Source organism: Nitrosomonas communis, from assembly GCF_024102715.1.
Classification (GTDB): domain Bacteria; phylum Pseudomonadota; class Gammaproteobacteria; order Burkholderiales; family Nitrosomonadaceae; genus Nitrosomonas; species Nitrosomonas communis_B.
Map to the genome: position 1 here is coordinate 57,672 of NZ_JAGFJM010000004.1, position 54,178 is coordinate 111,849.

Genomic DNA, 54,178 nt, shown 5'->3' on the forward strand with positions numbered 1-54,178 from the left:
GTATTACAGTGTAGTCGGTCAATCCCGCTGTCCGATCGTGGATACCTGGTGGCAAACTGAAACTGGTTGCCACATGATAGCCCCGGTTCCTGGCGCGATATCTCTCAAACCTGGTTCATGCACATTCCCTTTACCTGGCATTAGCGCGGGAATCATCGACGAAGCAGGCCATGATGTTGAACAAGAGAAAGGAGGATTCCTGGTCATCAAACGCCCCTTCCCCTCACAGATTCGCACGTTATGGGGCGATCCAGAGCGCTTCAAAAAGACCTATTTCCCTCAAGACATTGGCGGCGGTCAATATTATCTGTCAGGTGACTCAGCACATCGGGATAAAGATGGTTATTTCTGGATCATGGGACGCATCGATGATGTATTGAATGTCTCCGGCCATCGTCTTGGAACCATGGAAATCGAATCAGCACTTGTAGCCAATCCGCTAGTTGCGGAAGCAGCAGTGGTAGGAAAGCCTCACGAAATCAAGGGAGAAGTTGTTGTTGCCTTTGTCGTACTGAAGGAAAAACGCCCTCATGGCAAGCAAGCCTCTGAAGTAGCGAATTCGCTTGGAGAATGGGTTGCACACGAAATCGGACCGATTGCTAAACCCGAGGAGATCCGTTTTGGCGACAATCTACCCAAAACACGTTCAGGTAAAATTATGCGGCGGCTACTGCGCTCTCTTGCCAAAGGTGAAGAAATTACTCAGGACACGTCCACACTCGAGAATCCTGCCATTCTTGATCAACTCAAACAGCCTATCAGTTGAACTGAAATAACCATTTTTTAGCTTCATTCAACTCTATACGCTCTATTGCAACAATATATGAATCTGCCTAATACTATCGATTACGATTCCGGAATCAGCGCCATCGACGCTCAATACCATCGCCCAGGTCGCGCGGCTATTCACTTGATTGTCGAAAACGGCGTTGCTGCCTTGGTTGATACAGGCACTCAATTTTCTGTAGCAGGCGTGATGCAGGTATTACAGAACAAACAACTTGCTCCTGAGAAAGTGGCTTATATATTTCTCACCCACATCCATCTGGATCACGCTGGTGGTGCAAGCGAGTTCATGCGACTGCTGCCCAATGCCAAGCTGGTTGTGCATCCACGTGGTGCAAAATATATGATTAACCCTGTCAAACTGATTGCTGGTGTGATGGCAGTTTATGGGGAAGCAGAATTCAAACGCCTTTATGGAGAAATTTCTCCTATTGACGAAAACCGCGTTATCGAAGCTCCCGATCAAACATCTATTGATCTGAATGGTAGAACACTGCTGTTGCTTGATACTCCTGGCCATGCCCGACATCACTATTGCATTTTCGATGAGCGGAGTCAGTCATTTTTCACTGGAGATACTTTTGGCGTTTCCTACCGTGAGCTTGATGTAGATGGATTGGAATTCGCTTTTCCAACGACGACACCAGTACAATTTGACCCAGATGCTGCCCATGCTTCTTTGCATCGAATCATGAGTTATCAACCCCAATATGCTTTTCTTACTCACTATAGTCGTATCGGTCATTTATCTCATCATGCAGCAAACATGCATGACCTGCTTGATGCATTCGTCGACATAGCCAAGCAAGCAACAAAAACCTCTGACAAGCACGCGTTTATAGTACAGGCCTTGACAGAATTATTGTGCCAGCGACTTGCAATACATGGTTGCACCTGGTCACCCGCAGCGATTCATGAGTTGTTACGCATCGATATCAAACTAAACGCCATGGGACTGGAAACATGGCTGAATCAAACCGAGAAATGAAACAAGCTGTAAATATGATCGAACGAAGATTCCAAAGTATTATCTTCTGATAATCGTCAGACTAAAATTGATAATCTGAACACTCAAACTTATTGACAATGACAAGTTATTGGCAAACATCATCGAATAATAAATTACAGATAAGTATTTCTCATTATTAATTTTCCTGTTTTTTTATGGAGGAGCGGTCAATGAATGAATTAAATGAGTTTATAGCCGAACTGATAAATGGTTTTTCCATAAATATGATCACTGACAGAAGCTGGTTTGAAATCGTATCAATTCTGGCACCTTCAGTTATTTTGATTTCCGTTCTGTTTGGCTCCAGCTTCTTCCTACAAAAAAACTGGAAAATCGTAACCTATATTACTTGCCTTTTACTTACCTTATTTTACTTACCCTACGAATTATTCCGTCAAACCACCACCTTATCCAAGGCTCAGGTAAACATTGATGAAATGCAAACCAGCCTGAAAACACTGCTGAATACCTCAGATCTTACTCACATTGAAAATTTAACCGACAAGGAAGTAGCCTCTAACATGCTAGAAGAGATGATTAGCCATCTCGGCCCGAAAGAAAAAAAAGAACTGATACTCATCTCATGGCTGATTGCCGAAAACGAGAAGCAATCAGCGCACTTTCACGAAGATAAACAAAAACTCTTTTCTGACGAAATCAAATCGAGTCTTAACGAAGCAAAAAGAGAAATCATCCACACAAGAGAGCCTGTTGACAAAATCTCTGATGATATTCTGAAACGGATGAATAAAGACATAAATTATCTCATTGAAAATAGAATGAGATCCTTCAGTGAAGCAATTGATCATTCACTACAAATATTCCAGCAAGAAATCAATACTTTTGTTCAGAATGAAATGAAAACATATGAAGAAATACTAGCCAACCTTATTCACAAAAGCACTGCTGAGCTAAGAAATTACACTAGCGAAGCAAAACAAGAATTTTCCAATCAAATTAGATATGTGAATGAAGAACCATTACAAAAGCTTGATGAGACCAAAGAAAGTATCGATCATCTGGAAAATACTGTCGAGAATATCAATCTGGACAAAGTTGTTGCATACATCAAACAACTCTCAGATTCAATTGATTTGATACAGAAGCAAAATGACATCCGGTTCGAATATAACGAATGCCTCAGAACTGTGGGATGGATTGATTTGGAGGGTAAGGAAGAAGGGTGCCGCAAGAAGTTTTATACGAACATGAATAGTTTGGTCAGTCAGTAATGGAAGGACATCAAATATGACAAAACGCTTTGCTTCAATCTTACTGGCTGGCGTAATTATTTATTTGTTCCTTGACTCAGATATCACGTTAGCTAAAACAGGTTATGCTGTCCATTATAGTGACAAGTTTCAAGGTAGAAAAACAGCCAATGGTGAAATTTTTGACCAAAGTGATCTTACTGCAGCACATAATGAATTCCGTTACGGGACGCTCGTGAAAGTCACTAATCTCGAAAACAATTACAGCATAGTCGTTAAAATAAATGATCGCATGGCTCCTCATCACAGCAATATCATCGATGTTACTAAACGTGCGGCAGCAAAGCTCGGTTTTATAAACAAAGGCCGAGCCCGCGTTAGTCTTGAAGCAATTAAATAAAGCAGAGCAACAAATTTCACACGTTAGAAATAGAAATATCTTCAAATCTCGAAGACAGTAAGATTTCATGACGATTTGTCGAATTAACTTAATCCAGCATCGGAGCATAAATGGCAAGCTGACACATAAGGAGTGCACAAGATTTGTACAGTTGAACAGCCACTGTAGTCTCTTTTTGCAGCAGGCCAAATAACTATTATCCCTCCTCAACATATCGCAGTTACCCACAACATTATCCACGGAAATTGTGGATAAGAATCAAACTGTCCGGATCAGAAAATAACTTAATGGCAGAAAATAAGGCTGATCTGGCTCTTCTTTGCAAGAATTAGTTGGCTTGCTTACAACCCCGTTGGCGAAAATAGTTTGAAATATTTCAAGCTATTCGAACTGTTGTCAGGAACGGTTTCTTTGCATATCCATTAATCCTTAATATAAGGCAAGTTATAAACTAATCTGGCAATGCGTATCTGCTCAAGCCTATTTACCCTACAAAACACACTAAAATATTTTGCAATTATCGCTTATCTAAGTAAATCTGCTCTGATCTTGTCATAAGGAAATGCTAATGGAGAACAAAGAACGCAATACATCTGAATTGCTCCAATCAGTAGTGTTGCACAACACTAACGACACGATGAGTGTCGGCGAAATTAAAAATTCTCTCCAAGAAAGAGGATTTGGTATTTTTCTTGCTATTGCCGCTTTACCTATTTGCCTTCCTATCCCTGTTCCGCCTGGTTATACCACTTTTTTTTCTCTTCCACTTTTTATTTTTTCAGTACAAATGATATGGGGAATGAAATCACCCTGGCTACCTGAATGGATAGGCAAAAAAAAGATAAACAAGAAAAATCTGGAAAAGTTGATTACAAAAGCAACACCATGGCTACGTAAGATTGAAAGTTATCTGCATCCAAGACTTACTTACATTAGCGTTCACGCCTGGGAACGAATTATCGGTATTTTTACTTTTATATTCACAATTGCCATTGCCATGCCCATTCCTTTGATAAATTTCCTTCCAGGTTGTGGCATTCTCATCATGTCACTGGGTTTACTTAATAGAGATGGATTAACTATTATGGTAGGTATGGTAGTAGGTACTATCGGTATAGGAATAGCACTTGTAGTTCTTGCACTTATATGGATGGGGGTGTCAATGCCATCTTTAAATTAGTTGTAAGCAAAATACTTTCACAAAGCCAGGAGATTGATGTGATGCCCCCCCCAAAGAGGGTAGCAGCTTATAGCTGCTTCTACCCAATCTCACGCAAGCTACACGCAATAATGCTTGATCTCATGCGAGTACAGGCGGTAGCAGAGGAGTTATTGCGTTTTTTTCCTTTGTTGCTGCACCCAACAGTGCAAAGCCATGAAGATTGCCAGCTTGATCCTGAAATAAGGCCTTTACTCCTTCTTGATTGGCATCAACCTGCCACTCACCTAGCACGACAGGATCTGGTGGAGAGACCACAGCAGGACAGGCTGGTGTTTTAACCAATACGGGCATTGGAGGATAGCGAACAGCTGTGGGCGCTCCGATCACTGTTGCTGCCAGCGCGCGCGCTGCATGAGTAATAGGCAGCACGAATGGCAATACTTTACCCTCAACCTCTGCACAATCACCTAGCGCAAAGATATTGGCATTCCCGGTCTGCAAATATCGATTCGTTACCACACCCCGATTAACATGAATGCCTGCCGCTTCAGCCAGTTTGATACGTGGACGCAAACCTACTGCTGACAAGACAAGATCTGCTTCGATCATTCGATCTTCATCGAAGATTAAACGATACCGGCTTCCGATTCGTTCAACGCGTTGTGTCTTGGTATTCAAATGAAATCTAATCCCTATCGCTGCCAGCCTATCTTGTAGATACTTACCTCCCTCCTCAGGAAGTAATCTGCCTAAAGGTTGTGCGCTGACATCAATTACATGCACCTGATAACCTGCTACTGCGAGATCGTTGGCAAATTCACAACCGATCAGTCCTGCGCCAAAAATAGCGATTTCTTTTATACCTACCAGCGCTTTATGGAAATGATGATAATCATTGAGATCGTTCACAGATAAAATCTCATCCACCGCATCTCCAGCTAAGGACAAGCGGATTGGATCAGCCCCTACCGCCAGTACAAGCTGGCTATATGATAAATCCTCCCCATTTTCAAGCAGCACAGTTCTACTGGATTGATCAATGATATTGACGCGGGTATACGGTCGTATCGTTATGTTAAGTTGACTGGACATCTGCGCTGCGTCTGAATTCAGAAGCGATGCAGGAGTTTTACCTGTTGCCAGCACATTGGATAACATTGGCTTGGAATAAAACCCTCCATGATCAGCTGATAACATCGTGATTGGAATTCCTCCATTCAGTTTGCGTAACTCCCTTGCTACAGCATAACCTGCCAGACCACTACCAATGATCACGATTGACCGCTGACTCATACGATTTTTACCATTTCAGAATCAACTTTGACGATCACATGCTCAAAGCAGACCCAATTCGCGGAAATGTCTTTCCAAACCGTATCTGGATAAATATCATGCTCTGAAGCATCTTTTGATCCGTCATAAGCAGAAGTACACACTTTATACGAAAATTCCCTCATTTTTATCACGCCCTTATTTTATTGGATGCTAACAACTCTCTTTTTAATTGTACCTCAATAGAAGCTTGATTTTGTTACTCTCTCCCATTCTTTTTCCCTGCTTGATAAAATACATTTTTCGTTTAATCTACACAGGCAGCAATTGAACCATTGCCTTATATGGCATTCAAATATTCGTTAACAAAACCTGACAGGTAGCTATTTATGAAACGTATTCTTTTATTCATTGCAACTAACCTAGCCGTTTTATTGGTGCTAAGTATTACACTGCGGATATTGGGCGTTGATCGTCTACTGGATGCTGAAACTGGTGGACTAAATTATAATTCCTTACTTGTATTTGCAGCAGTCATTGGTTTTGGCGGCTCGCTCATTTCGCTTGCCATGTCTAAATGGAGCGCAAAACACATGACAGGAGCTATCGTCATTGATATACCTTCCAATGCAACGGAAGGCTGGTTAGTTGAAACTGTACGTCGGCAAGCCAAGGCTTCCGGTATCGGCATGCCAGAAGTAGCCATCTACGATTCACCCGACGTCAATGCTTTTGCTACTGGAATGAATCGGAATAATGCATTGGTAGCAGTCAGTACAGGATTGCTGCAAAAAATGCAACAAGACGAAATCGAAGCCGTCCTTGCACACGAAGTAAGTCACGTAGCCAATGGTGATATGGTGACGCTTACTCTAATTCAAGGAGTGGTCAATACTTTTGTAATTTTCTTGTCTCGAATTATTGGCCATGCAGTCGATCGCGTTATCTTTAGAACGGAAGAAGAACACGGACCCGCCTATATGATTACAAGTATTATTGCAGAAATCATGTTGGGCATTCTTGCAAGCATCATTGTAATGTGGTTTAGCAGACAGCGTGAATTCCGGGCAGATTCAGGTAGCGCAAAACTGGTTGGACACCATAAAATGATTGCTGCACTGGAGCGTCTGCAACAACAGTATGAGCCTTCTCATTTACCGGACAAAATGGCAGCATTCGGTATATCGGGCCGGAAAAGTCAAATTGGCCGCCTTTTTATGTCTCACCCTCCATTGGAAGAACGGATTGCGGCATTACGGGAAGTCGCACGTTAAAGCTGCGAAAGGGGTAGGATGCATGCTTACAGCAGCGTCCTACCGTAAGCAATCCAAACGTGATTGCACAAATATTACTTAATCTCGCGCTCTTGTTTTTTATCCATATTGTGCCAATTCATTCCTCTTTATTGGGAATGATTGAATCATCTTCATGATTCTCACTCTCATCATTCCCATTTTCACCATTTCCGTTGGTCTCAACGTCTTCTTCTTCCTCTGAAGGCGGATTACCATCGTAGACAAGACTCCTCCGTCGCTGTAGATAGGCATCTCGTACAAATTCATATTTATCCAATGCTGCTTCTTCCAAAGTCTTATCAGTATCTAGCATCTGGGCGCGCGTATCGACAGCCCATCCCATCGAAGTTGGAAAACGAACGGTCAGAAAATCAAAATCAGGGTATATCGACCAGATAGGATGAAAAATAGAGCTATCCACTGCAATCCCGACAGCATCCCGTATTGAACTGGGACCCAAGAAAGGTAATACGAGATAAGGACCTGGCCCGACACCATAACGGCCTAGCGTCTGGCCAAAATCCTCATTACGCTTGTTGATATTGATATCACTAACGGCACTAATGTCGCTTGCAAGATCTACGATTCCAAATAAACCAAAAGTTGTATTGATCAGCACGCGAGCTGCGCTTGCTGCCGCAGTATCAAACTTCAATTGCAATAGCGCATTGGCTGTAATCACCACATCGCTAAAATTTGAGAAAACATTCCCAATGACCATTTCAAGAGGATCTGGAGTAACTGCTCGATAGCCCCTGGCTACTGGGTCAAATATAAATTCTTCAAACTTTTCATTAAATGCAAATACTGCCCGGTTCATTGACTCCAGCGGATCCCGTTTATTGTTCTCGACTGAAGCACACCCGATCAGCATATACCACAATAACACCAAAGCCAGAAATTTATAGCGATACAAGCTCATTTTCACATTTGTTTTTTATTAGTCAACAGGGCATCTTGCCATAATTATGCAATTGCGACAACTTCCTCAGCAACCGATCTTCCCCTTTGTATGATTAATTTGCTCATGCCAGCAAATGATATGGTTATTAACAATCAATCCTATCGTGCTTCTTTATCAAAGAAGAATTAAATAACAATAAAACAGTTATTTATCATATAACTGTATCCCATTTATAAAAATTCCGGTATAGCCCGAGCTTCAGGTCGCCATACCGCTGTGGCGCAGCAATGCATCTATTTTGGGCTCCCGGCCACGGAAAGCAATAAAAGATTCTAACGCCGCCCGGCTTCCACCCACTGCCAAAATTTCATTCCTGAAACGTTCGCCAACTTTGGCATTTACCACCTGATCAGCACCACTTTCCTCGAACAAGCTGTAAGCATCGGCAGATAAAACTTCTGCCCATTTATAACTGTAATAGCCGGCCGCATAGCCACCTGCAAAAATATGCGAAAAGCTGTTCGGAAAACGATTAAAGGCAGGAGGAATAACCACGGCAACCTGGCTGCGGATTTCATCAAGTAATTGCAGCACCGTTTTTTCACCATGAGGATCAAAATCATAGTGCAAATGCATATCGAATAGGGCAAATTCAATTTGGCGCAATGTTTGCAAACCACTCTGAAAGTTCTTGGCAGCCAACATTTTGTCGAATAATTCACGCGGAAGCGGTGTACCGCTATCGATATGGATTGTCATATGGCGCAACACCTCCCATTCCCAGCAGAAATTCTCCATGAATTGACTAGGCAGCTCGACCGCGTCCCATTCCACACCATTGATCCCCGAAACTCCAAGATCTTCAACCTGAGTCAACAAATGATGCAAGCCATGACCAAATTCATGGAATAACACGATCACTTCATCATGTGTAAATAATGCAGGACGTAACTGACTATTAACTGTCATCGGTGCGGAAAAGTTGCAGGTCAGATAGGCGACAGGTGTTTGGATAGCTGATTTCCTTGTCTCTGGATATTCAATACGGCGTCGGGTAATGGCATCATCCATCCACGCTCCTCCACGCTTACTTGGGCGTGCATAGAGGTCGATATAAAACTGGCCGATAACATCACCCTTGCTATCACGGATCGCGAAAAATTTTACATCCGGATGCCAGCATTGAATCTCAGGTGATGGCTCAACCTGCGTAATGCTAATACCATAGAGCGCCTCCACCAGTTTGAACATGCCCGGCAAAACCTTGCTCTCAGGAAAATATTGTTTAACTTCCTGATCAGAAAAAGCATAGCGTTCCATACGCAGTTTTTCACTGGCATAAGCCAGATCCCACGACTCCAGCTTCTCCAATCCGAGTTTGGTCGCAGCAAATTGCTTCAGCTCAGCCAGATCACGCTCAGCATAGGGTCGAGCTTTCGCTGCAAGTTCATTCAGGAAATTCAACACTTGCTTAGGAGAGTCGGCCATTTTAGGCGTCAGAGAAACCTCTGCATAGCAATCAAACCCCAGCATTTTAGCTTCCTCTTGCCGCAGTTGAAGGATCTGGTTAATCAGCAGCATATTGTCCCAGCTCGATGCGCCATGAGCGAGGCTATCAATTTCACTCGCCCGAGTCGCGTAAGCACGGTACATATTCTCACGCAATGTCCGGTTATCGGCATATTGCATAACGGGTAAGTAGGAAGGTGCATGTAAAGTAAATTTCCAGCCTGGTGCAGAAATACTCGGATCTTTAACGGCAGCCTCTCTGGCAGCATGCAGCGCATCATCTGGAATACCCGAAAGTTCACTTTCATGCTCTATGAATAGAAAAAAATCATTGGTTGCATCGAGCAAGTTATCGTTAAATTTTGCCGAAAGCGCTGATAATTCTTCCTGAATATGCATAAAACGTGTTTTGTTTTCTGGCGCTAGCTCAGCTCCGCCTAGGCGGAAATCGCGTAACTGGTTTTCAATAATTTTTTTGCGAGCGGGAGCGAGACTATTAAATTCCTTGCTTTCTCGCAATTGCTTGAATTTATTGAACAATACCTGATCTTGTGACAATTCGGCGTAATACTGCGTGATGCGCGGCAAATTGGTGTTATAAGCATCACGCAGTCCAGCGCTATTCATCACGGCATTTAAATGCGATACCTGCCCCCATGCACGTGACAATCGCTCATTCGCATCAACCACGGGTTGCACAAAATCTTGCCAGCTAGGCAAAGTTATCGCAGCACGCGCCCTGGCAACTATATCACGGCAATCATGCAGTAATTCTTCTACGGCAGGCATAATGTGCTCTGGTCTAATATCGGTAAAACGCGGTAATCCAGAAAAATCGAGTAATGGGTTCATGATGATATTTGTTTAAGATAATTATTTTTTAGATGCAATCAAATCATAAATTTTGCAGGACTTTTTATTTTGTAAAAAATATACAAGGATTAAGTGGAAAAGCGCAGCAATGAGCTATGATCACTTCTCACTATTTTGATTAGTGTTATATGTTGCATTTTATCTCGCTTGCCAATTACTACATATCTTCATAAATTAACTTTCATATACAATATTGCCATCAATTAGCGTAAATTTTACCCGTCCAGGTAACTCCCTCCCCAAAAATGGCGTGTTCTTGCCCTGACTCTTAATCGTCAGAGCAGTCACTTTCCAATATTCTTCTGGATCGAAAATACATATATCAGCTGGTGCACCGGGAGTGAGGTGTCCCCCATCAATGTTCAGTATCCGGGCAGGCGCTAGCGTAACTTTGCTTAATGCTTCAATCAGCGGAATATTTATCGTCTCTGCCCATTTAAACGCGAGTGACAGCAACAATTCCAGACCCGTGCTCCCTGCCTCGGCCTGTCCAAAGGGCAGCAATTTGGCATCTTCATCCACCGGCGCATGGTCCGAGCAAATGGCATCAATCGTGCCATCGATCAGTCCAGTACAGAGCGCATCTCGATCACGCAAGCTCCGTAAGGGAGGAACAAGATGGCAATTGGTATCGAAAAAGCCGATATCCATCTCTGAAAGATGGACATGATTGATAGCAACATCACAGGTAACAGGCAATCCCTGCTGCTTAGCTGTTCGCACCATGGCTACCCCTTCTGCACTAGAAATTCGGCACAGATGAACTTTCACGCCAGTCTCTCGTGCCAGATAAATGATATTTGACAAAGCTATCGTTTCTGCACAAACCGGAATGGGTGGTAAACCGAGCCGGGCCGCAATTTCACCATCATGCGCTACACCATTGTTAGTGAGGCTGGCTTCTTGAGGACGTAACCAAACACTAAAACCAAAAGTTGATGCATATTGCATCGCCTGCATCAACACATGCAGATTAGCCAGAGACGCATCGGCATGACTAAAAGCAACGCAGCCAGCATCATGTAATTCAGCCATTTCCGTCAAGCGCTCACCTTTAAGTTTTTGGGTGAGTGCTCCCACTGGATAGACATGAACCTTATCCAAATTCTTGGTGCGATGTTTCAACATTTCAACCAGCCCGGGCTCATCTAACGGCGGATCGGTATCGGGCGGACAGGCAAGACTGGTGATACCTCCAGCGGCGGCAGCTTCCAATTCTGATTCTAAAGTAGCTTTGTATTCAAGTCCTGGCTCACGTAATCGTGCAGACAAATCGACCAAACCAGGGCACACAATTAATCCGGTCGCATCGATCACCCGGCAATCCTGAAAGCCTGCAGGAATAATGTCTACTGCAACAATTTTGCCTGTGGCAATGTAAAGATCGGCGGCAGCATCGATACCATTTTTTGGGTCAATCAGGCGTCCATTTTTGATATGAATTTTCATAAATAACAGCGATCGGTTATGCGGGAATTGCCTAAAATTACGATATCAACTCGGGAAATACATCAGTTTCCAGCAAGAATTGACATAACCGCCATTCGTACCGCGATGCCAAAAGTCACTTGCGATAAAATAACTGACTGTTTCCCATCTGCTACCGCAGAATCGATCTCGACTCCACGATTCATGGGCCCAGGATGCATGACGATTGCATCTTGCTTGGCTAGCGATAATTTCTCCTGAGTAAGCCCATAATATTTAAAATATTCTTCAGCGCTCGGTAGGCTTGCTCCCAGCATGCGTTCATTTTGCAGGCGCAGCATGATCAACACGTCAATATCTTTCAATCCTTGAACCATATCGTGATAAACACGTACACCCAAGCGTTCAACCTTGCTCGGTAATAGCGTCTTGGGTGCAATGACGCGAACTTCGGGCACACCTAAGGTGGTCAGCGCATGAATTTGCGAGCGCGCCACCCTTGAATGCAAGATGTCGCCAACAATCGCCACCCGAAGATTATGAAAATCCTTTTTATAACGGCGGATAGTAAACATATCTAGCAATGCTTGCGTAGGATGAGCATGACGCCCATCTCCGGCATTGATGACATGAATCTCCGGACGAACATGACTCGCTATCATATGCGCCGCACCACTTTGCAAATGCCGGACTACAAACATATCCGCATGCATGGCTGAAAGATTATTGACCGTATCCAACAACGTCTCACCCTTGGATTGCGCAGAAGCTGCAATATTGAGATTGATTACATCCGCTGATAATCGCTTGGCAGCAATCTCGAAAGTTGTCCGTGTACGCGTGCTGGACTCAAAAAAAAGATTGAAGACTGATTTTCCACGCAGGAGCGGAATTTTTTTGACTTCGCGCTCAGTAACACCAGCAAAAGATTCCGCTGTATCCAAAATATGCAACAAAATAGAAACAGGCAATCCCTCAGTAGTAAGCAGATGCTGTAATTCGCCATGTTTGTTTAGCTGGGGATTTCTGTTCATTTCTCAGGCAAACAGATATCGCGCACACCGAGACTCAATTTGCCATCACTTTCCTGTTTTAACTCCAGCATTTTGTCTGCGGGCAAAGGCAATATAGCCCCCACATATTGCGCTGCAATAGGAAGCTCTCTGCCTCCCCGGTCTATCAATGTCGCCAAATGAATGCATGCCGGTCGCCCATAATCAAATATCTCATTCACAGCAGCCCGAATTGTCCTTCCTGTATATAGCACATCATCGACTAAGATGATGCGACTTCCTTCAACTTCAAAGGGAAGATCGGACGGTTTGACTTGGGGGTGTAAGCCTATCTTGCTGTAATCGTCCCGATAAAAAGAAATATCTAGAACGCCAAGCGGTGAACTGATTCCCAGCGCTTGGTGCAATCGTTTTGCCACCCATACCCCCCCCGTATGGATACCTATCATTACATCGGTTTCGCCAACGTCGGGACGTAACCGTTCGGTCAAAGCAGCGAGTAGCTGCTCAGCATCAGGTAGTTGCATAGTCACAGTCAAAAAAAGATTGTAAGATATGCTGCGCTGCAATCTGGTCCAGCATCGTTTTTTGCTTTTTTCCTTTAATACCTGCTTCCCCTAAAGAAGATCTGGCAGTAATGGTCGTATAGCGTTCATCTACCAAAATCGATTTGATGCCGAAACGCCCCTCCAGGCGCCGCGCAAACCGCTGACTCAATCGGGTAAGCTCATGTTCCGACCCATCAGCATGAGTCGGCAATCCTACCACCAGTAAGACCGGATGCCATATTTCAATCAACTTGGCAATAGCTTCAAAACGTTGTTTCGTTATTTCACAGTGAATAGTGGTAAGAGGATGAGCTAACCGCAACACCTGCTCACCCACAGCCACTCCAATACGTTTCTTTCCAAAATCAAAAGCCAACACTGTGCCACTTTGTTGTCGTTTCACAATTTCCGATGTGTCTTCATGGCTATGTGCTGAACTATCAGGCGCTAAAGTGGCTTGAATGCAGCAGTCCTGCCTATGCATGCCCAACTTCATTTGATAAATTAGAGAAGTTGACCCCCAGCAATTGCGCCGCAGCAGGTAACCTTTCCTCAAAGGACATTTCAAAAATAATGCGAGAAGATGCCGGAACTGTCAGCCAGGCATTCTGCGCCAATTCTTGTTCAATTTGTCCTGGCGCCCATCCTGCATAACCCAGCGCAACCAACATTTGTTCTGGCCCCTGGCAATTTGCAATAGCTTCTAAAATATCAACAGAGGATGTCAAGCCTATGGCCTGGTTAATTGCCAGCGTAGATTTCCATTCTCCCACAGGCTGGTGTAACACGAATCCACTATCGATCTGCACTGGTCCGCCAAACAATACTAAGCGCCCTTCAGGTAACGAATCAGCAGAAGGGATGCCAAGTTGCTCGAATAATTTCTCCAAAGTAAGTTCTGTAGGACGATTAATAACCAGTCCAACTGCGCCGTGCTCATTATGCTCACAGACATAGGTAAGCGTTTTGGCAAAAAAGGGGTCGACCATATTAGGCATAGCAATCAGAAAATGATCTGTCAAGTTGATGTTTTTCATAATAAAGACCTCTTTATTACTAATGCAAAATCGCAAATCATGCGCTATGGTCAATTTGAAACATAAAAATTCCTATTCCTCCTATGTTTCTCATCAAACCCAATACGCCGTATGTGTCATGATTTTTGAACTCATTTTCATGGCCAATTTCACTGGTAATGGTAACTCGATACCGCCATGCGATATTGCCATTGTTGCATGGCAAGCTTCATCAACTCTCATTTGCGCAACGATAGCGCGACTTTTCACATCTTGATAAGGTAATCGCTGCAAATGCTCTGCGAGATGGGCCTCCACTTGATGTTCTGTTTCCGCGAGAAAACCGAGATTCCATTTATCACCAAGCATACCCGCCACTAAACCGATGGCAAAAGATCCCCCATACCAGACTGGGTTAAGCAAGCTTTTACGGCCGCCTAACTCAGCAATACGACGCTCTGTCCAAGCCAAATGTTCAGTTTCTTCACGCGCGGCTTGTGTCAATGCGTTTTGCACTTCTTGATTTTGCGCAGTAAGCGCTTGTCCTTGATAAAGGGCCTGAGCACATATTTCTCCGACATGATTAACACGCATTAATGCACATGACTTCTTTTTTTCACCATCAGTTAATTCATTTTCTGGCAGACTCTTCCCTGGTATAGCGCGCAATGTTTGAGCCGGCACCATTAGGGTGCGTAATGCATTATCAAAACCGATAATAAGCTTATCTATATTCAGCATGGCATCAATTCCAGTAGTTATCAGCAAACTATTTATCTTATCATTGTATACCTATTTGCCGGGCTAGCAATGTTACCGGGTGCAATACCTCTATTTTTTTCCCTTGCGCCCTTAAACCACTAGCGAAATGTAATAAACAACCGACATTGGATGTCACCAGATAGCTTGCACCTGTTTTATCCAGCGCGACCATTTTATCGTTCAGCAATGATTCTGCGATTTCTGGCTGATCAAGGAAGTAGGTGCCAGCAGCACCACAACAGAGATTATTGCCGGCAAGCTCTATCAGCTCAATACCAGGGATGTGCGCAAGCAACTGATAAGGGCAATCTGAGGTACGCACCACATTACGCATACTACACGGATCATGCACAGCGACTCTTTCTGACAAAGCTGTTATTTTGACTTCATTCCAATCCAGCTCAGTTAAAAATTTATTGATATCTACTATCGGAACAGAAAAATTCTCTGTCTGATATTGAGAGCAAAACTCTGTTAAATGCGCTCCACAACCTGAAGCTGTACTGATAATCGCTTTTATATTCAAACCAGCAAATGCATTCTTGTTTCGCTGAATCAGATCAGTCGCCTCAGCTATCCGACCACTATGTTGGTATAACGCCCCACAACAGGTTTGCGCGTTGGGTACATGCACTGTATAACCTAGCTGGTTAAGCACCAAAATCGCTGAAAGGTTTGTTTCGACATCAACCAATCGTGCCACGCAACCCAGAAACAGGGCGACTTCTCCGCGTTGCACGCCAATGGCTGGATAAACTTCTTGCCATGCATGAAGAGGAAAGCGAATCCACGGTAATTTTGACAGCAACAATCCCAGCTTGGTCCTTCTTACCAAATCCGACCGTAGCAACCCTTGTTGCAAGCCAATTTTCTGAAAAAGATATATGAGTGGACGTACAAGGTCAAAACGACTCGATTTGTCAATAAATATGCTTTCTAACAAGCTTCTGAAACGATTTTTTTTTATTACCACCTTCCCCCTTGATGAGTCCGATGTTGGTATTGCCATCATGGCGCGCGTCTCATCAATCAAACGGCCATAGGCTACATGATTAGGGCAAACTGCCTCACACGCCCGGCAAGCCAAACAGCGATCAATATGGACGGCAAAACGTTCATTCATCGGAATACGCCGACTTGCAACCCCATGTATCATCGCGATACGTCCCCGCGGAGAATCCGCTTCCGATAACGTCAAACGATAGGTTGGGCAATGCGGCAAACAAAGCCCGCATGAAACACATCGATTCGCTTCTGCCAATAAGCGAGCTCGGGAAGGATTAATTAGAGATTCATCTTCTTTACTTTGCACTTCCACTTCCTCTAAATAATTTTGTTATAACTTTTCTTCTACAAAAAGTATTAATAAAAAACACAACTATCAGACTATATTAATCAAATAAGTTTTTTTATTTTTATAGCTTGCTAAGTCACAGAAAATTACCATAAAATTACATGTTTTAAGTTTTCTATTTGCAAACACACGATTAAGATATGGTAATTATTCGACTGGCGCGCGGCGGCGCTAAAAAAAGGCCTTTTTTCAACATGGTAGTTGCAGATTCCCGTTGCAGGCGTGACGGCAGATTCATTGAACGTGTCGGTTTTTATAATCCACGGGCAGTCGAGGGTGAAGAAGCGCTACGTATCCACATGGATCGGCTGACTCACTGGCAATCCAATGGAGCGCAATTATCCAATACGGTAACAAGACTGGTAAAACAGTTTAGTGCGCAACAAAAAGTTGCACAAGAAAGTTAATACCAAGCAATACCTAACTGAATGCATGGTACCAATGGGTCATATCATAGGACCTTTTGGTATTCTCGGGTGGGTTAAGATAGCCTCCTATAGTGAAAATATCGAAAGTCTACTTGATTACTCTGTATGGTGGCTAGGCAAGGGCGATGATGCATGGTCAGCAATGAAGGTTGTATCATACAATATTCATGACAATAAATTGATTGTTGCATTCCAAGGATATCATGATCGAACTCAGGCATCACATTTAAAAGGCATGCAGATCGCAGTGCCGCGCGACCAATTGCCTCACCTGCCTGAGAATGGCACAGAAGGTTACTATTGGTCAGATCTAATAGGCACAAGCGTGTTTAATTTGCAGAATGAAGAATTTGGATATGTAATCGGCTTATTAAGAACAGGAGCCAATGATGTATTACAGGTTCGATCCGTGAGAGGAGACCAGAAGGAAAGATTAATACCGTTTATTGATCAGGTTATTGTCGAGGTGGATTTAACAGCTCGCAAAATAACAATTGATTGGGGACTAGATTACTGACAGGAGGCAAGGATCTTGTCATTTGAGATCGATGTCATCACACTATTTCCAGAAATGCTTGATGCTATTACAAAATATGGCGTAACGAGCAGAGCAAACAAAAATGGGATTTTTCAATTGCATACTTGGAATCCGCGCGATTTTGCGAAAGATAACTATCGTACGGTAGATGACAGTCCATATGGCGGCGGACCTGGTATGATAATGCTGGCTCAGCCTCTGGATGAAGCGATCACTCAGGCTAGAACAAGACAGCGATCACAAGGCATTAACGAAACAAAAGTAATTTATCTTTCTCCTCAGGGCAAACTTCTTGATCATGAGAAAATTTTACAATTAACCAAATTAGAGGGATTAGTATTACTCTGTGGCCGTTACGAAGGAATTGATGAACGGATAATCATGCGTCAGGTAGATGAGGAAATCTCTATCGGAAACTACGTTATTTCAGGCGGCGAACTAGCGGCAATGGTTCTAATCGATAGCATAGTGCGACAGATTCCGGGCGCATTAGGGAGTGCTGATTCAGCTAAGGAAGATTCATTTACCAATAATTTACTTGAGTTTCCTCAATATACACGACCAGAAATATATCGAGGGGACGCCGTACCCCCTATTTTACTCTCAGGAGATCATGCAAAAATAAATCGCTGGCGATTGCAGCAATCTCTTGGCAAAACATGGCTAAAACGACCAGATTTATTAGAACTCAAATACAAGCAGGGTATTTCCAAGGAAGAAGAAGAATTATTGGAAGAATTCAAACGAACTGAAAATTTTAGAATAAACTAATTCCATAAAATGGTAGGAGAAAAAAATGAATTTGATTGAACAATTAGAGCGAGAAGAAATAGAGCGTCTTGGCAAAATTATCCCGAATTTCTCTCCTGGTGATACAGTGGTAGTCAACGTAAATGTAGTAGAGGGCGATCGCAAACGTATTCAAGCATATGAAGGTGTCATCATCGCCAAACGCAATCGCGGTCTTAATTCGTCTTTCATTGTACGCAAAATATCCAGTGGTGAGGGTGTTGAGCGTACTTTTCAGACATATTCACCAATGATTTCGACGATCGAAGTCAAACGTCGAGGCGATGTGCGTCGTGCAAAACTTTACTATTTGAGAAGCCGTTCTGGTAAATCAGCGCGCATTCGGGAGAAACTTCCTGCCCGCAGCGCAAGCATCGCTACAAATGAATAAGCCTTATTTCACATAGCAATATCGAATATCTATCTGTAAAGGCGGCAAATTAAGTAAGCTTTGACCGCCCTTTTCTTTGTCAAACAGACACTTTTTCTATTACTCTAATAATTTTTTCACATTCTCTGGTGGCCGACCCAATATCGCTTTATCTCCTCGCACTACAATAGGGCGCTGAATCAGATCGGGGTTAGCCACCATCATCTGTAACAATTCTTCATCAGTTCCAGACTCAATACCACACGCCATAGCTTCGTCAGTACGCAAAATATCGCGTACTGACATGTTCAACTTATGAAGAAGCTCGCGCAACAATTCTACTGTCATAGGCCTTTCATAGTAATTGATGCTATCAAACTCTTTCCCACTCTCGTTCAGCAGAGTTAACGCAGCCCTGCATTTACTGCAAGTTGGCTTCTGATAAATAGTTATTTTGTCATTCATTTTACTTCTCCGTTTTAACAAACGGTAACGCGGAGGAGAAGCATATCTGGATTTTATTGCTTAGAATAATATTTATTTGATACCACATTCTTTGGAAATAGCAGCATACGCAGAAGATGACCCTTTTAATCCAAAAGTATCAGTCGTTGCTGTATCCCGCGCAGATACCCCCTTCACAACCAATGAGCTGCCACTGCGAATTGCGTTAGTTATTTTATTATCAGTCGCTTCATCAGCTGTCCAAGCCGTTTCATTTTGAGTAAAAAGCTTGAAACTCTGACTGCCCACACTTACCGTTACCTCGCTACCTTGTTTGAATGGATAGCCAGCAACGAAACTAAAGACATTTTTACTTTTCTCGGCAGGCCGGTGGGTAATCAGGGCGAAAACATCACCCCGCTTGGTATAGCTTCCCTCCTCCTTTTTAGGCTTACTAACCATATAACATACTTTGTTACTACCTTCCATATAGACATAAGCAGTCCAATCATTGAATTCACCAATCACTTTTGGATCAGCTGCATATACCCATCCACTCATTATGAGTGTAGTCAGAAAAGTAAGTTGCTTTACAAAAGTCAGTCTCATTATATAAAACCCTAAGTTATCGGTTATCCCGTCATACTGCCAATGTTAATTACAGCCTTCCATCTTGTATATGAAATAGCCCTCTTTGTTGATCGTCTCAATAACATCAGCAGGTGCGCCCTGGCTATGACAGAATCTGCATTCCTTGCTAGTAACAACTGCATCTCCTTCCCCGATCGAAGCTAACCATTGTTTAGCATATTCGATCGCTTTCTTTTCATCTCTTACAGTAGTAAATACATCAAAATGCATGATATGCCCATCTTTCGCTTTTACATAAGTATCGTAAACATGAATTTCCATAAATATTCCTTTCTGAATAAATTAAATGAGTTGGTTAATTAACATGGAATGATCTCAAATTACTTTATTTTGATCTTTTCCTCACTCTTTTATTATGCCATTTTTCGCCGCGCCACAATAACACCATCACGCGTTGGATTGATAAAAGCATCAAACTCAGGGTCATCGAAAATCAGCTGATTATGTGTAAGGATTGCTTCTGTCCACCCTGAAACAATGTCAGTAAAATTTTCTACTGCAACTCGCCCATGCCAAAGCACGTTATCTGCAATGTATAGGCCGCCTGGGCGGATACGGCCCCTTGCCATTTGCCACACATTAGGATACTCACCTTTATCAGCATCGTTGTAGCAGATATCGAACATACCGTCAGTTTGCAGAAATACTTCCTGAGCATAGCCAACCTTGAAATCTATCCTATCCCATAAACCGGCTGCAGATAAATATTGCTTTGCCTTTATCTTATTCGCAGCATTATTATCAGTGCACACCACTTTCCCTTCGGTACCCACTGCTCTAGCAAACCAGAAAGCAGAATAACCATAACCGCTGCCAAATTCAAATATTCGTTTAGCGTTAATCATTTTTGCTAGCACTTCCAAACAAGTGCCTACCAAACGATCAACAATTGGAAAATTTTTCTGTTTCGCCAAATCTTCCATTTCAAGCAGGACTGGATGATCAGTTTGTTTTACCAAGCCACGCATATATTTCTCAATCGCTGGATTGACTGGCAGCAAAACATTTGGATTTTCAACTGTTGGAGATTGTATCTTTGCCATCATCTATCCTTTCTTAAGCATTAACATCTAAATTTAAACTAAAAATTAGATTTCCAAGGCGTTTCTACACTTTTAAGTGATTGCATGTTCCGGTTATTGGTTGCCAGCGTATCATTATTGCTGTGACAACTAGCAGTATGATCGGGGTTCGGTTGTAAAGCAAAAATGTATCTGTCAATCCTGCTAAAAATACATAACACATTAATACGACTCCTAGCATACTTAGTCGGTGATTCTTTAATGTCTGGAACCAACTCCACAGGAGAAAAACTAACGCTAAAATACCAAGCGCTCCCACCTGCATACCAATCTCAATCCAGTCATTATGGTAATGCGATGTTCTTTGAAATTCAGGTAAATTCTTATATATTCCATCTTTATAGGTTGGTATGGTCTTTTCAAAATATATTTCCGGCATACCCGTCCCATGCCCCAACAAAGGGTGATCTGCGATTCCATGCAAACCGACATCCCATATTGCGAGACGATAACCCAGGCTAGTCGTATAGTTACCCTGCAAGACCGAATTCAGATCGCTTGCCACTAACTCTAACCTTTCCTGGAAAACACTGCTGCTCATCGCAAACAAGAGAATCGCGGTCATCATTGCAGCAAAAATACCCAGAAATGCCCTGCGCTCAGCTCGGTAGCGCAGAAAGATTAAAAGCAATAGAGCTACTACCGTAGCCAGCAACAGCACTCTTGCATTCTGATTAAATTGGATAAAAAGCAAAAATAATGCCATTGACCAACATAATAATGCTCTCCCCTTTGTCTGACAGGTACTTCCTATGAAAGCCATCAGTATAATTCCAATACCCAGCATCGCTGAGAAAGCAAGGTATGAGATCTCAAAAAAGGGCACCCCTTGCTCCCCTAAAACCAACCAATGATAAATTCCTGCTACTAACACGCTCAAATAGCCGATTAAAGATGCAGTCATCACCCAAGGCAACCGCTCTTTATTCAACATGGAAAGAAAAGGAATAAATGTCAGAAAAATGAAATATTTTTTCCATTTATTTTGACCAGTATCAGTATAGTCGCCCCAAAGTAACCCAAGAGCTAAGACACCGCAGAATATCAGGATAGCTAGCACTAAAGGCTCTTTTATCAGCTTACCGAACTTCTGCAAACCTCCATCAGTTATCCAGGCAAGCGTCAAAAGGAAAAACGCATAAAAAAGCGACCACTTTTGCCAGAGGGCAATACAAAAAAAGGCAAGCACACATCTTGCAAACAAGTCACGCCAACCATTCACAAAAATGCTCTCTCCCAGATAAAACAGACCGATTCGATTCTCACGCATTTGCAATATCAGTCATCAATTCATTAATCTTATTCAGAGAGTAAAAATTTAGCGCTTTGATAATTTGCTTTCTCAAAGAAATTAAAAAATATGACATGGGTTTGATCAATTAAGCGCAAAGACATTATCTGGTTTCAACCAGCGATTCTAGCAATGCAACATAATGAGGCAATACCTCCTTACCGGGAACATCCAGCATTTCCTTTATGAAACGTTGCCGATGCGATTCAATATAATGAGACTGACATCCCTTTGTAAGCAACTTATCAATGTTTTCATAGACATCATCCCGGCAGCGCAGCTCAGTTTCTGGCATATATACCGCTGCAGCAGAACGACCGGCATGTAAATAATCGGCAGCCAATACCGGTTTACCCGCTCTAATGGCTTCATACGCCACTGAGGTAGCCAGATCGATGATGACATCAGCCCACTGCAACAAGTGCACGGAATGAATGTCTTCTTCTATCATGGTGACATTCGTTAGACGCTGCAAGGCGGCATCCTTAGTCAGAGATTGTTTCCAACCGCCACGGGTATGGGGTTTGACCGCCAATTCCACACCAGGGAATGCTGCAATCATCTGAATGACCTCACCCACCTCTTCCCAAAATGTCGTGAAATTGGCTTTTCTCAGAAAAATCACCACATTGAGTCGGTTATCGGAACGCACCAGTGGTGAAGCAGGAATAAGGGTCGCCAGTTTAGTTAGCCACTCCTCGCAGTAACGTGGTGAGCCCAAGACGATGAGTTTCCGATCATCCATAAAAGGGCGAAAACGCGTGGCGCACAATTCATTGGGTACTACCACTTTATCGAACATCCCAGCAGCAGAAAAAGATGTATCCGGTTTTAACTGCCATTCGCCCCGTCGTATCAACTGACTCGCATGAGGACTATCACCATGCGGTAGCGATACCGTGCCGAGGCCTTGCTTACGCGCTACACTAACCAGAATCTCGACCCACTCGACACAGATTTCTGAATTTCTCTCGATCCAATCAAAGGCAACTACGCCCTTTCCAGATTCTGGAAAGCTTCTTTCCAGTAAACGCTGCGTAGTAAGCAACCAAATTGCTTCACGCCGCTTGGCGTTATAAATTCGGGCAAGTACCTTGACCAGTGGCGCAAAAAAAGAACGATACGAGCTTCTAACCAGCAATAACGTTTGCAAACGCCATTTTGTAAACTCCAGAAATGACAATAAATCTTGAAGATGAACAATGCTTACTCCTGCCAGTTTTTTCAGAAACTCAATGCGATAATCGCCATCGAACCGTTTCTTACCGATCATGACGATATCGCAAACATGGCCGCGTTCAATCCATTTCGCAATAACCGGGGTAATGTGATCGATATCGTTATAATGACGTAGAAAAAAAAGAGCTTTCATCAATGCGAATTAAATTAATTGGAATTTTTAAGAGAAAATTCAAGAAGCTTTATTTTTCTCAAATACGAAACATGTCTCTCCCCAGTTCCGGCTTGATTTTTGCTTCAATTCAAGCCCTGCCCGTTGCATAATGGCAACCGCTTCCTGTTGCTCAGCAGGTGTCCCTAGCTCGACAATAACGGATTTAAGATTGGGATGCCGCAAAACTTGTTCAGCTGCTTTAAGAATAGCAATTTCAATTCCATCCACATCGATCTTCATGTAATTAGGGTAAGGAAAACCCCATTTACTGCATAAATCATCCAATGTCACACCAAACATGCCTTGTATGTGAGAAGTAGGTGTTTTCATGGTATCGAGCGATTCTTCTCCGAATTGGGAGCGATTTCCGCCTGGAATAAATTTGGGCACATATAGCTTAGAAAATTCGCTCTTGCCTGATACCGCAATACAATAAGCACTGATGTGATCTTTAAGATTGTTGTAGAAAATATTTTTGTTAAGGACGTAGTAATTATTGCTCTGTGGTTCAAACGCATATATCTCGACTTCACGGCCATATTTCTTGGCAGGATAAAGTGAATACTGACCGATATTGGCACCGATATCAAAATAACACGACCCTGGTTCAAAACCATCGAGCCAATCCAAAGTATCCGGCTCTTTAACCGCATATGTCTTTGCGCGTTTAAGTACTCGCCAATGATCTACCGTGACTAGGATCGCATGTCCTCTGACATTTGTCTTGGTGTAACCTCCCTTAGCCCAGTAGGCAGCCACTACCAAGTTCTTCAGAAAATTAACTGAAAACATATATTTTATTGCAGCCCACAAGGATCGCATAAGCACCTTCACTCTATCAAAAAAATTACTAATTATTTCACTCTACCCCAGCAGCCGCTTCAAGCAATGCTACATAACGCGGCAAAACATCTGATCCAGAAACATCGAGCATTTCTCTCAAAAAATGTTGACGGTGCTCTTCGACGTAAAAATCATGACAGCCCTCTACAAGGAACTTATTTATTTTTTCATACACATCATCACGGCAGCATAATTCAGTCTCAGGCATATAAACGGCAATAACAGAACGGCCCGCATGAAGGTAATCTGCTGCCAATACCGGTTTCTTAAGCCTGACAGCTTCAAATACTACTGACGTAGCCAGATCAATACAAATATCCGCCCAATTCATCAGATGAATAGAGTGGACGTCATCTCCTGCCACACTTACATTGGGCAAGCGTTTTAGAGATCTTTCTTTGGTTAAAGATTGTTTCCAGCCGCTGCGGGTATGGGGCTTGATTACCAACTCAACACCAGGAAACGCGGCTATCATATGAACGACTTCATTCACTTCTTCCCAGAACGTCGTAAAATTCGCCTTTCTCAGAAACATGACTATCTTGAGATGGCTATCAGAGTGCCTTAAGGGCGAAGGTGGCATCAATTCAGCCAGCTTGATCAACCACTCTTCACAATAGCGCGGCGAACCCAATATGGCGATCGCATGCTCTGCCAAGAAAGGGCGAAAGCGTTTAGCGCAAAGCTCATTTGGCACTACCAGTTTATCGAAAATCTGCGCTGTCGAAAATAAAGGATCTGGACCAACACACCATTCGCCACGACGGATCAATTGATTGGCATGCGGGCTATCACCATGTGGTAAAGATACCATACCCAGCCCCATTTCATGCGCCACGGCAATGACAGTCTCAACCCACTCCACAGCAATCACCGAGTTCCTTTCAATCCAATCAAAAGCCACCACACCCTGGTCAGCACCATCAAAACTACGTGACAGCAAATGCTCCGCAGTAGCACGCCATAGCGGCGCACGTCGCTTGGCATCGTAAATATCTGCCAGCATGCGAACGAAAGGTCCTATAAACAAGCGGCGCAGATTACCTGTCAACAATAGCATCTGTAATCGCCACTTGAGAAATTGCAACGGCGAGAACACTTCTCGGATATGCGCGACGTTAACTCCTGCAAGTTGGCTCAGGAATGCAATACGAAAATCATAGCGAAACCGCCTAGCTCCAATCAGAATTACATCACAGGTATGGCCTGAATCGATCCATTTGGAGATGACAGGGGTAATATGATCAATGTCGTTATAATGGCGAAGAAAAAAGAGAGCCTTCATAGCTGTGTTATGATTAGCAGCATTTAAAATAAACAATATGCCTATCGTTTTATGAATCAGATCAAAAAATAAGTATCCAGCAAATCAGGCAATAAAATAAATGAGATTATTCAAAAAGTCTGGGCAAATAATTTTACACGTGCAATTCTTTATTTACCAAAAAAGCAATCAATTCACTTTATTTTCCTGAATTATTTGACGTAGCGCTCATGCATCTTCCCGGGCAGATGAAACAGCTTGATAGCTTAAATCCGGCTGACCTTACCTATTAACCACCGATAAATAAATTATTATCCATCATTTACTTGCTATGAAAACGATCGCAATCATTCCCGCGCGTATGGGATCATCTCGCTTCCCCGGCAAACCCATTGCTAAATTGCTTGGACGAACCATGTTAGAGCATGTGTATAAACGCGTTGCTCTGAGTGATGCGCTTGATGCTACCTATATTGCTACCTGTGACGAAGAAATTCGGCAAGCGGCAGAAGCTTTTGGTGCACCTGTTATCATGACTTCGGACAAGCATGAGCGCGCAAGTGATCGCATCGCAGAAGCAGTCACTGGCACTGACGCAGAACTCATTGTGATGGTGCAGGGCGATGAACCGATGACACATCCTCAGATGATCGACACCGCAGTTGCACCCTTTCGTAATGATTCACACTTAGGTTGTGTCAATCTTGTCCGACGCATCGAGAATGAGGCTGATTTCCATGATGTCAATACCATTAAGGTCGTGATGAATCAGCAAGGAGATGCCCTGTATATGTCGCGCCAGCCTATTCCTACCCTGGCCAAATCAAGCTTTGCCCCAACGATTGCTTATAAGCAAGTGTGCATTATTCCATTCAGGCGCGCGACGCTGCTCGAATATGCCCAATTACCGCCTACACCGCTGGAGCAACTTGAATCAATTGATATGCTACGATTATTGGAACATGGACGCCGAGTAAAAATGGTCGAGACTGAATTCAACAGCCAGGCCGTTGACACAGAAGCGGATCTGGCACGTGTCGCCAAGCTTATGGAATCCGACCCATTGCTTGCCAAATATTAACCATTTTTTAGGATTGGCCATGCCATTAAAAGCAAAGCTAGCACGCTCCGAATTAACTATTGGTTCATGGATTACACTCGGTCATCCGGCTATCGCCGAAATCATAGCCTCAGCCGGCTTCGACTGGTTGGTACTGGATATGGAGCACAGCGTCCTCGAATTAAATGAAGCGCAAATGATTATACAGGTGCTCGATGGACAGCGCTGTCCGGCAATCGTCAGACTTACTTCCAATCATCCGGATCAGATTAAGCGTGTCATGGATGCAGGTGCGACAGGTATCATGGTGCCCATGATCAAATCTGCTGCAGATGCTCGGGCAGCAGTAGAATCTGTTTATTATCCTCCAGAAGGAAAACGTGGCGTGGGACTGGCTCGTGCACAAGGCTATGGTGCCCGTTTTCATGAATATCGCCAATGGTTGAAAAACAATGCCATTATCATCGTCATGATCGAACATATCGATGCGGTGCAGCAAATTGATGCGATTCTTTCTGTCGCAGGAATAGATGCTTATATTATCGGCCCGTATGATCTCTCTGGTTCAATGGGACGGCCGGGCGAACTCGATCATCCACATGTACAAGATGCTATCAGGCAGATATTGGAGGCGGGACAGCGCTTGCGCAAACCGGGTGGCATCCACGTCATTGAACCTGATCCGTCTGCATTACAACAACGTATTAAAGCAGGTTTTAATTTTCTGGGCTACAGCCTCGATATCCGCATTCTCGATACGCTCTGCCGCAATCATATGCAAACTATAAAATCCTATCATGAGTAAAGTCGTTATCTCCACTTCTTCCTTTGACCTTGACAACAACCCGTCCATTCAGCGTTTAATCAAGGCGGGAATAGCCGTCGTGACAAACCCTCACCGACGCAAATTGAATGAAGACGAAATCATCGCCCTATTGAATCAAGATACAGTTGGCCTGCTAGCAGGTATTGAACCACTAACTGAACGCGTTTTTGCCTCGGCCAGCAGTCTCAAGGTCATCGCCCGTTGTGGCACTGGTCTGGATAGTGTTGATTTAGCCGCTGCCAAACGGCACAACATAACCGTTTCCAATACTCCTGAAGCGCCAGCCCAGGCAGTAGCCGAACTGACACTGGGGCTGATGCTAACCACACTCAGACAGATTAACCAGACAGACCGGCTGTTACGCAATGGCGAATGGCCACGCATGCAAGGACATTTACTTGCCGCTCAAACCGTTGGCCTGATCGGTCTCGGACATATCGGCCGGCGTGTTGCAAAACTATGCCAGGCTTTTGAAGCAACCGTCATCGCGCATGATCCTTATCTGCCGCAAGCGCCCACGGGTATTGCACTTATGCCACTGGAACAACTCTTGGCAGAAGCAGACATCATCAGCCTCCATCTGCCCTATTCCACCGCTACCCATCACCTGCTCGATGCTGCTGCCTTCACACGCATGAAACCAGGCACTATCGTTATCAATGCAGCACGCGGCGGTTTAGTGGATGAAACAGCGCTCCATGACACTCTGGTTTCAGGTCATTTGGGTGGCGCAGCCCTCGACGTATTTGAGCAGGAACCTTACCAGGGTTCGCTACTCCAATGCGACAATATCACACTGACTTCGCATATTGGTTCACTTGCCAAAGAATCCCGCCATCGTATGGAAATCGAAGCAGCAGACAATTTATTATGTGGACTAGTCAACATGGGGTTAATAGATGAGCAATAAATCAGCATCGGAGGAAATTGCGGTTGTATTTGGCGCCAGTGGTTTTTTGGGCAGCCATGTAGCCGATGCCTTGTCGGAAGCGGGCTACCGTGTTCGCCTGTTTGATCGCGCCCCCTCTCCTTACCAGAGGCCCGATCAGGAAATGATAGTAGGCGATATCATGGATCTCGACCAAGCCATCGAAGCCGCCAAAGGTGCTGCTGTCGTCTACAATTTCGCTGCCATCGCTGATATCGATGAAGCGCATGATAAACCACTGGCTACTGCCACCATCAATGTGCTAGGGAATATGCATGTACTGGAAGCAGCTCGTTTCGTTGGCGCACGCCGCTTTATCTTTGCCAGCAGCGTATATGTCTATTCTGAGTCTGGTTCATTTTACCGCGCCAGCAAACAGGCTGCTGAACGTTTCACCGAAACTTATCATGAACGTTATGGCTTGGAATATACCATTTTGCGTTACGGCTCATTATATGGCCGGCGCGCTGACTTGCGGAATGGAATTTACCGGATGCTGCATGAAGCCATTCAAAAACATACCATTACCTATCATGGAACTGGCAATGCCATGCGCGAATACATTCATGTCGAAGACGCTGCGCGTATGAGCGTGCAAGTGCTCGCGCCAGAATTTGCTAACCGGCATCTGATCCTGACAGGACAAGAAAAACTGCGTATCCGCGATGTGATGACCATGATCTCGGAGATCATGCCGTGGCCAGTAGAATTACATTTTGAAAATGCCAACGCTGTGCACCATTACGAGATCACTCCTTATGCATTTCAGCCGCGTATCGGCCGCAAACTGGTACTGAATGAACACGTCGATCTGGGTCAAGGATTGCTTGATTGCTTGAGAGAAATTCATCAACACATCCATCATGCGAAACAGGAAGATGATGCCACACCGACAACATCTGATAATAGAGCCTGATCATGTATATTAAAGAGTGGCAAGCAATTATTTTCGATTTTGACGGTGTCATCGTCGAATCAGGCGACATCAAAACGCAGGCTTTTGCCGAGCTGTACCATGCTTATGGCGAGCAAATCGTAACTGAAGTGGTACGCTATCACCGCCAAAATGGCGGCATGTCCCGTTACCACAAGTTTCGTTATTTTCAGCAGCATCTATTAAGCAAACCGCCCTTGACAGCAGTAGAGGAACAAGTGCTTGATCAGCGTTTTTCTGAGCTGGTCATCGAAGCCGTCATTGCAAGCCAGCCTGTAGCCGGTGCTGAAACACTTCTTGAAAAGGCGGCTACAGCCATCCCCCTGTTTGTCGCTTCCGGCACACCGGAAAATGAACTGAGAACAATTGTTGAGCGGCGCGGCTTGTCACCCTACTTCACAGAAGTGCGTGGCTCGCCGCTATCCAAGCAGGCTTTGATCGCAGGTATTTTAGCTGCTCATGGGCTTATTCCTGAGCGAGTCCTGATGATAGGTGATGCCATGGCTGACTATCAAGGCGCAACACTGAACGGCACTGCATTTCTGGGCCGTGTCCGGCCAGGCGACGACAATCCCTTTCCGGAACATGTCAAGATAGTTCCAGATTTACGCTCATTGACGACATGATTGAGCGCCGTTTCCATAAAAGTATGCATGACTTAGCTGCTGCTTTCGCTGACTTCGCTGCCTCGATTTTGCGCAATGCGCTGATGCAAGCCAATACAGCCAGTTTAGTGGTACCAGGTGGACAAACCCCGCGCAACTACCTTCCAGTGCTAGCACGTCAAGCATTACCATGGGAAAACATTTATATTACGTTAAGCGATGAGCGTTGGGTGGATACCAACGCAGAGACCTCCAATGAACGGCTATTGCGTACTTACTTGTTGATAAACAAGGCAGAAAAAGCGCATTTTATCGGCTTAAAAACAGCGCATTCGCATCCGTCCGAAGCGCTAACTACGGTTCATGCACGACTCTGCCAACTACCCCGACCATTCAGTCTCACGGTATTGGGATTGGGAGAAGATGGTCACATAGCCTCCTTGTTTCCAGGCGCGACCCTTGAGCAGGATTCTTCGTATTTATGTCAGGCAGCCGAGCCACCGATCGCTCCCAGCGCGCGCATCAGTCTGACACTACCGGCATTGGCCAGTAGTCACCATATTGCCTTGGTCGTTACTGGTATTACCAAACGGCAGCTACTCGATCAATTGATTGAAGCTCCCGATCCGCTCATTCCATTTGTTCAGCTCATGCAGCAATGTCAATCGCCCATCACCCTATTTGAAACAGATTAGAAAGGGTTGCTTATGAACAATGACCCTATTGATTACCAGCGCCGCAAGCTGCTGCGCTACGGCTGTCTAGGACTCGGCGCTGCTTTGGCACATCACGTGCTGTTTCTTGCTCCCAGCAAAGCAGCCATGCTAAACCTCGCATCAGTTGGCCCCCTCCAAACACCTGACAAGAATGGCCTTCGCCTGCCCAAAGGTTATACTTCGCGAGTTATTGCCTATTCGGGGCAAAATCTGTTTGGCTATCCATGGCACGCTGCACCTGATGGTGGCGCGACCTTCGCTACCGGTGAGGATGGCTGGATTTATGTCTCCAATAGCGAAATGAAACATAATGCCGGCGGAGTCGGGGCGCTTCGTTTTGATCGCGATGGCAAGCTGATTAATGCCTATTCTATTCTAAAAAATACCAGCCTCAATTGTGCAGGCGGCCCCACGCCGTGGCAAACATGGCTATCCTGTGAAGAAATCGAACGCGGCCAAGTGTGGGAATGCGATCCCCTTGGAAAAAAAACAGCACAAGTCAGAAGAGCGCTCGGACGCTTCAAGCATGAAGCTGTAGCTGTCGACACGGAAAACAAGCAACTATATCTTACGGAAGATGAGCCTGATGGCTGTCTATATCGTTATACTTCCAATTTACTCAATACAGCAGGTCACCCTGATCTGGAAAACGGATTTCTTGAAGTGGCGGAAATTCTGTCAGATCGACAGATACGCTGGCATCGCCTGCCTGACCCAGATGCAACATCCATCACCACACGCAAGCAAATCAAGCAAAGTAGTCATTTTAACGGCGGCGAAGGCATCTGGTATCACCATGGCATCGTGTACTTCACAACCAAGGGCGATGATCGGGTATGGGCTTATGATACGCGTCAAAACCACATCGATATTATTTATGACGCTGCAAGCCATGCTTCACCCATACTGACCGGTGTGGACAATATTATTGCCAGTGTTGCGGGTGAGCTGCTGGTCGCTGAGGACAATGGAAGCATGCAGATCGTTATTCTATCCGGCAACATAATCAAGCCTTTACTCCAACTTATCGGTCATGACCATTCCGAAATAACAGGCTTGGCTTTCAGTCCGGATAGATCACGCTTGTATTTCAGCTCCCAGCGAGGAAAAACCGGACGCCATGAAAACGGTATGACTTTTGAAATAATGGGGGCATTCTAAAATCGATTCAGGAATACTGGTATTTGCTACGATTTCTTCCCCACTGTTCAATCTTCCTTGCGCAGCTGCGGGAACAAAATAACATCCCGAATACTGGGACTATCTGTCAATAACATGACCAAACGATCGATTCCGATTCCTTCGCCTGCTGTTGGCGGTAAACCATATTCCAACGCACGAATATAATCAGCATCATAATGCATGGCCTCTGCATCACCCGCCTCCTTGGCTTTGGCCTGCTCCAGAAAACGCGCGGCCTGATCCTCGGGATCATTCAACTCCGAAAAACCATTCGCAATTTCACGTCCCGCAATATAAAGCTCGAAGCGATCCGTGATATCGGGATTGTGGTCGTTCCGGCGCGCCAGAGGCGATACTTCTGCTGGATAGTCTATGATAAAGGTTGGCTCGAATAACAGATGCTCTGTGGTTTCATCAAATAAGGAAAGCTGTAGTCCTCCCACCCCATCTTTCTCATTATAGGTGATACCCAGCGCTTGTAGTCTGTTTAACAGAAAACTGCGATCATTAAGCTGCGCAGTCGTATACTCGGGATAATGCTTTTGAATAGCCTGTGTAATGGTTAAACGCGCAAAAGGCTGCGATAAATCGATTTCACGCGCCTGATAAGTCATTCGGGTAGTTCCGAGCACTTTCGTTGCAACTTCCCGTAGCATCGATTCCGTCAAATCCATCAGGTAGGTATAATCCTGATAGGCTTCATAGAATTCCAACATAGTGAATTCAGGGTTATGCCGGGTAGAGATACCCTCATTTCTAAAATTTCGATTAATTTCAAAAACCTTCTCCATCCCTCCTACCACTAAGCGCTTCAAGTATAGTTCAGGGGCAATGCGCAAGTAGAGCGCCATATCCAAGGCATTATGATGGGTAGTAAACGGCCGCGCCGTGGCACCGCCCGGAATCGTATGCATCATGGGAGTTTCCACTTCGAGATAATCTCTCATTACCAGAAATTCACGAATAGCCTGGATGACTTTAGAGCGGATGGTAAAAACCCGGCGCGCTTCTTCATTGGTAATCAAGTCGAGATAACGTTGACGGTATTTCTGCTCCTGATCAGCCAGGCCGTGAAATTTTTCCGGAAGTGGGCGCAGGGATTTTGTCAGTAACTGCAAATAGGTGACACGTACGGATAGTTCGCCAGTTTTGGTTTTGAATAAAATACCCTCAGCACCCAAAATATCACCCAGGTCGTAATGCTTGAAAGCTTCATGAACCGCCTGGCCAGTATGGTCATTGGAGATATAAAGCTGGATGCGTCCACTCATATCTTGAATAGTGGCAAAGCTTGCCTTGCCCATAACCCGCTTAAACATCATACGGCCAGCAATCTTTACGACAATTCGCTCCGCTTCCAATGCTTCTTTGGTCTGCGCGTTATAGTGCCGATGCAATTCAGCAGTCAGGTTAGTGCGGCGAAAATCATTGGGAAAAGCATTACGGACTTTGCGTAGCTCAGTTAGTTTAGTACGCCGTTCTGTAATAATATGGTTCTCGTCTGGGGAAAAACCAGATTGGGTTTCTTGAGTCATAACAATTTAATTTGCTTAATAAATATTTTATTCTGGAGTCGATATGTGTCTTGCACTGCATTTACCTCACTTATTCTGGTTTTGCCTGACTGAACACACCTTATAATATTACTAGCTGTATTATAGTTGTTTTGATGATCGCATTCCCAATCCAATTAGAAAGATAAATTTGTGAGCACATTACCTATTTCTTCAAATTTCATTCGCAGCATCATTGATGAGGATAACCAAACTGGCAAATGGGGGGGACGCGTTGAGACACGTTTTCCGCCAGAACCCAATGGCTACCTGCATATCGGCCATGCCAAAAGTATCTGTCTCAATTTTGGACTAGCCAAGGATTATGGCGGGATATGCCACTTACGTTTTGACGATACCAATCCAGAAAAAGAAGCGCAAGAATATGTAGATGCCATTTGTGATTCGGTCAAATGGCTGGGTTTTGACTGGGGAGCACATCTTTACTATGCATCCGATTACTTCGAGCAACTATACGAATTTGCCGAATATCTAATAAAACAAGGAAAAGCATATGTGGACAGTCTCACTGCCGATGAAATCCGTCAATTACGCGGCACTTTAAATCAGCCCGGTAAAAATAGTCCATACCGTGATCGCACTACGGAAGAAAACCTAGATTTGTTCCGACGCATGCGCGCTGGTGAATTCCCAGATGGCGCACATGTTTTACGCGCCAAAATTGACATGACTTCCCCCAACATCAACATGCGCGATCCGGTCATTTATCGCATTCGCCATATTCACCATCATCGCACCGGCGATAAATGGTGCATCTATCCCATGTATGATTTTACGCACTGCATATCGGATGCACTGGAACATATCACCCACTCGCTGTGTACGCTAGAATTCGAAGATCACCGATCACTGTATGATTGGGTGCTGGATCAATTGGACGGCCAAGTTCCCTGTCACCCCCAGCAAATTGAGTTTGCCCGCTTGAATCTCACGTACTGCGTGATGAGTAAACGCAAACTGATTGAGCTCGTAGAGGGCCATTTTGTGGATGGCTGGGATGACCCACGCATGAACACCTTAGCAGGCGTGCGTCGTCGTGGCTATACCCCTGAATCAATTCGGCTGTTTACTGAACGTATCGGTATTAGCAAGGCAGATTCATGGATTGATATGACTGTGCTGGAAGATTGTCTGAGAGACGATCTCAATGAGCACGCTTTGCGGCGGATTGCAGTGTTAAAACCACTCAAGCTGGTGATCGATAATTTTCCGGAAGATCACGAAGAAGAATGCTATGCACCCAATCATCCGCAAAAGCCAGAATGGGGAAAACGAGTATTACTCCTTAGCAAAACTGTTTATATCGAACAGGATGATTTTATGGAAGTTCCCAGCAAAGGTTATTTTCGCCTTTCGCCTGGCGCCGAAGTCCGTTTACGCTATGCCTACATCGTAAAATGCGTCTCGGTTGTCAAGAATAGCCAAGGTGAGATAGAAGAAATCCACTGTATTTATGATCCCGACACCAAGAGCGGAACAGCCGGCGCCGATAGCCGCAAGGTCAAAGGGAATATTCACTGGCTATCCGCTAAGCATGCGCAAACTGCAGAAATAAGAATTTATGACCGCTTATTTAGCCATCCCTATCCTGATGCTGGCGACGAAGACTTTAAGTTCCATTTGAATCCTTATTCCAAACAAACCATTACAGCCTATCTCGAGTCTTCACTTTTTGACGCGCAGCCTGAACAACGTTTCCAGTTTGAACGTCATGGTTATTTCGTAGCAGATTGCCTTGACTCAAAGCCAGGAAAACCAGTATTTAATCGTGCCGTCACCTTACGTGATACATGGGGAAAAATCACCAAAAAAGTGTAGCTCACTTAGACTGGCAGTCAGGCTATGAATTGAGCAGTGGCACTAATTTACGAGTAGCAACGGTAAATTGTGATATTGTCATGGTTGATGATATTACTTTAGCAACTCACTCGCAATGAGTGGATACAGTTAATATAAATTTTGAACGAGGAGAACTTAATGGCAAAATCAATCAAATCGATATTAGTAATATTCGCGCTATTTTTCTTTCTGCCAAACATGGCAATGGCAACTGACTACCCCATTAAAGTTGGTGAAAAACTAGCTAATGGTGTAGCCAATGCAGTGACTGGTGTAGTAGAAATTCCTAAAACTATGATGGTTACCGGTCGCAATAAAGGCGCGACCTATGGCATGACCGCCGGATTCTTTATTGGTCTTGTCCATACGATAGGACGATCCTTAAGTGGAGCGCTTGACATCGCCACCTTTCTGGTTCCAACCACACCCATCGTGAATCCTGCTTATATCTGGGATGATTTTAACAGGGAAACAACTTACACTGCTTGGCGCATGCGCTAGAAAATAACGTAATTTTTCTGGAATCGCCCGTGCGCGGGGGATTCTGGAAGAGTTTCTTTTGCTACGAATTTTTATAACGGGTTTCAATAAAAACAGCAATAAGCTATTTATCGTGCTGCTGCAAAGCCCACTGCACATGTTCACGCACCAATGGTGAAGGATCATCGCGACGTGCTTGCAGTGCTGCTATGACTGCTGCTGATGTTGATGCATTACCCAAACCAACCGCAAGATTGCGCAACCATTGCTCGTAACCGATTCGACGTATGGGGCTACCTGCCAGCTTTGATTCAAACTCCTCTTTGCTCCATTGAAATAATTCGATCAGCGATACGTCATCTAAGCCATTGCGTACGGCAAAATCAGCTTCTTGTGTTACTTTAGCAAACTTGTTCCAAGGGCAAATTAATTGACAATCATCACACCCATAAACACGGTTACCGATTAGTGGGCGCAAACCCTCTGGAATACCCCCCTTCAGTTCTATTGTGAGATAAGAAATACATCGTCTGGCATCTACCTGGTAAGGCCCAATAATTGCCTGCGTAGGACAAATATCAATGCATTGAGTACAGCTTCCGCAATAACTTCCAACAGGATCATCTACCGGTAGCGGCAAATCGGTGTACATTTCGCCAAGAAAAAAATAGGAACCTGCTTCTCTGGATAACAGCAAAGTATGCTTACCTCGCCAGCCAAGACCAGATTTTTTTGCCCACTCGACCTCCATCACGGGCGCGCTATCAGAAAAAACACGATAATTGAAATGACCGACCTCACTGGAAATATGATCAGCCAGCTTTTGTAAGCGCGCACGCAATACTTTATGGTAATCACGCCCGAGCGCATAACGCGAAATAAATGCCTTGTTGCCGTCATGAATAATGTCCCAACTTTCCTTTGCTGCTGGAGGTGTATAATTCATTCGCACAGAAATTATTCGTAACACCCCCGGTACCAGTTCTGCCGGGCGAGTACGCTTGGTACCATGTTTTGCCATATAATCCATGTCACCATGAAAACCTTTATTCAACCAAGCAAATAGCCCGGCTTCGGCCGAGGACATATCGGCGCCAGCATCAGCGATACGAATATCTTGAAAACCAAGCTGGCTGCCCCACTGTTTAATAGATTGTTTTAACGAGATAATATTTAATGATGAGTATGTGGAGATCTCTTCTTGCATAATCTTTTTCTTTCTGACTCTCATCCAAAGCAGCCTCTCATTTTACAGCTTGCGGATGAAACAGCAACGCTCGCGCTGGGTGAGAAGATTGCTCACATACTGCACCCCGGTTTAATCGTTTTCCTTTATGGCGACCTCGGAGCCGGGAAAACGACATTAACTCGCGGCATTTTGCGCGCAATGGGTTATGAGGGAAAAGTGAAAAGTCCAACGTATAATCTGGTTGAGATTTATAAATTTTCTAGGTTATACTTGTATCACTTTGATTTTTATCGTTTCAATGATCCCAATGAATGGGAAGAAGCAGGTTTTCGTGATTACTTTAACGCAGAATCAATTTGCCTAATAGAATGGCCAGAGAAAGCTGATCAGCTATTGCCGGATGCAGATATAAAGATTTCTTTTCGATTCAATGAGCGAGGCCGGGAAGTTAGGATTCAAGCTGAAACGGAGACAGGAAAACAATGCTTAACACACTGGTAAAATCCGAAGTTATTTTAACTGTCAATGCTGCCAGGCATCGTCAGATTCTATTTCCAACTTTTTTTTCATTATTTTCTATATTCATTTTCCTATTCAGCGCTAGTACTGCCGCAAATACTCAGATTACCTCCATGCGCCTCTGGGCAGGGCCGGAATATACTCGACTGACACTCGAATCCAATATCCCTATCAACTATACCCTTGATACCCTAGACAATCCTCGGAAAATCATTATGAATCTCGAGGGTGTTGCCTTGACCCCGGCGCTTGAGAGTCTATCAAGAAAAGTTGATGCGAAAGATCCCTTTATCCGTGCAGCACATATAGAACGTCCTCATCCACATCTACTGCGCCTTGTATTAGGACTAAAAACAGATGTTGCGCCTCGGACGTTTACTCTTGATCCGATAGATGGATTTGGGCACCGTCTCGTATTAGATATCTTTCCTCCTGACCAGACTACCGCACCCAATAAGAAAGAAGATCCCTTAATGGCGCTTGTACAAGAATTTGAAAGCAGAGTTCCTGTGGAAAATAATCATCACAAGCAAGAAAAAGTGTTGCTAACATCTTTTGATCGCAAACCTAATAAATCATCAAAAACTTTCATCATCGCAATTGATGCCGGGCATGGAGGGAAAGATCCTGGTGCGATTGGACCAAACGGAACGCAGGAAAAAGATGTCACTCTCGCTATCGCAAAAAAGATTAAAGTTAGCATAGACAAAGAACCCAATATGCGCGCCGTCCTAATTCGTGACGATGATTATTTTTTACCTCTGGCAGAACGGCGCACAAAAGCACGCCAGGCAAACGCTGATTTGTTTATATCTGTTCATGCGGATGCAGTTCCCAGAATGCAGGCGCATGGCTCTTCTGTATATGCATTGTCTGAAAATGGCGCCACTTCCACGACAGCAAACTGGCTAGCAAAGAAAGAGAATGAATCTGATTTAATCGGGGGAGTTAAACTTGATAACAAAGATCATTATCTTAAAAAGACACTAATCGATTTGTCATTAAATGCAACTATTAATGATAGCATCAAGCTTGCAGGTAACGTCCTATCAGCGATTGGTAACATCAATCATTTACATAAGAGAAATGTAGAACAAGCCGGTTTTGCTGTGCTCAAATCACCAGATATTCCATCTATCCTGGTGGAGACCGCATTTATCAGTAACCCAACCGAAGAAGGAAAACTAAAAAGCCAAGCCTATCAGGACAAGATGGCTAATGCTATTACTGCTGGGATTAAACGCTATTTTGCTGCTATTCGCTCAATAGTGGCACATACCGAAGTAGTTCAGGTTAAGTAGAATTGATCAGGCAGCCACTGCCCATCAATTACCCCTTTACAAACAAAAAAATCGACCATAGCAAAAGAGATGATCAGCATAAATAGTAGTCAGCAAAGCTTATTCTATTATTTCGGATAAGCCATCAGAGCCGCCCCGCTCGGCCTAATACATTTCCCTTACCTCCTGCAAGAATCAGAGAAAATAAGCTCAGCTATCCTGATTTATATCAGATCGTAAATAAAGACTGCGAGTAATATTTCTTAAATATCTTACTTGCAGAATAGAAAGAAGTCATCCTTGGTTGATGAACCACGTCAATATTGCTGAATATATCCTCAATATTTGCCGCTATTTTAATTTTGTTTCTTTATACTTAACATGCTTTCTGGCTACTGGATCATATTTCATGAGCTCAATCTTCTCAGGGTTAGCACGCTTATTCTTGGTTGTAGTATAAAAATGACCAGTTCCAGCTGATGATTCAAGCTTAATTTTTTCACGCATAATTACATTCTCATCCTATTTAAAGCAATATTTATCCTATATGCTAAATACTTACCCCATGTGCACGCATTTTGGCAAGCACAGCATCAATTCCATTTTTATCGATAGTACGCAATGCTGCATTGGTCAAACGTAAACTAATCCAGCGTTTCTCACTTTCTACCCAGAACCGGCGGTGCTGCAAATTCGGCAGGAAACGACGTTTTGTTTTATTGTTTGCATGGGAAACATGATGACCAGTCATAGGTTTCTTACCAGTCACTACACATACTCGTGCCATGATGACGCACTCCTAGATCTAAAAGCCGGTAATTATATCCTGATTTGAATGAATCCTTCAATTTAAATCAGACCATACTCAGCAAACGAAAGTGTGTCTTTATCGCCAATAATGAAGTGATCCAATACCTTTATGTCAACCAGTGCCAGCGCTTGCTTCAATGATTGTGTCAGAATTTCATCAGCCTTACTTGGTTCCGCGACACCAGATGGATGATTATGCGCAAAAATCATAGCTGCCGCATTGTGATATAGTGCGCGCTTGACTACTTCGCGTGGATAAACACTGGCTTGGGTCAATGTCCCGGTAAATAATTCTTCCGTAGCAATAGTACGATTTCTTGCATCCAAAAAAATGCCAACAAAAATCTCGTGCTCTTTGCCAATTAATTTAAGGCGTAAGTAATCACGAACTGATTGAGGTGAATCCATGACATCACCGCTTGTTAGTTCTTCTCGGAGAGCACGCTGCGCCATTTCCAGAACGGCCTGTAGCTGCGTATATTTGGCTACCCCCATGCCGGGCAATTGACAGAATGCATCTTGATCAGCAAGAAATAATTCTGTCAGGCCTCCAAAATGCTTTAATAACTCTCGTGCAAGATCAACAGCGCTTTTGCCTGCAATACCAGTACGCAAGAAAATGGCCAATAGCTCAGCATCTGAAAGGCTTTTTGCGCCTTCTCTTAGTAGCTTCTCCCGCGGACGTTCTGACTCAGGCCAATCTGTAATTGCCATTGTTTAATGAATCATGTAAAAAATATCTAATCAAACTTAACGGCTGAGTTTTGCAAAAATACAGTAAATTGCTTATTTTTATTTATATCGTCCGTTTTGGCACAACCTAAATCTCATATTTCTCGCTTTCAACTAAGCATGTACCGATGACAATTGCAAATTTCCAGAATGGAAGACGTTTATTACTTGGCATAACTGGCGGTATCGCCGCGTATAAGGCTGCTGAGCTTGCACGCTTGCTCATCCAGGACAGCATTGAAGTCCAGACTGTTATGACAGAATCAGCCTGCCATTTCGTGGGGCCGACCACTTTACAAGCACTGACCGGTAAGCCGGTATACACGCAATTGTGGGATGATAGTATCAATAACAGCATGGCGCACATTGATCTCTCGCGTATGGCTGATATTATTTTAGTCGCACCGGCAAGCGCTGATTTCATTGCAAAAATTGCGCATGGTCTAGCCGATGATCTGCTGTCAACGTTATGTCTTGCTCGTAATTGTCCGTTAATGGTTGCACCCGCCATGAATCGACAAATGCTGGAAAATCCGGCCACACAGCGTAATCTGACCACCTTACAAAAGGACAATATAGCTATTCTTGGCCCTGCTCATGGCATCCAGGCTTGTGGTGAATCTGGAATGGGACGTATGCTGGAGCCACATGAGCTTGTTGAAGCTGTACAAAATTTCTTTCAACCCAAATCATTGCAAGGAAAGCGCGTGCTCATTACGGCCGGGCCTACTTTTGAAGCGATTGATGCCGTACGCGGAATTATCAACTTAAGTTCTGGAAAAATGGGTCATGCCATCGCGCAAGCTGCACTTGAGGCAGGTGCAGAAGTCACGCTCATTTCGGGCCCAGTCTGCTTGACTTACCCTGCCGTTAAAAAGCTCATTCCCGTCACAAGTGCAAACGACATGCTGGCTGCAGTCAAAAATGAAGTGTCCTTTAACGATATTTTCATCAGCGTCGCCGCAGTGGCAGACTACCGCCCCGCCATCAGTCACACACAAAAGATAAAAAAATCCGATAACAATCTGGCGCTTGAGCTCGTCCCCAACCCGGATATTTTGCAATATGTCGCTAATCTGCCAAATCGGCCATTCTGCGTTGGTTTTGCTGCTGAAACAGAGAATATTGATCAAAATGCCGAAAGCAAACGCCGCAAAAAGAATCTTCCCCTACTGGTCGCAAATTTGGCTCAGGAAGCAATGGGTGCAGATGACAGCACCTTGCTGCTATTTGACGATAATGGCAAACATGCCTTAACCAAAGCACCTAAAATTGATCAGGCGCGCTGCTTAATCAAGTATATTGCCACCTTGTATGAACAACATCACGCCTAACTTTTTGTATGAAAAAAATTGACCTCAAAATTCTTGATCTGCGACTAATAGATCAGCTTCCCGCTTACGCCACGCCAGGGTCAGCGGGATTAGATCTGCGCGCATGTACTGACCACCCCCTGCAAATACAGCCCGGAGAAACGCAATTAATACCAACTGGCATCGCAATCTATTTGAATGACCCAGGTTTAGCCGCAATGGTATTACCTCGTTCTGGTCTTGGCCACAAACATGGCATCGTCCTGGGGAATCTGGTTGGATTAATCGATTCGGACTATCAGGGACAAATTTTCGTTTCTTGCTGGAATCGTGGACAAACAGACTTTGTGCTCAACCCTTTAGAACGGATAGCACAACTGGTCATCGTCCCCGTCCTGCAAGCTCAATTCAATATCGTCGAAAATTTCGAACCGACTAACCGTGGCGAAGGCGGTTTTGGAAGTACAGGTAAATGTTAAGATACTTACTGTTAGCAATCATCATTTTGCTGCTACCCGTAGTGGAAAGCCCAGCTACCCTCGCTGGATCCCCAGCGATTCCTCTCAAGATTTTAAATCATACACTCTTGGCAGAAATAGCGCATACTCCGACTGCGCGCTCCAAAGGATTGATGCATCGCGCGCAATTGGATGAGAATAGCGGCATGTTGTTCGTTTTTCCCAAAACGGATATTTATGGCATGTGGATGCTCAATACCGCTATTCCACTCAGTGTGGCATTTCTTGACGAGAAAGGGGTGATCCTCAATATCGCCAATATGGTGCCGCACTCAGTCACCCCCCATTATGCAGCCAAGCCAGCAAAATATGCGCTTGAAATGAATCTTGACTGGTTTGCTGCTAAAGATATCAAAGCAGGCGCTCAGGTACGGGGACTCGAGCAGGCACCTGAGGCAGAATAATCAAACAGGCTTTTCTTCGGCATCAGCTTTGCTTCTAGCGCATCTGCGGCAGCATGCCTTTTACTGCGCGCATCATCTTGGCCATGCCACCTTTATTCACCATTTTCATCATCTTGCGGGCCTGCTCGAACTGTGTGAGCAAACGATTCACTTCCTGCACCGAAACGCCTGATCCGGCCGCAATACGACGTTTACGTGATGCCTTGATGATCTCTGGTTTAGTACGCTCTTCCCTTGTCATAGCATTGATAATCCCTTCGGTGCGATTGATTATTTTATCGTCCACTTTCATATTCTGAGCAGCCTGCGTCAACTGATGAGGCAGTTTCTCCATCATCGCACTCATTCCCCCCATTTTTTTCATCTGTTGGAACTGCATCTTGAAATCATCAAGGTCGAAATCCTTGCCTGATTTCATTTTTTTCATTAACTTCTCAGCTTCTTTCTGATCCGCACTCCGCTGCGCTTCTTCAATCAGTCCCAACACATCGCCCATGCCCAGGATACGAGAAGCCATACGATCAGGATAAAAAGGCTCCAAGCCAGTCAGTTTTTCGGCAACACCGGTAAACTTGATCGGTTTACCCGTCACATGCCGCACCGACAAGGCTGCCCCTCCCCGCGCATCTCCATCCAGCTTGGTTAAGATAACCCCTGTCAACGGCAGCGCGTCGGCAAATGCTTTCGCAGTATTGACGGCATCTTGTCCTTGCATGGCGTCTACCACAAAAAGCGTCTCGATAGGTTTAAGCAGCGCCTCAAGTTCACTAATCTCCTGCATCATTGCTTCATCAATGCCCAGGCGGCCTGCAGTATCGACGATCATGACATCATGGTGATGTTTGCGGGAATAATCCAGTGCAGCAGTGCAGATTTCTAGCGGCTGCTGGCCCGCCTGCACCGGAAAAAAATCAGCACCAACCTGACTAGATAACAGCTTTAATTGATCAATTGCGGCAGGTCGATAAATATCACAAGAAACCAGCATCACTTTCTTCTTTTTATTATCTATCAGCCACTTGGCCAATTTTCCACTACTCGTTGTTTTTCCCGCACCTTGCAGCCCAGCCATGAGAATAATGGCAGGCGGTAGAGTGCTTAAGTTGAGATCTGCTTTTTCCCCTCCCATGATGGCGATGAGCTCTTGATGGACAACCCCTACTAATGCCTGTCCGGGAGAAAGGCTTTCCATTACCTCCCGGCCAATCGCCTTTTGTTTAACGCGCTCAATAAAATCCTTAACGACGGCTAAGGCTACATCAGCTTCGAGCAGCGCCAGGCGTATTTCTCGCATTGCAGCCTGGATGTTGCTCTCAGTTAATCTTGCTTCTCCACGCAGCGATTTGATGACACCGGAAAGTCGGCTGGTCAGATTATCAAACATATATATTCCTCAAAAAAATGAGTGCTAATCGCATAGCACTATAAAGTTATAATTTCCCAAATTCTCATAATAGCGCTTTGAATTTATACAAGTGCAAGGTAGACTGAACAAATCCGTTTTTAGATTTGTTACTACATTAATGCTCAGCATTCTAGTTTATATCGCAGCTTTTTTGTTTTATGCATCAGTTGGATGGTATTTCTGGCGTACCAGATGGAAAAACCAACCCATCTTTCCCAGTGCTGATGTAAGTGCCTCAGTAATTGCCAACTGGGAGCGCTTTGGCATGCTTGCCCCGGTCACACTTCATGCCCTCATACTTTATCAATCCATCTTTATAAATGAGGGACTCAGTTTTGGTGTGGGTAATGCCATCTCATCGATTGTATGGCTGACCGCCCTGATTTACTGGTTCTCAGGTTTCTTTCCACGGCTGCAGGAATTACAGAATTTGATTGCACCGATTGCAATTGTAGCAGCAGTAGCAGTGTTACTACCCTTGGCACTTCCTTCGCTTCATCCCCTTGCCAATACTGAATTACCTGCATTCAAGGCACACTTGCTGGTTGCCATGCTCGCATATAGTCTATTTACCATCGCTGCGCTCCATGCAGTCCTCATGACTATCCTAGAGTATCGTTTGCATCATCCGGCCATGTCGCCGCTGCTAATGAACCTGCCGCCTCTGCTAGTGATGGAGAAAATGCTTTTTCGCATTATCTGGACAGGTTTTATCCTCCTCACCCTGACACTTTTCAGCGGAATAATATTCTCACAAGAAGTTTTTGGTCAATCCGTGACATTTTCGCACAAAACACTTTTCAGTTTTATATCTTGGGGAGTATTCGCCGCTTTGCTCATAGGCAGGCAGTTTTATGGATGGCGCGGACGCACTGCCATACGTTGGACTTTAACTGGCTTTGCCATTCTGCTACTTGCTTATATCGGCAGCAAATTTGTGCTGGAAATTATACTGGATCGGTAAAGACATAACCGATCCATTCACGCCCGAATAACACCCTCAACATCGTCAACTCAGCACGCTGCTATGCTTGCCCAGATACATACCGGTCAAGCAGTATTCCGTCGCTATTGACCAACTCCACCTGCAGGGGCATCTTGCCCAGTGCATGGGTAGCACAGGATAGACAAGGATCATAAGCGCGTACAGCCACTTCGAGATGATTAAGCAACTCTTCGGAGATTTTCTGCCCATCCAGGTAGGTATTTGCCACAGTCCGTACGGATTCGTTCATTGCTTGATTGTTACTTGTCGTTGAAACAATCAGATTTGCTTTGGTAATCAACCCTTCAGCATTTACCTGATAATGATGAAAAAGTGTGCCACGCGGCGCCTCGATAACACCAATACCTTCCTCCTGCCTGGGTCCTTTGGGAACAACCAGTTCAGTTCCGGTAATGTCTTCATCAAGCAAGAGGATATGAATTGATTCGGCACAGTGCAACAACTCGATCATCCGCGCCCAATGATACGCCAGCGTGTCATGCACAAAACCATTCTGACCATACGCCAGGAAACGCTTGCGCGCTGTCTCTGCTAGCGGTGTGGGAATCGTGTCGCAGTTATTGATGCGCGCCAGTGGTCCGACACGATACCAGCCTTCAGTTGGACCCAGTGCCGTTAAAAACGGGAACTTCATATAACTCCACGAGCGCACTTCTTCATGAATCAGCTGATGATAGTGACGATAGTCGCATTGATCGAAAATCTTATCCCCCGCCGCCGAGCTTGCACGTAAGCCGCCATGATAGAACTCAAGTTCGCCATCTGGACTGACCATGCTTAGAAAAGGGGTATGCAATGTTGCAAAATGGCGATGCTCAGGATGAGCCACATGAATCTGTTCGTTAAGCGCAGCCGCTTCCAGACTCCAGCTCAGGATAGCTTCAATATCCGCAAGCAAGGTATCACGCTCAGCCAAGCTTAACGACTTATTCATGCCGCCTGGCACGGCCGCTGCACCATGAATGCGCTTACCTGTAATCGCCTGAATAATTTGCTGGCCATACTTGCGTAATTTGACTCCTTTCAAGCCAATTTCCGGATATTTTTCCAGGATGCCGGCGATATTGCGCCGGGATGGATCACTGCCAAAACCAAATAACAGATCAGGAGAAGACAGATGAAAAAAATGCAGTGCATGCGATTGTAGAATCTGGCCAAAATGCAGCAAGCGACGCAGCTTGGTCGCAGTCGGTGTAAGCTGATCGATCCCCACCAACTGATCGACCGCTTTAGCTGCCGCCAATTGATGGCTGATCGGGCAAATGCCACATAAGCGCTGAACAATAAAGGGCACCTCCCAGTAAGGCCGGCCCTGGATAAATTTTTCAAAACCGCGAAATTCAACAATATGAAAACGCGCCTCCTGAATATGATTATCCTGATCGAGCAGCAATGTTATCCTGCCATGCCCTTCCACGCGCGTCACAGGGTCGATAGCAATCCGCCTGTTTTTGCCTGAAGATTGTTTGTTATGCTCAGTTGCTGACATCACGATACTTCGGAAAGTGGTGAATGCTCAGTATTCCACAGAATTGAGAAATTTGGGAGACTTTCAATCATGTAGTGACACTTTGCATCTTCCAAAGAATCACCAGGCGTAGCCACATGGTCGATCTGCTGAAAATGTGATTTACTGCTGGGTAGCCATGAATTGCCATTGAATGAGCTGGATAAACAGATTGAGTTATTGCTCGAAGAAGCAATAATTACCCAGGTCATGACTCAGGCTGGCGGAGATTCAGAGAAATCCGTCAGTCTTTACTGCTCAAATCAATACCCCCATTCTTCATACCGGACCGGCAATCGATTGAGTTCGTCCCGATAAAACCGCCATTTCGGCATGAATCGATCCATCAATCCGATAAAACGGCTATTGTGCGTCGGTTCCAGCAGGTGGGTCATTTCGTGCACCACGATATATTCCAGGCAAGCCCGCGGTTTCTTGGCCAATTCGGTATTGAGCCGGATGCTGCCCGAATGAACGCTGCAACTGCCCCACTTGGTTTTCATGCTTTGCACATAAAATCTCGTAACGCACACGCCCATGCGCGACTGCCATTTTTCGATCAATGCAGGAACGGCTTGCCTGAGATTCTCGCGGTACCAGGCTTCCAGAAGAGCCTGTTTTCTCTCTTGGTCCGTCCCCGGCCGAACCGAAAGCACCAGCTTGTTGTGCTTGAGTTCTATTCTGGGGGGCGCTTCTGTTTCTTCAATTTTGAGCAGATAGCGCTTGCCCCAGACATAATGACTTTCACGGTCGAGATATTCCCGTGGCGCTTCCCGTTGCTGTGCACGCAGCTTCGATTGCTGTTTCTTGATCCACGCCAATTTGGAAATGACAAACACCCGAAGCGTATCCGGTGCCATGCTGAGCGGGGCCGATACTTTGACTCTGCCATCTGGCGGGTAGACGCTTAAATGGACATGTTTGATGTTTTTCTGAACGATTTCGATATCCAGCTCATTCAGTTTCATGTTCAGGATTTCAGTAGTCACTTTGCTGTTTGACGATCGCAAAAATACGCTCGACTTCATCGACATCGTTTACGACTTTGAAGATCGCGTATTTAATCGCATTTTCTTTGGCCAAATTACCACGAAAGCTATCCTGCTTGCTGCCCATCACCGCGTCATTGATTTGCAACGCCAGCGCTTCGTTTTTGCCTAAATTGCTATACAGCACCCGCTTGGCTTTGGTATTCAGGGACATTGGCGTATCGTCCGGTTGCGCTGTGGTAGCTTTGCGGGCAAGATCGGCAATCTTTTGCAAATATTCCTGATAATTGAGCGCGTTCTGCTTGCGTTGCTTGACGATTTCATCGAGCAGCTTCGACATCTTCTCGAAGTAGGCCGGATCGAGCAGGTGGTTTTTGATGATGTGGCTGCGCACATTGTTTTCGATGGTCTCGGCCACCGCTTCTCGATTGGCTCTGATGCCATCGGGCAGCGTGCTGATCGCCTCGGCAATACCGCTTTTCTCGATAATGTCCAGAATAGGCAGATCGGCAAACGGAGAAATGACCACGGATTCTTCCGCCTGAATATAACGATCGATCAGATAGCGCATATCCGCTTCAAACGCTTTCAAATCGATTTTTTCATTGGCGGCATTTTTGATAACGTCACGCAGTTTGAGGTAGTAATCCACGTGACTCTTGATATGTTCGATAGCGCTCGGGCTGTAACCGGCCGTTTCCATGTCGTCGCCGATGTTGGCATACGCACGGAGCAGGTTGGCGGTCGCTTTGTATAACGCGGTTCGTTGCACTTCGCGCGCTTTCAAGTCTTCCGGGATTTCGGTATTGCCGAATGGCCTGCGCATCAAGTAAGGTATAAATGTACCAATGCAGGCACTGATCCCTGAACGCTTTGTTACTTGCAGCAATGAAAGACATAATCATCTAGCCGTTCCACGCCGTGTCATCAGCAATCTGAAATTTGCGGATTCCGGGAAGTTTTATGCGTTTGATGGACAGATTGTGCCTTGATAATTTAATCCCAGGTAACAATGCAAGAGATTTAAGAAGTGTATAGTGATAAATACAGATCGACAAAAATCTAAGCTCGATTCATTTAATTGTTAACAAGAATTCATGACCCTAAGCGCAACTGACCAGAAAAACCAAAGCAATTTAAAGAATGAGCTGCAGAATGATCCGAAGCACTCCAAACTAGAGAAATTGGCAGCAGCTCTGATAAGTCGGCTTCTCGGTGTACCGATTGCGGTCGCAAAATCTGGCTTTCAACATGGCGGTGATGCCGGTCCAGCAGGTCGCCAAGGACGACGTTTCCGGTTGGAATGCAAGAAATACAGCGATACCACTAGCCTGAGTGATCGAGAATTACTGGGTGAAATAGACCAAGCGCTAGCTCGAGACACTGCATTAGAAGCGTGGTTTCTTATTGCAACTCGCAATGTTCCTGAACAACTCCGGCAAGAACTTACGCAAAAAGGTGAGAGAGAAGGTGTGCCAGTAGAAATCATTGATTGGGAAGATCGCGAACTAGCCCCTCTTGCAGCACTATGTGCTTTTGTGCCTGATATTGTAAAAGCTGAATTCTCGGAAGAGGCTGAAAAATTGGCATATGCACTTCAACCAGCTTCAACCGATACGATTGAAATGTTGCGACGCAACCTGCAGTCTTGGTGCTTAGGTTTCAACATATTGCGAAACAGTTCGCACGACAAACTGAGAAAAATCTGGAACTCACCTAAAGAATCAAATGCCTACCTTGGGCAAGACGCAGCCGGCGGTGCTCACACAAAGCGAATTAGGCGCAATTCGGTCCATCAAGCTCTCAGTGATTGGTGGCTTGCACCGGCAAAGATAGATTCTCCTGCGGCAGTTATTGGCTGGGATGGCGTCGGAAAGACTTGGATAGCACTTAATTGGCTAATTGAGACAATCGACGAGCAACCAATCATCCTGGTTGTCCCATCTTCTGCTGCTGCTAATCTTTCCAGCATTTCCGAAACAACAATAAAGCAGTTCCTGGCTAATCAGCTGTATGAGCTTAGTGGCGTTAGAGATACCGCACATTGGTTGCGGCGGCTAGATTACCTGTTTATGCGACCGACGGATGAAGGCTCTGTTTTCACTATTTTCTTTGATGGCTTGAATCAAGAACCTTCTATTCAATGGCTTAATCTACTCAAGATTCTGCAAAGTGAAATTTTCTCAACAAAAATACGAGTGATCATCAGTACACGAAAACATCACTTTGAAAACAAATTGGGAAGACTTCGCAGCCTGATTTCTGCTGCAAAATCTATTCAAGTCGATAATTATGATACAACACCAGGAGGTGAACTTGACCAAATGCTTGTATTCGAGGGTTTAACTCAAGCTGATTTGCACCCAGATCTAATTGAGCTAGCCCGCACACCTCGCTTATTCGCACTCGTAATCCGATTCCGCGATAGATTGATCGAAGCGGGCCAAATCACTGTTCATAGATTACTCTGGGAATATGGCCGAGATACCTTGGGTGTACGCGCTGGAAGATCATTTAGCGAAGAAGAATGGCAAGCTTGGTTAAAAGAAATTGCGCAGAAATACCGCAATGGTATCAAGGAGTACACGACTAAATCTCTCGGTGAAACAGTAAGTCGCTTTGATCTTAAGGAATCAGAAAATTATGCACGCCTCAGTGACATCATCGATGGCCGGTTTGCGGAACCTGACCCATCAGGTAATTTACTTCTCACTTCGACAGTTATCGAACATGCCCTTGGCGTTGCACTGCTAACCCACCTTGACTCTGTTGCCAACACAAGCTTTACGTCACTTTATACCGCGCTCACGCAATGGCTTGACCCTATTGCAGGATTGGACGAACGCGCGAAAATCCTGCGAGCAGCTGTTTCTATTCTGGTAGAACAAGATTCTAAACCTTCTATTCAAGCCGAAGTGCTTGTCACAGCATGGCTACAAACTCAAAATGCAACCGATAATCACCGAAAAGAATTAGCCGCGCTTGCCCCAAATCTCATTGATGCCCTACTTACTACGATAGAGCACTCTGACAATGATGCACAGGCATCTGCACGTCATTGGGCAGTTAACGCATTAAAAGCCATACCGAGAGAAAATCATCATGCTGCTACGACGATATTCGATAGGATTTCACAGTGGTTCAAAGTTATTTCACGAGACGTTTATCCCCATCAGGGTGCAGATTACGAAAAGAACCGGTCTGAAGGTTTCATACGCCGGATAGGTATGGATCAATCGAAAGAAATTACGGTTGCGGGTGTTAAACTTGTACTCGTTGATCAATACGACGGCACACTACAGCTAACTGCACCTTCGATTATAGAAGGATTTCCACTTGCTGATGCGTTACCTATTTTTGAAGCAGCAGCAATCACACTAGCAATTCGAAATCGTTGCGAGGGCTGGGATGCTTTAAAATGGCTCTGTTTATTGAACGAAATCGATCCGGATGAAACAACCTTGGCTTTACGCAAACACGCAGAAAGTATCCAGCAACGGCAACCGGAGCCGGGTATAAATCCAGGCATCCCTGATCGTATCGCCACACTTCTACTTGTGCTAATTGGTCAGGAATCAGATGAAACGGTTGCTGCAATGATCGATCCTCGTATTGATCGCTGGTATACCTATGAAAAAGATTACTTACCAAATCCAAGTCATAGCTTTTTCGCACTTGAAAGACGGCATGCCAATCTTGCGCTAAACGATACCGATTCTTCTTTATCCTGGCGCGTACAAAAGACCAATGAATTTTGGTTTGATCCGGCTTTCCAACCACCAGCTTACTTTATCACTGAAATTAAAAAGCATTTAGCATCGATCGAGGTAAATAAACTTAATAGGCATGACCACTACACCAGTGAAGATCACAAATTTGAGCAACTCGAAAGTTGTTTTGCCCGTTGCACACCTGATTTGCTAGCCGACAGGATGCGTCATAAAATCCAGGGCATTGCTTCATTTCCTGCGGGATCCCGCTATTGGAGTGCATTGCACGTAACTGATCATTTGTTATTGTCAGATACGGAAGCTGCAACTGCTGCGAAAACTCTACGATTAAGTACTACCGAGATAGATGACACGCACGAATCTTTCGTTGCAATTCAGCTTTTAATGGTGGAAATACTGAAACTTGATTCAAAATCCCAATTTCACACAATAATCGACGCAAATATAGAATGCATTTTTGACAACATCAAAGAAGTTTTACGGCCTCCCAGTTCAGACGATGTTGATGCATTGATTGCTCACTACGCTAATGGGTCATCTAAACAAAAAAATGATCTTCTCCTGTTGTTATCTATTCACTCAGTAAAATTGAGTGACCATGCATGGTCATGGATTCTTGAATTTATGAAAAAAATTCATCACAAGTTCTGTGATATTGCATTCCAAATACTGACATGCTTTGATGCAATCCGTATTGGAGAGGCACTTATGGCCGAAAACTGGTATTGGAGCCCGGACAAGCATTTCTGGATCAATCACTACGGCACCGGTGCTCTTATCGAAGCGACACGAGCACTCCCTTTTGATCAAATAGCGCCGCGATTGGCACCATGGCGATTATTGGAAGCTGTAAGCTTACGTGGTGCTGATCCCAAAGAAACACGGCTTGCCGCTGAAATCATAGGGCATAAACTTTTAGCAGAGAAACTCGGCGAACCTGATCCAGGATCAATTTTATCGTTCGAGCGGAATGCCGCGAAGATTTCTCCCTTTTCATTTTCTGTTACACCACATCAAAGCCAAACTGTTACCAGCGATCCATCCGTTGCATTCGGAGCAACCATGGATGATGATGCATGGATAAAAGCGCACCGACTCGCCGCCGAAACGGCCGTCTCACGTATCAATGAAGCAAGAACATCTGGTGCAGATTTATATCTCACAATTCCAGATGCAGCTGACTTCATACCAGCTTTGCGATATGCATCGAATATGGTTGAGCGTTGGCTTGAAGGCTACCAGGAACTTACGCCGGATTTCAGACGCCGCGTTCACTTGGCAGAAGGCACCTATCTTGCACTGTGTGAAGCGCTTCTTAGTTATGATCCCCCACGGGGCGTGAATTTGTGGCGATCTCTCCGCGCAACGATATCCACACGTTATCTTGGCAAAGCGGATATCGAAGATTTTTTGCACATGATCTTTCGTGTATCCGACTCTCCTGAGGTCACCGCATTGCGTATAGAGTTGCTCGAACTTGATTACAGTAATACCGATCAAGATTTGCTAAATCTGGCGATTGCCGCCTCGTACAATGGTAAAGCAGTCTGGTTAAATGAAATGATTGAATCAGACCGAAAATCTCCGTTTGCCTGGAAACGAAAACGCGGTGTTGTTCTCTCAGGATTCACAGCAAACAACATTCTTCCTATTCCAGATGCTTGGCCCGAGGGTGAAATTAAGACCAGCCATGAATCTTTAGAAAAGAAATCTGCTCGTTTCCGTTGGATTGAAGCTTGCGCTCGTCATTGGTGGGAAATCTATCTTAAGGCGAATGATCCATCTGAGGCTTATGCTGCCTGGATACTTTTTCTTAAGTCAGCTGATCCACGTGCCTGGATCTGGATTGATCAAGAAATTGAAGTGGCCAATGATTCTAGTAACTTCTTTAAATTAAAATTGGGTCACTTCCAGCTTAATCGCTCAAAACTTAAGCGAGCTATGGAAAAGCGGATTGAAAAACTCAATAAAAAATTATTTGACCGAGATATTTGTAATGGAGTAAGACCATGGAGATAAAGATGCCCAGGGATAAAGGTCAGCCCAGTGATGAAGAGAACTGATAGGAGCGAGCACGGGATCAGGTTGGCTCGAATGGATCAAAGATTTGCGCAGGTGCTCTAGGCGGCACTCGGAAGGACAAGCCAAGATGATCAAGAATTTTAGTGATTGCGCCAGATTCCAGGATGGCGGCGATGATTTTCAGGGTTCCCCCGCAATGCGGGCAATGCTCAATGTCAATATCGAACACCCGTTTAAGCAAACGCGCCAACTGACACGCACGGAAGCCGAGGAAGGTGGCACAGCATCATTCGTGCAGGATGGATTACTTTTGTTTTTCTTGCTACCGGGAATAATCTCAGAACGAAGCTTCACGTTGAGCGCGAGCACGCCATGGAAACTAATGAGGTTAAGCCTTGGCCTGGGAACTAACGCGGCCAGTCACTGCATGAATTCCAGCGGCGACATGACGATATGCGTGGTGCCATCCCGATAAGGCGTTTTTAGTGTCAACACCACCTGCCCAGCATCATTTAGCGCCAGACGCTCATTGGCAATTGCCGGCCGCGTGATTAACGACACAGGTGTTCCAGTTCCTTGCGCTGATTCATGGCGCAACGCACCCCGGCATGCAGGCTAAAGCCGTGGGCGTTGGCACAGTACTCCTGGTCTGACTGTTCCAGATTTTGTGTGGGTGCGGTTCTTACTGAAATCAAGCGCCTTGTTTTCAAAAATGGCGATGAGGTTGCTGAGCCCGTCCACCATGTTCTTACCGCTGCCGAGTTTTTCCGGATCGTTGAAGTTCGGCATGCTGGACAGCTTGTTGGCATTGGCGAGCGGCGGGATGATGATCGGCGCAAACGGCTGACCGGCGTATTTGTCGCTGACGTATTTGATGAACAGCATCACCAGCACATAATCCTTGTACTGGCTGGCATCCATGCCGCCGCGCAGTTCATCGCAGCTCGACCACAGGGAGGAATAAAGTTCGGATT

Annotated in this window: 58 protein-coding genes (1 of these 58 running past the window's edge); 27 read left to right on the forward strand and 31 right to left on the reverse strand. The window is 44.8% G+C overall.

Annotated features, from left to right (window positions below; translation table 11 throughout):
• The 5 genes from acs to J5I83_RS00545 all read left to right on the forward strand — a co-directional run.
• Window positions 1-766 carry the final stretch of an acetate--CoA ligase gene (gene acs / locus J5I83_RS00525; protein ID WP_304052423.1) on the forward strand. The gene continues 1,205 nt to the left of window position 1, outside the view, so only the last 766 of its 1,971 coding nucleotides appear in the window; its start codon lies off the left edge, out of view; its stop codon occupies window positions 764-766.
• A gap of 57 nt (window positions 767-823) precedes the next feature.
• Window positions 824-1,774: an MBL fold metallo-hydrolase gene (locus tag J5I83_RS00530; protein WP_304052425.1), complete on the forward strand. Its 951-nt coding sequence runs from the start codon at window positions 824-826 to the stop codon at window positions 1,772-1,774.
• A gap of 191 nt (window positions 1,775-1,965) precedes the next feature.
• The gene (locus J5I83_RS00535; RefSeq protein ID WP_304052427.1) at window positions 1,966-3,027 is read left to right on the forward strand and encodes a hypothetical protein; all 1,062 of its coding nucleotides are present in this window, start codon (window positions 1,966-1,968) and stop codon (window positions 3,025-3,027) included.
• A gap of 16 nt (window positions 3,028-3,043) precedes the next feature.
• Window positions 3,044-3,406, forward strand: coding sequence for a septal ring lytic transglycosylase RlpA family protein (locus J5I83_RS00540; protein WP_304052428.1), 363 nt, complete (start codon window positions 3,044-3,046; stop codon window positions 3,404-3,406).
• A gap of 568 nt (window positions 3,407-3,974) precedes the next feature.
• A complete protein-coding gene (locus J5I83_RS00545) occupies window positions 3,975-4,586 on the forward strand; it encodes an exopolysaccharide biosynthesis protein (protein WP_304052429.1) in 612 nt (203 codons plus the stop codon).
• A gap of 120 nt (window positions 4,587-4,706) precedes the next feature.
• On the opposite strand, the gene J5I83_RS00550 is transcribed toward J5I83_RS00545, so the two are convergent.
• Complete coding sequence (locus J5I83_RS00550; protein ID WP_304052431.1) at window positions 4,707-5,861, reverse strand: NAD(P)/FAD-dependent oxidoreductase; 1,155 nt, start codon at window positions 5,859-5,861, stop codon at window positions 4,707-4,709.
• Window positions 5,858-6,025, reverse strand: a complete 168-nt coding sequence (locus tag J5I83_RS14450; RefSeq protein WP_369683372.1) for a rubredoxin — start codon at window positions 6,023-6,025, stop codon at window positions 5,858-5,860. Before J5I83_RS14450 ends, J5I83_RS00550 begins: the two co-directional genes overlap by 4 nt.
• A 204-nt stretch (window positions 6,026-6,229) precedes the next feature.
• On the opposite strand from J5I83_RS14450, the gene htpX reads away from it, so the two are divergent.
• Window positions 6,230-7,114: a protease HtpX gene (htpX, locus tag J5I83_RS00555; RefSeq protein ID WP_304052433.1), complete on the forward strand. Its 885-nt coding sequence runs from the start codon at window positions 6,230-6,232 to the stop codon at window positions 7,112-7,114.
• A gap of 118 nt (window positions 7,115-7,232) precedes the next feature.
• Here htpX and J5I83_RS00560 read toward each other — a convergent pair whose 3' ends face one another.
• The 9 genes from J5I83_RS00560 to J5I83_RS00600 form a co-directional block, all read right to left on the reverse strand.
• Window positions 7,233-8,057 carry a VacJ family lipoprotein gene (locus J5I83_RS00560; RefSeq protein WP_304052510.1) on the reverse strand — a complete coding sequence of 275 codons (825 nt, stop codon included), beginning with the start codon at window positions 8,055-8,057 and terminating at the stop codon, window positions 7,233-7,235.
• Between the two features lie 240 nt (window positions 8,058-8,297).
• On the reverse strand, window positions 8,298-10,400 hold the full coding sequence (locus J5I83_RS00565) for a M3 family metallopeptidase (RefSeq protein WP_304052435.1): 2,103 nt from the start codon (window positions 10,398-10,400) through the stop codon (window positions 8,298-8,300).
• A gap of 195 nt (window positions 10,401-10,595) precedes the next feature.
• The gene (locus tag J5I83_RS00570) at window positions 10,596-11,870 is read right to left on the reverse strand and encodes a dihydroorotase (RefSeq protein WP_304052437.1); all 1,275 of its coding nucleotides are present in this window, start codon (window positions 11,868-11,870) and stop codon (window positions 10,596-10,598) included.
• Window positions 11,871-11,932: 62 nt separating this feature from the next.
• Window positions 11,933-12,883 (reverse strand): aspartate carbamoyltransferase catalytic subunit, encoded by a 951-nt coding sequence (locus tag J5I83_RS00575; protein WP_304052439.1) that lies wholly within the window; start codon window positions 12,881-12,883, stop codon window positions 11,933-11,935.
• Complete coding sequence (gene pyrR, locus J5I83_RS00580) at window positions 12,880-13,389, reverse strand: bifunctional pyr operon transcriptional regulator/uracil phosphoribosyltransferase PyrR (RefSeq protein WP_304052440.1); 510 nt, start codon at window positions 13,387-13,389, stop codon at window positions 12,880-12,882. Before pyrR ends, J5I83_RS00575 begins: the two co-directional genes overlap by 4 nt.
• Entirely contained in the window at window positions 13,376-13,813 is a 438-nt protein-coding gene (gene ruvX / locus J5I83_RS00585; protein ID WP_304052442.1) for a Holliday junction resolvase RuvX, read from the reverse strand. The genes pyrR and ruvX overlap by 14 nt, the downstream gene beginning before the upstream one ends.
• A 73-nt stretch (window positions 13,814-13,886) precedes the next feature.
• Window positions 13,887-14,447, reverse strand: a complete 561-nt coding sequence (locus J5I83_RS00590; protein ID WP_304052444.1) for a YqgE/AlgH family protein — start codon at window positions 14,445-14,447, stop codon at window positions 13,887-13,889.
• Between the two features lie 93 nt (window positions 14,448-14,540).
• Window positions 14,541-15,167, reverse strand: coding sequence for a 2-polyprenyl-3-methyl-6-methoxy-1,4-benzoquinone monooxygenase (gene coq7 / locus J5I83_RS00595; RefSeq protein ID WP_304052446.1), 627 nt, complete (start codon window positions 15,165-15,167; stop codon window positions 14,541-14,543).
• Window positions 15,168-15,207: 40 nt separating this feature from the next.
• Entirely contained in the window at window positions 15,208-16,500 is a 1,293-nt protein-coding gene (locus J5I83_RS00600) for a (Fe-S)-binding protein (protein WP_304052448.1), read from the reverse strand.
• Window positions 16,501-16,682: 182 nt separating this feature from the next.
• Between J5I83_RS00600 and rpsP the strand changes: the two genes are divergently transcribed.
• The 4 genes from rpsP to rplS are packed head-to-tail and all read left to right on the forward strand — an operon-like array spanning window position 16,683 to window position 18,688.
• The gene (gene rpsP / locus J5I83_RS00605; RefSeq protein WP_304052450.1) at window positions 16,683-16,949 is read left to right on the forward strand and encodes a 30S ribosomal protein S16; all 267 of its coding nucleotides are present in this window, start codon (window positions 16,683-16,685) and stop codon (window positions 16,947-16,949) included.
• 34 nt (window positions 16,950-16,983) lie between these two features.
• The gene (gene rimM / locus J5I83_RS00610) at window positions 16,984-17,487 is read left to right on the forward strand and encodes a ribosome maturation factor RimM (protein ID WP_369683373.1); all 504 of its coding nucleotides are present in this window, start codon (window positions 16,984-16,986) and stop codon (window positions 17,485-17,487) included.
• A 15-nt stretch (window positions 17,488-17,502) separates the two neighbouring features.
• Window positions 17,503-18,279, forward strand: coding sequence for a tRNA (guanosine(37)-N1)-methyltransferase TrmD (gene trmD / locus J5I83_RS00615; protein ID WP_304052453.1), 777 nt, complete (start codon window positions 17,503-17,505; stop codon window positions 18,277-18,279).
• A 25-nt stretch (window positions 18,280-18,304) separates the two neighbouring features.
• Window positions 18,305-18,688, forward strand: coding sequence for a 50S ribosomal protein L19 (gene rplS / locus J5I83_RS00620; RefSeq protein ID WP_304052454.1), 384 nt, complete (start codon window positions 18,305-18,307; stop codon window positions 18,686-18,688).
• Window positions 18,689-18,787: 99 nt separating this feature from the next.
• Here the strand turns inward: rplS and J5I83_RS00625 are convergent, their stop codons facing one another.
• From J5I83_RS00625 to J5I83_RS00660, 8 genes are all read right to left on the reverse strand, one after another.
• Window positions 18,788-19,132 (reverse strand): arsenate reductase family protein, encoded by a 345-nt coding sequence (locus J5I83_RS00625; protein ID WP_304052456.1) that lies wholly within the window; start codon window positions 19,130-19,132, stop codon window positions 18,788-18,790.
• A gap of 72 nt (window positions 19,133-19,204) precedes the next feature.
• Window positions 19,205-19,720 (reverse strand): invasion associated locus B family protein, encoded by a 516-nt coding sequence (locus tag J5I83_RS00630; RefSeq protein ID WP_304052457.1) that lies wholly within the window; start codon window positions 19,718-19,720, stop codon window positions 19,205-19,207.
• Between the two features lie 45 nt (window positions 19,721-19,765).
• The gene (locus tag J5I83_RS00635) at window positions 19,766-20,023 is read right to left on the reverse strand and encodes a DUF2024 family protein (RefSeq protein WP_304052458.1); all 258 of its coding nucleotides are present in this window, start codon (window positions 20,021-20,023) and stop codon (window positions 19,766-19,768) included.
• Window positions 20,024-20,115: 92 nt separating this feature from the next.
• Window positions 20,116-20,805 carry an O-methyltransferase gene (locus tag J5I83_RS00640; RefSeq protein ID WP_304052460.1) on the reverse strand — a complete coding sequence of 230 codons (690 nt, stop codon included), beginning with the start codon at window positions 20,803-20,805 and terminating at the stop codon, window positions 20,116-20,118.
• A gap of 64 nt (window positions 20,806-20,869) precedes the next feature.
• Window positions 20,870-22,114 (reverse strand): O-antigen ligase, encoded by a 1,245-nt coding sequence (locus J5I83_RS00645; protein WP_304052462.1) that lies wholly within the window; start codon window positions 22,112-22,114, stop codon window positions 20,870-20,872.
• 124 nt (window positions 22,115-22,238) lie between these two features.
• Window positions 22,239-23,507 carry a hypothetical protein gene (locus J5I83_RS00650; RefSeq protein ID WP_304052464.1) on the reverse strand — a complete coding sequence of 423 codons (1,269 nt, stop codon included), beginning with the start codon at window positions 23,505-23,507 and terminating at the stop codon, window positions 22,239-22,241.
• Between the two features lie 39 nt (window positions 23,508-23,546).
• The gene (locus tag J5I83_RS00655; RefSeq protein WP_304052465.1) at window positions 23,547-24,320 is read right to left on the reverse strand and encodes an FkbM family methyltransferase; all 774 of its coding nucleotides are present in this window, start codon (window positions 24,318-24,320) and stop codon (window positions 23,547-23,549) included.
• Between the two features lie 67 nt (window positions 24,321-24,387).
• On the reverse strand, window positions 24,388-25,656 hold the full coding sequence (locus J5I83_RS00660; protein ID WP_304052466.1) for a hypothetical protein: 1,269 nt from the start codon (window positions 25,654-25,656) through the stop codon (window positions 24,388-24,390).
• A 310-nt stretch (window positions 25,657-25,966) separates the two neighbouring features.
• Between J5I83_RS00660 and J5I83_RS00665 the strand changes: the two genes are divergently transcribed.
• The 7 genes from J5I83_RS00665 to J5I83_RS00695 are packed head-to-tail and all read left to right on the forward strand — an operon-like array spanning window position 25,967 to window position 31,865.
• Window positions 25,967-26,716 (forward strand): 3-deoxy-manno-octulosonate cytidylyltransferase, encoded by a 750-nt coding sequence (locus J5I83_RS00665; protein ID WP_304052467.1) that lies wholly within the window; start codon window positions 25,967-25,969, stop codon window positions 26,714-26,716.
• Between the two features lie 19 nt (window positions 26,717-26,735).
• Entirely contained in the window at window positions 26,736-27,500 is a 765-nt protein-coding gene (locus J5I83_RS00670) for an HpcH/HpaI aldolase/citrate lyase family protein (protein ID WP_304052469.1), read from the forward strand.
• Window positions 27,493-28,431 carry a phosphoglycerate dehydrogenase gene (locus J5I83_RS00675; protein ID WP_304052471.1) on the forward strand — a complete coding sequence of 313 codons (939 nt, stop codon included), beginning with the start codon at window positions 27,493-27,495 and terminating at the stop codon, window positions 28,429-28,431. Before J5I83_RS00670 ends, J5I83_RS00675 begins: the two co-directional genes overlap by 8 nt.
• On the forward strand, window positions 28,421-29,365 hold the full coding sequence (locus J5I83_RS00680) for an NAD(P)-dependent oxidoreductase (protein ID WP_304052473.1): 945 nt from the start codon (window positions 28,421-28,423) through the stop codon (window positions 29,363-29,365). The genes J5I83_RS00675 and J5I83_RS00680 overlap by 11 nt, the downstream gene beginning before the upstream one ends.
• 2 nt (window positions 29,366-29,367) lie before the next feature.
• Window positions 29,368-30,009 carry an HAD family hydrolase gene (locus J5I83_RS00685; protein ID WP_304052474.1) on the forward strand — a complete coding sequence of 214 codons (642 nt, stop codon included), beginning with the start codon at window positions 29,368-29,370 and terminating at the stop codon, window positions 30,007-30,009.
• Window positions 30,006-30,683, forward strand: a complete 678-nt coding sequence (gene pgl / locus J5I83_RS00690; RefSeq protein ID WP_304052475.1) for a 6-phosphogluconolactonase — start codon at window positions 30,006-30,008, stop codon at window positions 30,681-30,683. Before J5I83_RS00685 ends, pgl begins: the two co-directional genes overlap by 4 nt.
• A gap of 12 nt (window positions 30,684-30,695) precedes the next feature.
• The gene (locus J5I83_RS00695) at window positions 30,696-31,865 is read left to right on the forward strand and encodes an alkaline phosphatase PhoX (RefSeq protein WP_304052476.1); all 1,170 of its coding nucleotides are present in this window, start codon (window positions 30,696-30,698) and stop codon (window positions 31,863-31,865) included.
• Between the two features lie 47 nt (window positions 31,866-31,912).
• Here the strand turns inward: J5I83_RS00695 and lysS are convergent, their stop codons facing one another.
• Window positions 31,913-33,421 (reverse strand): lysine--tRNA ligase, encoded by a 1,509-nt coding sequence (gene lysS / locus J5I83_RS00700; protein ID WP_304052477.1) that lies wholly within the window; start codon window positions 33,419-33,421, stop codon window positions 31,913-31,915.
• A 171-nt stretch (window positions 33,422-33,592) separates the two neighbouring features.
• On the opposite strand from lysS, the gene J5I83_RS00705 reads away from it, so the two are divergent.
• Entirely contained in the window at window positions 33,593-35,278 is a 1,686-nt protein-coding gene (locus J5I83_RS00705) for a glutamine--tRNA ligase/YqeY domain fusion protein (RefSeq protein ID WP_304052478.1), read from the forward strand.
• 159 nt (window positions 35,279-35,437) lie between these two features.
• A complete protein-coding gene (locus J5I83_RS00710) occupies window positions 35,438-35,800 on the forward strand; it encodes an exosortase system-associated protein, TIGR04073 family (RefSeq protein WP_304052479.1) in 363 nt (120 codons plus the stop codon).
• A 103-nt stretch (window positions 35,801-35,903) separates the two neighbouring features.
• Here J5I83_RS00710 and queG read toward each other — a convergent pair whose 3' ends face one another.
• Window positions 35,904-36,986, reverse strand: coding sequence for a tRNA epoxyqueuosine(34) reductase QueG (gene queG, locus J5I83_RS00715; RefSeq protein ID WP_304052480.1), 1,083 nt, complete (start codon window positions 36,984-36,986; stop codon window positions 35,904-35,906).
• On the opposite strand from queG, the gene tsaE reads away from it, so the two are divergent.
• Both tsaE and J5I83_RS00725 read left to right on the forward strand, forming a co-directional pair.
• Window positions 36,981-37,469 carry a tRNA (adenosine(37)-N6)-threonylcarbamoyltransferase complex ATPase subunit type 1 TsaE gene (gene tsaE, locus J5I83_RS00720; RefSeq protein WP_304052481.1) on the forward strand — a complete coding sequence of 163 codons (489 nt, stop codon included), beginning with the start codon at window positions 36,981-36,983 and terminating at the stop codon, window positions 37,467-37,469. The two genes, queG and tsaE, sit on opposite strands and share 6 nt — an antisense overlap.
• Window positions 37,451-38,788 carry an N-acetylmuramoyl-L-alanine amidase gene (locus J5I83_RS00725; RefSeq protein ID WP_304052482.1) on the forward strand — a complete coding sequence of 446 codons (1,338 nt, stop codon included), beginning with the start codon at window positions 37,451-37,453 and terminating at the stop codon, window positions 38,786-38,788. The genes tsaE and J5I83_RS00725 overlap by 19 nt, the downstream gene beginning before the upstream one ends.
• 330 nt (window positions 38,789-39,118) lie before the next feature.
• Here J5I83_RS00725 and rpmG read toward each other — a convergent pair whose 3' ends face one another.
• From rpmG to radC, 3 genes are all read right to left on the reverse strand, one after another.
• The gene (rpmG, locus tag J5I83_RS00730) at window positions 39,119-39,274 is read right to left on the reverse strand and encodes a 50S ribosomal protein L33 (protein WP_304052483.1); all 156 of its coding nucleotides are present in this window, start codon (window positions 39,272-39,274) and stop codon (window positions 39,119-39,121) included.
• A gap of 43 nt (window positions 39,275-39,317) precedes the next feature.
• The gene (gene rpmB / locus J5I83_RS00735; RefSeq protein WP_304052484.1) at window positions 39,318-39,554 is read right to left on the reverse strand and encodes a 50S ribosomal protein L28; all 237 of its coding nucleotides are present in this window, start codon (window positions 39,552-39,554) and stop codon (window positions 39,318-39,320) included.
• A gap of 62 nt (window positions 39,555-39,616) precedes the next feature.
• A complete protein-coding gene (radC, locus tag J5I83_RS00740) occupies window positions 39,617-40,291 on the reverse strand; it encodes a DNA repair protein RadC (RefSeq protein ID WP_304052485.1) in 675 nt (224 codons plus the stop codon).
• Between the two features lie 146 nt (window positions 40,292-40,437).
• Here radC and coaBC point away from each other — a divergent pair, with 146 nt between their 5' ends.
• The 3 genes from coaBC to J5I83_RS00755 are packed head-to-tail and all read left to right on the forward strand — an operon-like array spanning window position 40,438 to window position 42,544.
• Window positions 40,438-41,643, forward strand: coding sequence for a bifunctional phosphopantothenoylcysteine decarboxylase/phosphopantothenate--cysteine ligase CoaBC (coaBC, locus tag J5I83_RS00745; RefSeq protein ID WP_304052486.1), 1,206 nt, complete (start codon window positions 40,438-40,440; stop codon window positions 41,641-41,643).
• 8 nt (window positions 41,644-41,651) lie between these two features.
• Entirely contained in the window at window positions 41,652-42,101 is a 450-nt protein-coding gene (gene dut / locus J5I83_RS00750) for a dUTP diphosphatase (protein ID WP_304052487.1), read from the forward strand.
• Window positions 42,095-42,544: a DUF192 domain-containing protein gene (locus J5I83_RS00755; RefSeq protein WP_304052488.1), complete on the forward strand. Its 450-nt coding sequence runs from the start codon at window positions 42,095-42,097 to the stop codon at window positions 42,542-42,544. Before dut ends, J5I83_RS00755 begins: the two co-directional genes overlap by 7 nt.
• Before the next feature lie 34 nt (window positions 42,545-42,578).
• Here the strand turns inward: J5I83_RS00755 and ffh are convergent, their stop codons facing one another.
• A complete protein-coding gene (ffh, locus tag J5I83_RS00760; RefSeq protein WP_304052489.1) occupies window positions 42,579-43,928 on the reverse strand; it encodes a signal recognition particle protein in 1,350 nt (449 codons plus the stop codon).
• 139 nt (window positions 43,929-44,067) lie between these two features.
• Here ffh and J5I83_RS00765 point away from each other — a divergent pair, with 139 nt between their 5' ends.
• Window positions 44,068-44,913 carry an inner membrane protein YpjD gene (locus tag J5I83_RS00765; protein ID WP_304052490.1) on the forward strand — a complete coding sequence of 282 codons (846 nt, stop codon included), beginning with the start codon at window positions 44,068-44,070 and terminating at the stop codon, window positions 44,911-44,913.
• Window positions 44,914-44,974: 61 nt separating this feature from the next.
• Here J5I83_RS00765 and J5I83_RS00770 read toward each other — a convergent pair whose 3' ends face one another.
• The 3 genes from J5I83_RS00770 to J5I83_RS00780 form a co-directional block, all read right to left on the reverse strand.
• Window positions 44,975-46,444, reverse strand: coding sequence for a Ni/Fe hydrogenase subunit alpha (locus tag J5I83_RS00770; RefSeq protein WP_304052492.1), 1,470 nt, complete (start codon window positions 46,442-46,444; stop codon window positions 44,975-44,977).
• A 281-nt stretch (window positions 46,445-46,725) separates the two neighbouring features.
• A complete protein-coding gene (locus J5I83_RS00775) occupies window positions 46,726-47,451 on the reverse strand; it encodes a SprT family zinc-dependent metalloprotease (RefSeq protein WP_304052494.1) in 726 nt (241 codons plus the stop codon).
• The gene (locus J5I83_RS00780) at window positions 47,441-48,277 is read right to left on the reverse strand and encodes a hypothetical protein (RefSeq protein WP_304052496.1); all 837 of its coding nucleotides are present in this window, start codon (window positions 48,275-48,277) and stop codon (window positions 47,441-47,443) included. Before J5I83_RS00780 ends, J5I83_RS00775 begins: the two co-directional genes overlap by 11 nt.
• A 22-nt stretch (window positions 48,278-48,299) precedes the next feature.
• Here J5I83_RS00780 and J5I83_RS00785 point away from each other — a divergent pair, with 22 nt between their 5' ends.
• Entirely contained in the window at window positions 48,300-48,443 is a 144-nt protein-coding gene (locus J5I83_RS00785) for a hypothetical protein (protein ID WP_304052498.1), read from the forward strand.
• Window positions 48,444-48,548: 105 nt separating this feature from the next.
• A complete protein-coding gene (locus J5I83_RS00790; RefSeq protein ID WP_304052499.1) occupies window positions 48,549-53,201 on the forward strand; it encodes a hypothetical protein in 4,653 nt (1,550 codons plus the stop codon).
• Between the two features lie 61 nt (window positions 53,202-53,262).
• Here J5I83_RS00790 and J5I83_RS00795 read toward each other — a convergent pair whose 3' ends face one another.
• From J5I83_RS00795 to J5I83_RS00805, 3 genes are all read right to left on the reverse strand, one after another.
• On the reverse strand, window positions 53,263-53,454 hold the full coding sequence (locus tag J5I83_RS00795; RefSeq protein ID WP_304052501.1) for a hypothetical protein: 192 nt from the start codon (window positions 53,452-53,454) through the stop codon (window positions 53,263-53,265).
• Window positions 53,455-53,624: 170 nt separating this feature from the next.
• Window positions 53,625-53,765 carry a transposase gene (locus J5I83_RS00800; RefSeq protein WP_304052502.1) on the reverse strand — a complete coding sequence of 47 codons (141 nt, stop codon included), beginning with the start codon at window positions 53,763-53,765 and terminating at the stop codon, window positions 53,625-53,627.
• A 54-nt stretch (window positions 53,766-53,819) separates the two neighbouring features.
• Window positions 53,820-54,178 (reverse strand): type I restriction-modification system subunit M N-terminal domain-containing protein (locus J5I83_RS00805; protein WP_304052503.1); only part of this gene is annotated, 359 nt, incomplete at its 5' end.

Bases quoted from the DNA above. Each gene is read 5' to 3' on its own strand.
- J5I83_RS00530 (WP_304052425.1), top strand. From the start codon at position 824: ATGAATCTGCCTAATACTATCGATTACGATTCCGGAATCAGCGCCATC.
- J5I83_RS00535 (WP_304052427.1), top strand. From the start codon at position 1,966: ATGAATGAATTAAATGAGTTTATAGCCGAACTGATAAATGGTTTTTCC.
- J5I83_RS00540 (WP_304052428.1), top strand. From the start codon at position 3,044: ATGACAAAACGCTTTGCTTCAATCTTACTGGCTGGCGTAATTATTTAT.
- J5I83_RS00545 (WP_304052429.1), top strand. From the start codon at position 3,975: ATGGAGAACAAAGAACGCAATACATCTGAATTGCTCCAATCAGTAGTG.
- J5I83_RS00550 (WP_304052431.1), bottom strand. From the start codon at position 5,861: ATGAGTCAGCGGTCAATCGTGATCATTGGTAGTGGTCTGGCAGGTTAT.
- J5I83_RS14450 (WP_369683372.1), bottom strand. From the start codon at position 6,025: ATGAGGGAATTTTCGTATAAAGTGTGTACTTCTGCTTATGACGGATCA.
- htpX (WP_304052433.1), top strand. From the start codon at position 6,230: ATGAAACGTATTCTTTTATTCATTGCAACTAACCTAGCCGTTTTATTG.
- J5I83_RS00560 (WP_304052510.1), bottom strand. From the start codon at position 8,057: ATGAGCTTGTATCGCTATAAATTTCTGGCTTTGGTGTTATTGTGGTAT.
- J5I83_RS00565 (WP_304052435.1), bottom strand. From the start codon at position 10,400: ATGAACCCATTACTCGATTTTTCTGGATTACCGCGTTTTACCGATATT.
- J5I83_RS00570 (WP_304052437.1), bottom strand. From the start codon at position 11,870: ATGAAAATTCATATCAAAAATGGACGCCTGATTGACCCAAAAAATGGT.
- J5I83_RS00575 (WP_304052439.1), bottom strand. From the start codon at position 12,883: ATGAACAGAAATCCCCAGCTAAACAAACATGGCGAATTACAGCATCTG.
- pyrR (WP_304052440.1), bottom strand. From the start codon at position 13,389: ATGCAACTACCTGATGCTGAGCAGCTACTCGCTGCTTTGACCGAACGG.
- J5I83_RS00590 (WP_304052444.1), bottom strand. From the start codon at position 14,447: ATGAAAAACATCAACTTGACAGATCATTTTCTGATTGCTATGCCTAAT.
- coq7 (WP_304052446.1), bottom strand. From the start codon at position 15,167: ATGCTGAATATAGATAAGCTTATTATCGGTTTTGATAATGCATTACGC.
- rpsP (WP_304052450.1), top strand. From the start codon at position 16,683: ATGGTAATTATTCGACTGGCGCGCGGCGGCGCTAAAAAAAGGCCTTTT.
- rimM (WP_369683373.1), top strand. From the start codon at position 16,984: ATGGGTCATATCATAGGACCTTTTGGTATTCTCGGGTGGGTTAAGATA.
- rplS (WP_304052454.1), top strand. From the start codon at position 18,305: ATGAATTTGATTGAACAATTAGAGCGAGAAGAAATAGAGCGTCTTGGC.
- J5I83_RS00625 (WP_304052456.1), bottom strand. From the start codon at position 19,132: ATGAATGACAAAATAACTATTTATCAGAAGCCAACTTGCAGTAAATGC.
- J5I83_RS00630 (WP_304052457.1), bottom strand. From the start codon at position 19,720: ATGAGACTGACTTTTGTAAAGCAACTTACTTTTCTGACTACACTCATA.
- J5I83_RS00635 (WP_304052458.1), bottom strand. From the start codon at position 20,023: ATGGAAATTCATGTTTACGATACTTATGTAAAAGCGAAAGATGGGCAT.
- J5I83_RS00640 (WP_304052460.1), bottom strand. From the start codon at position 20,805: ATGGCAAAGATACAATCTCCAACAGTTGAAAATCCAAATGTTTTGCTG.
- J5I83_RS00645 (WP_304052462.1), bottom strand. From the start codon at position 22,114: ATGCGTGAGAATCGAATCGGTCTGTTTTATCTGGGAGAGAGCATTTTT.
- J5I83_RS00650 (WP_304052464.1), bottom strand. From the start codon at position 23,507: ATGAAAGCTCTTTTTTTTCTACGTCATTATAACGATATCGATCACATT.
- J5I83_RS00655 (WP_304052465.1), bottom strand. From the start codon at position 24,320: ATGTTTTCAGTTAATTTTCTGAAGAACTTGGTAGTGGCTGCCTACTGG.
- J5I83_RS00660 (WP_304052466.1), bottom strand. From the start codon at position 25,656: ATGAAGGCTCTCTTTTTTCTTCGCCATTATAACGACATTGATCATATT.
- J5I83_RS00665 (WP_304052467.1), top strand. From the start codon at position 25,967: ATGAAAACGATCGCAATCATTCCCGCGCGTATGGGATCATCTCGCTTC.
- J5I83_RS00670 (WP_304052469.1), top strand. From the start codon at position 26,736: ATGCCATTAAAAGCAAAGCTAGCACGCTCCGAATTAACTATTGGTTCA.
- J5I83_RS00675 (WP_304052471.1), top strand. From the start codon at position 27,493: ATGAGTAAAGTCGTTATCTCCACTTCTTCCTTTGACCTTGACAACAAC.
- J5I83_RS00680 (WP_304052473.1), top strand. From the start codon at position 28,421: ATGAGCAATAAATCAGCATCGGAGGAAATTGCGGTTGTATTTGGCGCC.
- J5I83_RS00685 (WP_304052474.1), top strand. From the start codon at position 29,368: ATGTATATTAAAGAGTGGCAAGCAATTATTTTCGATTTTGACGGTGTC.
- pgl (WP_304052475.1), top strand. From the start codon at position 30,006: ATGATTGAGCGCCGTTTCCATAAAAGTATGCATGACTTAGCTGCTGCT.
- J5I83_RS00695 (WP_304052476.1), top strand. From the start codon at position 30,696: ATGAACAATGACCCTATTGATTACCAGCGCCGCAAGCTGCTGCGCTAC.
- lysS (WP_304052477.1), bottom strand. From the start codon at position 33,421: ATGACTCAAGAAACCCAATCTGGTTTTTCCCCAGACGAGAACCATATT.
- J5I83_RS00710 (WP_304052479.1), top strand. From the start codon at position 35,438: ATGGCAAAATCAATCAAATCGATATTAGTAATATTCGCGCTATTTTTC.
- queG (WP_304052480.1), bottom strand. From the start codon at position 36,986: ATGCAAGAAGAGATCTCCACATACTCATCATTAAATATTATCTCGTTA.
- J5I83_RS00725 (WP_304052482.1), top strand. From the start codon at position 37,451: ATGCTTAACACACTGGTAAAATCCGAAGTTATTTTAACTGTCAATGCT.
- rpmG (WP_304052483.1), bottom strand. From the start codon at position 39,274: ATGCGTGAAAAAATTAAGCTTGAATCATCAGCTGGAACTGGTCATTTT.
- rpmB (WP_304052484.1), bottom strand. From the start codon at position 39,554: ATGGCACGAGTATGTGTAGTGACTGGTAAGAAACCTATGACTGGTCAT.
- radC (WP_304052485.1), bottom strand. From the start codon at position 40,291: ATGGCAATTACAGATTGGCCTGAGTCAGAACGTCCGCGGGAGAAGCTA.
- coaBC (WP_304052486.1), top strand. From the start codon at position 40,438: ATGACAATTGCAAATTTCCAGAATGGAAGACGTTTATTACTTGGCATA.
- dut (WP_304052487.1), top strand. From the start codon at position 41,652: ATGAAAAAAATTGACCTCAAAATTCTTGATCTGCGACTAATAGATCAG.
- J5I83_RS00755 (WP_304052488.1), top strand. From the start codon at position 42,095: ATGTTAAGATACTTACTGTTAGCAATCATCATTTTGCTGCTACCCGTA.
- ffh (WP_304052489.1), bottom strand. From the start codon at position 43,928: ATGTTTGATAATCTGACCAGCCGACTTTCCGGTGTCATCAAATCGCTG.
- J5I83_RS00765 (WP_304052490.1), top strand. From the start codon at position 44,068: ATGCTCAGCATTCTAGTTTATATCGCAGCTTTTTTGTTTTATGCATCA.
- J5I83_RS00770 (WP_304052492.1), bottom strand. From the start codon at position 46,444: ATGTCAGCAACTGAGCATAACAAACAATCTTCAGGCAAAAACAGGCGG.
- J5I83_RS00780 (WP_304052496.1), bottom strand. From the start codon at position 48,277: ATGCGCAGGCCATTCGGCAATACCGAAATCCCGGAAGACTTGAAAGCG.
- J5I83_RS00785 (WP_304052498.1), top strand. From the start codon at position 48,300: ATGCAGGCACTGATCCCTGAACGCTTTGTTACTTGCAGCAATGAAAGA.
- J5I83_RS00790 (WP_304052499.1), top strand. From the start codon at position 48,549: ATGACCCTAAGCGCAACTGACCAGAAAAACCAAAGCAATTTAAAGAAT.